This is a genomic window from Nitratiruptor sp. YY09-18, assembly GCF_016593235.1.
GTDB lineage: Bacteria > Campylobacterota > Campylobacteria > Campylobacterales > Nitratiruptoraceae > Nitratiruptor.
Window position 1 is genome coordinate 1,093,143 of record NZ_AP023065.1, and the last position, 56,569, is coordinate 1,149,711.

At 39.8% G+C, this 56,569-nt stretch carries 64 protein-coding genes (2 of these 64 only partly in view); 27 read left to right on the plus strand and 37 right to left on the minus strand.

The window, feature by feature from the left end:
• The 3 genes from JG734_RS05905 to JG734_RS05915 all read right to left on the minus strand — a co-directional run.
• Positions 1–671: the beginning of a molybdopterin-dependent oxidoreductase gene (locus JG734_RS05905; protein WP_201332377.1), read on the minus strand. It extends 1,054 nt beyond the left edge of the window; the window shows 671 of its 1,725 coding nt (coding positions 1–671); the start codon lies at positions 669–671; the stop codon falls past the left edge of the window.
• Positions 668–1,453 carry an HlyD family efflux transporter periplasmic adaptor subunit gene (locus JG734_RS05910; protein ID WP_201332378.1) on the minus strand — a complete coding sequence of 262 codons (786 nt, stop codon included), beginning with the start codon at positions 1,451–1,453 and terminating at the stop codon, positions 668–670. Before JG734_RS05910 ends, JG734_RS05905 begins: the two co-directional genes overlap by 4 nt.
• Before the next feature lie 86 nt (positions 1,454–1,539).
• Positions 1,540–2,847, minus strand: coding sequence for a nicotinate phosphoribosyltransferase (locus JG734_RS05915; RefSeq protein ID WP_201332379.1), 1,308 nt, complete (start codon positions 2,845–2,847; stop codon positions 1,540–1,542).
• 46 nt (positions 2,848–2,893) lie between these two features.
• Here JG734_RS05915 and JG734_RS05920 point away from each other — a divergent pair, with 46 nt between their 5' ends.
• From JG734_RS05920 to JG734_RS05930, 3 genes are read left to right on the plus strand one after another with little or no spacing between them, the layout of a single operon-like run.
• Positions 2,894–3,478: a nicotinamidase gene (locus JG734_RS05920; protein ID WP_201332380.1), complete on the plus strand. Its 585-nt coding sequence runs from the start codon at positions 2,894–2,896 to the stop codon at positions 3,476–3,478.
• 20 nt (positions 3,479–3,498) lie between these two features.
• The gene (locus JG734_RS05925; protein ID WP_201332381.1) at positions 3,499–3,813 is read left to right on the plus strand and encodes a hypothetical protein; all 315 of its coding nucleotides are present in this window, start codon (positions 3,499–3,501) and stop codon (positions 3,811–3,813) included.
• Positions 3,814–3,816: 3 nt separating this feature from the next.
• Positions 3,817–4,266 carry a Fur family transcriptional regulator gene (locus JG734_RS05930; protein WP_201332382.1) on the plus strand — a complete coding sequence of 150 codons (450 nt, stop codon included), beginning with the start codon at positions 3,817–3,819 and terminating at the stop codon, positions 4,264–4,266.
• Here the strand turns inward: JG734_RS05930 and JG734_RS05935 are convergent.
• The 9 genes from JG734_RS05935 to JG734_RS05975 are packed head-to-tail and all read right to left on the minus strand — an operon-like array spanning position 4,250 to position 12,624.
• Positions 4,250–4,411 (minus strand): hypothetical protein, encoded by a 162-nt coding sequence (locus JG734_RS05935; RefSeq protein WP_201332383.1) that lies wholly within the window; start codon positions 4,409–4,411, stop codon positions 4,250–4,252. The two genes, JG734_RS05930 and JG734_RS05935, sit on opposite strands and share 17 nt — an antisense overlap.
• Complete coding sequence (locus tag JG734_RS05940; protein ID WP_201332384.1) at positions 4,401–4,604, minus strand: hypothetical protein; 204 nt, start codon at positions 4,602–4,604, stop codon at positions 4,401–4,403. The genes JG734_RS05935 and JG734_RS05940 overlap by 11 nt, the downstream gene beginning before the upstream one ends.
• The gene (gene mog, locus JG734_RS05945; RefSeq protein ID WP_201332385.1) at positions 4,604–5,137 is read right to left on the minus strand and encodes a molybdopterin adenylyltransferase; all 534 of its coding nucleotides are present in this window, start codon (positions 5,135–5,137) and stop codon (positions 4,604–4,606) included. The genes JG734_RS05940 and mog overlap by 1 nt, the downstream gene beginning before the upstream one ends.
• Positions 5,130–5,660 carry a pimelyl-ACP methyl ester esterase BioV gene (bioV, locus tag JG734_RS05950; RefSeq protein ID WP_201332386.1) on the minus strand — a complete coding sequence of 177 codons (531 nt, stop codon included), beginning with the start codon at positions 5,658–5,660 and terminating at the stop codon, positions 5,130–5,132. Before bioV ends, mog begins: the two co-directional genes overlap by 8 nt.
• Entirely contained in the window at positions 5,647–7,329 is a 1,683-nt protein-coding gene (locus JG734_RS05955; RefSeq protein ID WP_201332387.1) for an ATP-dependent metallopeptidase FtsH/Yme1/Tma family protein, read from the minus strand. The genes bioV and JG734_RS05955 overlap by 14 nt, the downstream gene beginning before the upstream one ends.
• A complete protein-coding gene (gene mtaB, locus JG734_RS05960) occupies positions 7,292–8,524 on the minus strand; it encodes a tRNA (N(6)-L-threonylcarbamoyladenosine(37)-C(2))-methylthiotransferase MtaB (RefSeq protein ID WP_201332388.1) in 1,233 nt (410 codons plus the stop codon). The genes JG734_RS05955 and mtaB overlap by 38 nt, the downstream gene beginning before the upstream one ends.
• Positions 8,521–10,134 carry a mechanosensitive ion channel domain-containing protein gene (locus tag JG734_RS05965; protein WP_201332389.1) on the minus strand — a complete coding sequence of 538 codons (1,614 nt, stop codon included), beginning with the start codon at positions 10,132–10,134 and terminating at the stop codon, positions 8,521–8,523. Before JG734_RS05965 ends, mtaB begins: the two co-directional genes overlap by 4 nt.
• The gene (gene aroB, locus JG734_RS05970; RefSeq protein ID WP_201332390.1) at positions 10,128–11,177 is read right to left on the minus strand and encodes a 3-dehydroquinate synthase; all 1,050 of its coding nucleotides are present in this window, start codon (positions 11,175–11,177) and stop codon (positions 10,128–10,130) included. Before aroB ends, JG734_RS05965 begins: the two co-directional genes overlap by 7 nt.
• A gap of 46 nt (positions 11,178–11,223) precedes the next feature.
• On the minus strand, positions 11,224–12,624 hold the full coding sequence (locus tag JG734_RS05975; protein ID WP_201332391.1) for a COG3400 family protein: 1,401 nt from the start codon (positions 12,622–12,624) through the stop codon (positions 11,224–11,226).
• A gap of 25 nt (positions 12,625–12,649) precedes the next feature.
• On the opposite strand from JG734_RS05975, the gene tgt reads away from it, so the two are divergent.
• The 3 genes from tgt to pdxA are packed head-to-tail and all read left to right on the plus strand — an operon-like array spanning position 12,650 to position 15,466.
• A complete protein-coding gene (tgt, locus tag JG734_RS05980; RefSeq protein WP_201332392.1) occupies positions 12,650–13,771 on the plus strand; it encodes a tRNA guanosine(34) transglycosylase Tgt in 1,122 nt (373 codons plus the stop codon).
• The gene (locus JG734_RS05985; protein ID WP_201332393.1) at positions 13,768–14,565 is read left to right on the plus strand and encodes a pyridoxine 5'-phosphate synthase; all 798 of its coding nucleotides are present in this window, start codon (positions 13,768–13,770) and stop codon (positions 14,563–14,565) included. Before tgt ends, JG734_RS05985 begins: the two co-directional genes overlap by 4 nt.
• Positions 14,543–15,466 carry a 4-hydroxythreonine-4-phosphate dehydrogenase gene (gene pdxA / locus JG734_RS05990; RefSeq protein ID WP_201332394.1) on the plus strand — a complete coding sequence of 308 codons (924 nt, stop codon included), beginning with the start codon at positions 14,543–14,545 and terminating at the stop codon, positions 15,464–15,466. The genes JG734_RS05985 and pdxA overlap by 23 nt, the downstream gene beginning before the upstream one ends.
• A 161-nt stretch (positions 15,467–15,627) precedes the next feature.
• On the opposite strand, the gene JG734_RS05995 is transcribed toward pdxA, so the two are convergent.
• The 13 genes from JG734_RS05995 to ruvA all read right to left on the minus strand — a co-directional run bounded on the left by JG734_RS05995 (position 15,628) and on the right by ruvA (position 25,503).
• Positions 15,628–15,942: an MTH1187 family thiamine-binding protein gene (locus JG734_RS05995; protein WP_201332395.1), complete on the minus strand. Its 315-nt coding sequence runs from the start codon at positions 15,940–15,942 to the stop codon at positions 15,628–15,630.
• A gap of 28 nt (positions 15,943–15,970) precedes the next feature.
• Positions 15,971–16,723: a hypothetical protein gene (locus JG734_RS06000; protein WP_201332396.1), complete on the minus strand. Its 753-nt coding sequence runs from the start codon at positions 16,721–16,723 to the stop codon at positions 15,971–15,973.
• Positions 16,724–16,757: 34 nt separating this feature from the next.
• Positions 16,758–17,099, minus strand: a complete 342-nt coding sequence (locus JG734_RS06005) for a nucleotide pyrophosphohydrolase (protein WP_201332397.1) — start codon at positions 17,097–17,099, stop codon at positions 16,758–16,760.
• Positions 17,089–17,586 carry an HIT domain-containing protein gene (locus tag JG734_RS06010; protein ID WP_201332398.1) on the minus strand — a complete coding sequence of 166 codons (498 nt, stop codon included), beginning with the start codon at positions 17,584–17,586 and terminating at the stop codon, positions 17,089–17,091. Before JG734_RS06010 ends, JG734_RS06005 begins: the two co-directional genes overlap by 11 nt.
• Positions 17,586–19,436 carry a TRAP transporter large permease subunit gene (locus JG734_RS06015; RefSeq protein ID WP_201332399.1) on the minus strand — a complete coding sequence of 617 codons (1,851 nt, stop codon included), beginning with the start codon at positions 19,434–19,436 and terminating at the stop codon, positions 17,586–17,588. The genes JG734_RS06010 and JG734_RS06015 overlap by 1 nt, the downstream gene beginning before the upstream one ends.
• Positions 19,437–19,544: 108 nt before the next feature.
• On the minus strand, positions 19,545–20,966 hold the full coding sequence (locus tag JG734_RS06020; protein ID WP_201332400.1) for a UDP-N-acetylmuramoyl-tripeptide--D-alanyl-D-alanine ligase: 1,422 nt from the start codon (positions 20,964–20,966) through the stop codon (positions 19,545–19,547).
• Entirely contained in the window at positions 20,963–21,232 is a 270-nt protein-coding gene (locus JG734_RS06025) for an acylphosphatase (RefSeq protein WP_201332401.1), read from the minus strand. Before JG734_RS06025 ends, JG734_RS06020 begins: the two co-directional genes overlap by 4 nt.
• A complete protein-coding gene (locus JG734_RS06030; RefSeq protein ID WP_201332402.1) occupies positions 21,213–21,935 on the minus strand; it encodes an alpha/beta fold hydrolase in 723 nt (240 codons plus the stop codon). Before JG734_RS06030 ends, JG734_RS06025 begins: the two co-directional genes overlap by 20 nt.
• Positions 21,910–22,113 (minus strand): hypothetical protein, encoded by a 204-nt coding sequence (locus JG734_RS06035; protein ID WP_201332403.1) that lies wholly within the window; start codon positions 22,111–22,113, stop codon positions 21,910–21,912. The genes JG734_RS06030 and JG734_RS06035 overlap by 26 nt, the downstream gene beginning before the upstream one ends.
• A gap of 81 nt (positions 22,114–22,194) precedes the next feature.
• Positions 22,195–22,800, minus strand: coding sequence for a trimeric intracellular cation channel family protein (locus tag JG734_RS06040; protein WP_201332404.1), 606 nt, complete (start codon positions 22,798–22,800; stop codon positions 22,195–22,197).
• Positions 22,778–23,908 carry an aminoacetone oxidase family FAD-binding enzyme gene (locus JG734_RS06045; RefSeq protein WP_201332405.1) on the minus strand — a complete coding sequence of 377 codons (1,131 nt, stop codon included), beginning with the start codon at positions 23,906–23,908 and terminating at the stop codon, positions 22,778–22,780. The genes JG734_RS06040 and JG734_RS06045 overlap by 23 nt, the downstream gene beginning before the upstream one ends.
• A complete protein-coding gene (locus JG734_RS06050) occupies positions 23,905–24,936 on the minus strand; it encodes a D-alanine--D-alanine ligase (protein WP_201332406.1) in 1,032 nt (343 codons plus the stop codon). The genes JG734_RS06045 and JG734_RS06050 overlap by 4 nt, the downstream gene beginning before the upstream one ends.
• Before the next feature lie 9 nt (positions 24,937–24,945).
• Entirely contained in the window at positions 24,946–25,503 is a 558-nt protein-coding gene (ruvA, locus tag JG734_RS06055; RefSeq protein ID WP_201332407.1) for a Holliday junction branch migration protein RuvA, read from the minus strand.
• A 42-nt stretch (positions 25,504–25,545) separates the two neighbouring features.
• Here ruvA and JG734_RS06060 point away from each other — a divergent pair, with 42 nt between their 5' ends.
• Genes JG734_RS06060 through JG734_RS06110 form a run of 11 tightly spaced genes read left to right on the plus strand, consistent with a single transcriptional unit; the run spans position 25,546 to position 37,553 of the window.
• Entirely contained in the window at positions 25,546–26,745 is a 1,200-nt protein-coding gene (locus JG734_RS06060) for an MFS transporter (RefSeq protein ID WP_201332408.1), read from the plus strand.
• Between the two features lie 11 nt (positions 26,746–26,756).
• Positions 26,757–28,169, plus strand: a complete 1,413-nt coding sequence (gene murJ, locus JG734_RS06065) for a murein biosynthesis integral membrane protein MurJ (protein WP_201332409.1) — start codon at positions 26,757–26,759, stop codon at positions 28,167–28,169.
• Positions 28,156–29,553 carry a cysteine--tRNA ligase gene (gene cysS, locus JG734_RS06070; RefSeq protein ID WP_201332410.1) on the plus strand — a complete coding sequence of 466 codons (1,398 nt, stop codon included), beginning with the start codon at positions 28,156–28,158 and terminating at the stop codon, positions 29,551–29,553. The genes murJ and cysS overlap by 14 nt, the downstream gene beginning before the upstream one ends.
• Positions 29,550–31,250, plus strand: a complete 1,701-nt coding sequence (locus tag JG734_RS06075; RefSeq protein ID WP_201332411.1) for an ABC transporter ATP-binding protein — start codon at positions 29,550–29,552, stop codon at positions 31,248–31,250. Before cysS ends, JG734_RS06075 begins: the two co-directional genes overlap by 4 nt.
• A gap of 29 nt (positions 31,251–31,279) precedes the next feature.
• Positions 31,280–32,335 carry a quinone-dependent dihydroorotate dehydrogenase gene (locus tag JG734_RS06080; protein ID WP_201332412.1) on the plus strand — a complete coding sequence of 352 codons (1,056 nt, stop codon included), beginning with the start codon at positions 31,280–31,282 and terminating at the stop codon, positions 32,333–32,335.
• Positions 32,336–32,373: 38 nt separating this feature from the next.
• Positions 32,374–33,630 carry a pitrilysin family protein gene (locus JG734_RS06085; protein ID WP_236586810.1) on the plus strand — a complete coding sequence of 419 codons (1,257 nt, stop codon included), beginning with the start codon at positions 32,374–32,376 and terminating at the stop codon, positions 33,628–33,630.
• A complete protein-coding gene (dapA, locus tag JG734_RS06090) occupies positions 33,627–34,517 on the plus strand; it encodes a 4-hydroxy-tetrahydrodipicolinate synthase (protein ID WP_370583612.1) in 891 nt (296 codons plus the stop codon). The genes JG734_RS06085 and dapA overlap by 4 nt, the downstream gene beginning before the upstream one ends.
• Positions 34,514–35,278: an enoyl-ACP reductase gene (locus JG734_RS06095; RefSeq protein ID WP_201332415.1), complete on the plus strand. Its 765-nt coding sequence runs from the start codon at positions 34,514–34,516 to the stop codon at positions 35,276–35,278. The genes dapA and JG734_RS06095 overlap by 4 nt, the downstream gene beginning before the upstream one ends.
• Positions 35,278–35,817, plus strand: coding sequence for a CDP-diacylglycerol--glycerol-3-phosphate 3-phosphatidyltransferase (gene pgsA, locus JG734_RS06100; protein WP_236586811.1), 540 nt, complete (start codon positions 35,278–35,280; stop codon positions 35,815–35,817). Before JG734_RS06095 ends, pgsA begins: the two co-directional genes overlap by 1 nt.
• Before the next feature lies 1 nt (position 35,818).
• Positions 35,819–36,883 (plus strand): RIP metalloprotease RseP, encoded by a 1,065-nt coding sequence (gene rseP, locus JG734_RS06105; RefSeq protein ID WP_201332416.1) that lies wholly within the window; start codon positions 35,819–35,821, stop codon positions 36,881–36,883.
• Entirely contained in the window at positions 36,876–37,553 is a 678-nt protein-coding gene (locus tag JG734_RS06110; RefSeq protein WP_201332417.1) for a YggS family pyridoxal phosphate-dependent enzyme, read from the plus strand. The genes rseP and JG734_RS06110 overlap by 8 nt, the downstream gene beginning before the upstream one ends.
• On the opposite strand, the gene JG734_RS06115 is transcribed toward JG734_RS06110, so the two are convergent.
• From JG734_RS06115 to JG734_RS06125, 3 genes are read right to left on the minus strand one after another with little or no spacing between them, the layout of a single operon-like run.
• A complete protein-coding gene (locus tag JG734_RS06115; protein ID WP_201332418.1) occupies positions 37,546–37,773 on the minus strand; it encodes a hypothetical protein in 228 nt (75 codons plus the stop codon). The genes JG734_RS06110 and JG734_RS06115 overlap by 8 nt on opposite strands.
• Positions 37,763–38,851, minus strand: a complete 1,089-nt coding sequence (truD, locus tag JG734_RS06120; protein WP_201332419.1) for a tRNA pseudouridine(13) synthase TruD — start codon at positions 38,849–38,851, stop codon at positions 37,763–37,765. Before truD ends, JG734_RS06115 begins: the two co-directional genes overlap by 11 nt.
• Positions 38,852–38,859: 8 nt before the next feature.
• On the minus strand, positions 38,860–39,681 hold the full coding sequence (locus JG734_RS06125; RefSeq protein ID WP_201332420.1) for a thiamine-phosphate kinase: 822 nt from the start codon (positions 39,679–39,681) through the stop codon (positions 38,860–38,862).
• 139 nt (positions 39,682–39,820) lie between these two features.
• Between JG734_RS06125 and sdhA the strand changes: the two genes are divergently transcribed.
• From sdhA to JG734_RS06140, 3 genes are read left to right on the plus strand one after another with little or no spacing between them, the layout of a single operon-like run.
• Positions 39,821–41,536, plus strand: a complete 1,716-nt coding sequence (gene sdhA / locus JG734_RS06130) for a succinate dehydrogenase flavoprotein subunit (protein WP_201332421.1) — start codon at positions 39,821–39,823, stop codon at positions 41,534–41,536.
• A gap of 12 nt (positions 41,537–41,548) precedes the next feature.
• Positions 41,549–42,505, plus strand: a complete 957-nt coding sequence (locus tag JG734_RS06135; protein WP_201332422.1) for a succinate dehydrogenase/fumarate reductase iron-sulfur subunit — start codon at positions 41,549–41,551, stop codon at positions 42,503–42,505.
• Positions 42,506–42,515: 10 nt separating this feature from the next.
• The gene (locus JG734_RS06140) at positions 42,516–43,400 is read left to right on the plus strand and encodes a CoB--CoM heterodisulfide reductase iron-sulfur subunit B family protein (RefSeq protein ID WP_201332423.1); all 885 of its coding nucleotides are present in this window, start codon (positions 42,516–42,518) and stop codon (positions 43,398–43,400) included.
• An 8-nt stretch (positions 43,401–43,408) separates the two neighbouring features.
• Here JG734_RS06140 and JG734_RS06145 read toward each other — a convergent pair whose 3' ends face one another.
• The gene (locus JG734_RS06145; RefSeq protein WP_201332424.1) at positions 43,409–43,606 is read right to left on the minus strand and encodes a hypothetical protein; all 198 of its coding nucleotides are present in this window, start codon (positions 43,604–43,606) and stop codon (positions 43,409–43,411) included.
• Positions 43,607–43,801: 195 nt separating this feature from the next.
• On the opposite strand from JG734_RS06145, the gene JG734_RS06150 reads away from it, so the two are divergent.
• The 3 genes from JG734_RS06150 to JG734_RS06160 all read left to right on the plus strand — a co-directional run bounded on the left by JG734_RS06150 (position 43,802) and on the right by JG734_RS06160 (position 46,076).
• Positions 43,802–44,185, plus strand: coding sequence for a class II SORL domain-containing protein (locus JG734_RS06150; RefSeq protein WP_201332425.1), 384 nt, complete (start codon positions 43,802–43,804; stop codon positions 44,183–44,185).
• A 62-nt stretch (positions 44,186–44,247) separates the two neighbouring features.
• A complete protein-coding gene (locus tag JG734_RS06155; RefSeq protein ID WP_236586812.1) occupies positions 44,248–44,898 on the plus strand; it encodes a uracil-DNA glycosylase family protein in 651 nt (216 codons plus the stop codon).
• Entirely contained in the window at positions 44,895–46,076 is a 1,182-nt protein-coding gene (locus JG734_RS06160) for a hypothetical protein (protein ID WP_201332426.1), read from the plus strand. Before JG734_RS06155 ends, JG734_RS06160 begins: the two co-directional genes overlap by 4 nt.
• Here JG734_RS06160 and JG734_RS06165 read toward each other — a convergent pair.
• The 5 genes from JG734_RS06165 to JG734_RS06185 are packed head-to-tail and all read right to left on the minus strand — an operon-like array spanning position 46,018 to position 48,860.
• Positions 46,018–46,401 carry a YbgC/FadM family acyl-CoA thioesterase gene (locus tag JG734_RS06165; protein ID WP_201332427.1) on the minus strand — a complete coding sequence of 128 codons (384 nt, stop codon included), beginning with the start codon at positions 46,399–46,401 and terminating at the stop codon, positions 46,018–46,020. The genes JG734_RS06160 and JG734_RS06165 overlap by 59 nt on opposite strands.
• Complete coding sequence (locus JG734_RS06170; RefSeq protein ID WP_201332428.1) at positions 46,398–47,426, minus strand: bifunctional 3,4-dihydroxy-2-butanone 4-phosphate synthase/GTP cyclohydrolase II; 1,029 nt, start codon at positions 47,424–47,426, stop codon at positions 46,398–46,400. The genes JG734_RS06165 and JG734_RS06170 overlap by 4 nt, the downstream gene beginning before the upstream one ends.
• A 28-nt stretch (positions 47,427–47,454) precedes the next feature.
• The gene (locus JG734_RS06175) at positions 47,455–47,997 is read right to left on the minus strand and encodes an archaemetzincin family Zn-dependent metalloprotease (protein ID WP_201332429.1); all 543 of its coding nucleotides are present in this window, start codon (positions 47,995–47,997) and stop codon (positions 47,455–47,457) included.
• 3 nt (positions 47,998–48,000) lie between these two features.
• Positions 48,001–48,144: a hypothetical protein gene (locus JG734_RS06180; protein ID WP_201332430.1), complete on the minus strand. Its 144-nt coding sequence runs from the start codon at positions 48,142–48,144 to the stop codon at positions 48,001–48,003.
• A 56-nt stretch (positions 48,145–48,200) separates the two neighbouring features.
• Positions 48,201–48,860, minus strand: coding sequence for a lipid-binding SYLF domain-containing protein (locus tag JG734_RS06185; RefSeq protein ID WP_236586813.1), 660 nt, complete (start codon positions 48,858–48,860; stop codon positions 48,201–48,203).
• 500 nt (positions 48,861–49,360) lie between these two features.
• Between JG734_RS06185 and JG734_RS09435 the strand changes: the two genes are divergently transcribed.
• The gene (locus JG734_RS09435) at positions 49,361–49,825 is read left to right on the plus strand and encodes a DUF234 domain-containing protein (protein WP_255531412.1); all 465 of its coding nucleotides are present in this window, start codon (positions 49,361–49,363) and stop codon (positions 49,823–49,825) included.
• Here the strand turns inward: JG734_RS09435 and dnaE are convergent.
• Entirely contained in the window at positions 49,822–53,346 is a 3,525-nt protein-coding gene (dnaE, locus tag JG734_RS06195) for a DNA polymerase III subunit alpha (protein WP_201332431.1), read from the minus strand. The two genes, JG734_RS09435 and dnaE, sit on opposite strands and share 4 nt — an antisense overlap.
• A 63-nt stretch (positions 53,347–53,409) precedes the next feature.
• Here dnaE and JG734_RS06200 point away from each other — a divergent pair, with 63 nt between their 5' ends.
• Positions 53,410–53,922 carry a shikimate kinase gene (locus JG734_RS06200; RefSeq protein WP_201332432.1) on the plus strand — a complete coding sequence of 171 codons (513 nt, stop codon included), beginning with the start codon at positions 53,410–53,412 and terminating at the stop codon, positions 53,920–53,922.
• On the opposite strand, the gene JG734_RS06205 is transcribed toward JG734_RS06200, so the two are convergent.
• Entirely contained in the window at positions 53,903–54,796 is an 894-nt protein-coding gene (locus JG734_RS06205; RefSeq protein WP_201332433.1) for an RsmB/NOP family class I SAM-dependent RNA methyltransferase, read from the minus strand. The two genes, JG734_RS06200 and JG734_RS06205, sit on opposite strands and share 20 nt — an antisense overlap.
• A gap of 43 nt (positions 54,797–54,839) precedes the next feature.
• On the opposite strand from JG734_RS06205, the gene JG734_RS06210 reads away from it, so the two are divergent.
• Both JG734_RS06210 and JG734_RS06215 read left to right on the plus strand, forming a co-directional pair.
• Positions 54,840–55,643, plus strand: a complete 804-nt coding sequence (locus JG734_RS06210) for an HAD-IIB family hydrolase (protein WP_201332434.1) — start codon at positions 54,840–54,842, stop codon at positions 55,641–55,643.
• Complete coding sequence (locus JG734_RS06215; protein ID WP_236586815.1) at positions 55,606–56,445, plus strand: glycosyltransferase; 840 nt, start codon at positions 55,606–55,608, stop codon at positions 56,443–56,445. The genes JG734_RS06210 and JG734_RS06215 overlap by 38 nt, the downstream gene beginning before the upstream one ends.
• Positions 56,446–56,447: 2 nt before the next feature.
• Here JG734_RS06215 and JG734_RS06220 read toward each other — a convergent pair whose 3' ends face one another.
• Positions 56,448–56,569, minus strand: partial view of a DJ-1 family glyoxalase III gene (locus tag JG734_RS06220; RefSeq protein ID WP_201332435.1) — the 3' end only. It continues 436 nt past the right edge of the window; 122 of the gene's 558 nt are visible here — the last part of the coding sequence; its start codon lies beyond the right edge, outside the window — the gene reads right to left on this strand; the stop codon is at positions 56,448–56,450.

Genomic DNA, 56,569 nt, shown 5'->3' on the forward strand with positions numbered 1-56,569 from the left:
CGGATAAAGTCTACATAGAAACTATAATCTTGCGTATGCTTTTCTATAAATGCTTCATCCTCTCTATTTTGCATATAGACAAATCGGGCAAGAATGCAGGCTAGCTCAAGGTCGGAACGTGGAGTAATCTGCAGATGCATAGCAGCATTTTTTGCCAGATTCGTACGCACCGGATCGATTACTACAAGAGATTTACCCTCTAAAAATGGAAGAATGTGATGGTTGGTATAGCCGATATTTCTCCCCCACACAATAACTAGCTCACTCTTTTGAATCTGCTCTAAAGGAAGAATGAGATTTTTCCCTCTTCCCTGCTTGATACCTAGCTGCCCCGCTGCATCACAGAGGCTTCCTTCGGTAAGAGTTGCTCCAATTGCACTAAAGAAAAGATCAGTGACAGCTTGCATCTTGCCTACATTGCCACTACCACGAAAATGGAGAATCTCATTTGACTCTTTAATCTTCTCCTCTAAAATATCGAGAGCTTCATCAAGGGTTATCTCTTTGCCTTTGAAGCGTGCAGTGGTGCTTTGAGGATAATCGAAGTAGTGATTGAGCTTGTAGCAAAGATGCCCTCTTGTTAAAGGGTGACCCTTGTCTCCTTTAAGCTCTTTTCCATTATAGATGACGCTACATGCATCATAACAATCTAAAGGACATGCAGTTTTCATTTAATCTCCACCTTTACTATTTTTCCAAAAATTTTGGGAGCAGGTATTGCAATTTCTGCTTTATACTGCGTAATAAAATTGGTATCTGTAATGCGATGTAAAGTAATAAATTCCCCTACAACTCTTTTGCCATTTATAAAAATCTTTTTCTCTTTTATCCCCTCGATCTCCTGGGGGCTCAGATAGAGAGTCACTTTTGCTTTTGTAATATCGGCTACATCTACTAAAGGCGCTCCCATAGCTACAAAATCACCAACCCTAGGGTAGATATTATAAACATAGCCAGAAATTTTGGGATTCTTTTTGCTTATCACATCTTTGGTTTTTGTAAGCTGTAGCTGCAAATCAGCCAACTGCATCAAGAGGTTATCGAGTTTCTCTTTTGTAGCGAGATAGTTTTGACGCGCTGCTAAGTATTCAGCTTGGCGCATATTCTTCTCATAGCGAGGTTTTGTGGAGAGATTTTTAATGCGCTCATAATTTTCTCTTTTGATCTGCATGACTGCCGCAGCTGTCTGCAAAGAGTCTTTCGTGATTTTGATGATTGATTGAAGGTTATTAGTCTTTTTTTGAATATTTTTAAGTGTGGCACGATCGATCTTGTCATCAATGCCAACAATTACTGCATCATGCACCACTTGTGACTCTTTTGTATAGTCACTAAAAACAACTTCGCCGCTTGCAGCCGCTTTGATATGATAGATTTGCAGTGGTTCCACCTTAACACTATGGACTTTTGCTATGAGCATCAAAGGCAAAACCATCAAAAAAAGTAGTCGCATATACTCCCTTTTGAAGTAGTAAAGATATTTTACTACAACTTGTTGTAGATGGATAAATATTTCAATGCTATCAAAATGCGTAAACTTTACTTAATTTTCAAACGCTCTATCATCTTTTGGAGACACTTTCCGATCTTTGGCAAGTGTGGTGAAACTGTATGAATGCCCTTTATATGAGATGGAAGAGCTACTATTCTTTGGAGACACTCTTTTTGCATTGCTTCGAGATTTTTTTCTTCTATACACCTTTTTCCTTTATCCATCACTTTTTTTAGAAGCTTTTTATGCCCAGGATGCTCGCTCTTTGCACAATCTACAATATCATCATACTCTTTCCTAAATACCTGCTTCAAACCTGGAAGAGTGATTTTATGAGGGCTCCATTTCATCTTTGGCTGATTTGCATATGCTGCAAGTTTATAAGCGCAATCAAGAGAGGGCATATCATCACATGTTGTAAGTTTCGTTCCCACTCCCCATGCATCGATTGGAGCACCTTTGGTTAAAAACTCATCTATCATGTACTCATCCACGCCACCACTCACTAAGATTATCGCATCTTCGAATCCTGCACTATCGAGTATTTTTCTTGCCTCTCTTGCGAGAATTTCGATATCTCCACTATCTATGCGAATACCTTTGAAACTTTTAAGCCCCAATTTTTTTACAACTTCGATAGCTTTTTTCACACCTTCTAGAGTATCAAATGTATCTACGAGTAAAATTGCGTTATCTGGATAGGTGTGAATAAAATCTTTAAATGCTTCCTCTTCACTATTATGCGCTAGAATAAATGAGTGTGCCATAGTACCAAAAACATTGATACCATACATTTTGCCTGCTAAGAGATTGGATGTACCCAAAAATCCAGTCATATAGGAGTACTTGGCAGCTTTAAGGCTTGAATCTATTCCATGAGCTCTTCTCGCTCCAAAATCTACAAGCTTCGTATCTCTTGCTACGCTTACACACCTGGCTGCCTTAGTAGCTGCCATGATGGGATACTGTAAAGTGTTAATAAGAAGTGTCTCAATGATTTGCGCTTCCACCAAAGAGGCTTTGACTACTACTAAAGGCTCATTGGCAAAGACTATCTCGCCATCATCTACTGCCCAGACCTCTCCACAAAAGCGAAAATTTGCAAGATAATCCAAAAACTCACTTGAAAAGAGGTCTAACGAATCAAGATATACTAAAGTTTCACGAGAAAAACGAAAATTCTCAATATTTTCTATAAGTTCTGCTACTCCACCCATTATAAAATATGCTCTTTTGCTACTTGGACGGATATAAAAATCAAATACCGCCTCCTCATTCATCCCTTTATCAAAATAGACCTGTGCCATTGTAAGCTCATAGAGATCGGTCATGAGAACTTTGAGAGAATCGTGCATTGTATCTCCTATGGTAAACTACTATAAATTATACCAAGGAGCGGTTATGAGAGTACAGATAACTTCCTACGATACACTCATAGTAGTCGATATGCAAAAAGATTTCATGCCTGGTGGTGCACTTGCAGTCAAGGAGGCTGATACAATTATTGGAAGAGTCAATGCGTATATAAAGCTTTTTACGAAAACTTCGCAGCCGATCTTTTTCACTCGTGACTGGCATCCCCACAATCACATCTCCTTTCAAGACCAAGGGGGCGCATGGCCACCGCACTGCGTGCAAGGAACCCAAGGAGCAGCATTTGCTGATGGTCTTTATATCCCACAGGATAATCGCTTCATTATCTCAAAAGGAACATCGCAAGATTTTGATGCATACTCTGGATTTCAAGGAACACTTCTTTTGGATCTTTTGCAAGAACGTGGTATAAAACGGGTCTTTATTTGCGGTGTTGCTACCGATTTTTGCGTCAAGCATACCGCTCTTGGAGCATTGCACTATGGATTTACTACATTTGTTTTAGAAGATGCTACCAAAGCAGTATTTGATCAAGAAGCTGCTCTTAAAGAACTCTTAAAAAGCGGTGCTATTGCAACAGATTTCAACTCTATAAGTAAGTATAAGTTATAATTTGAAAAAAAGGAGCACATATGCAAGAAACACAACTACAAAAATTCAAAAATCTTTTAGAACAGCGATTAGAAAAGATTGAGAGTGAGATTAAAAATCTTCAAAATGAGTTGGAAGAGTTGGCAAATTACGACAGTATTGATGACTTGGAGGATCTCTCCGTTATTGAAAATATCAACGATGATGATAAGGCACTCTTACAAAAACTTTTGTATGAGAGAAAAAGCGTTAAAAAAGCTCTAAAAAAAATCGAAACAGGTGAGTATGGCAAATGTAGTGACGGATCAGAGATACCTTTAGAAGTTTTAGAAGCGAATCCTTTACATGAGTGCTAAGATATGCAAGAGCTAGAACTCTATCTTGATCAACTCAAAGATATTGTAAAGAAGCGGGGACTCAAATACTCCTCGCAACGTGAACAGATTTTGCGTGTGCTCTTCAACGCCAAAAAACATCTCACTCCTGAAGAGATCTACAATGAAGTAAAAAAAGAGAACCCCTCTATCGGGTTAGCAACTGTCTATCGCACATTGGCATTTTTGGAAAGAGAAAAATTTGTTAACTCCATATCATTTGGAACTGAAGGGAAAAAATATGAACTCAATAGAGGTGAGCATCACGATCATATGATATGCATCAAATGTGGAGATATTTTGGAGTTTTTCAATGAAGAGCTAGAATCTCTTCAAGAAGAGATTGCCAAAAAGTTTAACTTCAAACTCATTACCCATGAGATGAATATGTATGGTATATGTCCAAAGTGCCAAAAAACTAGTGACGATATATAAGTTCTCTTTGCTCTTTTGGTTTTTTTGCATCGCTTTGGACTTTATTGACCATATAGATAGGCGCAATAAAAATAAAAAGAATTGTAACTACTAAAAAAAGAGCCAAAAGATACATAGGGATAAGGCGCTTATGCTTACTCTCCATTACTGCTCCTCTCTACGAGTTTGAGTGACTCTAAGGTATTGAGTAAAATCTGCTTTTTTGTGACAAGTGGCTTCGTGCGAAGATTTTTTTCTTTCTTATCAAGTTTAGGATTGGCGATGATCTGCATAAACTCCTCTTCTAGCTTTTTAATGAGTTTATGCATACACTCTTCATACTCTTTTGTAATATCCATTACTTACTCTTTGGTCTAAAGACTTTGATGACACTCTCATCTGTTTCGATATATGGTCCTCCAATGAGATCGATACAGTATGGAACAGCTGGAAATACAGCATCAAGACACTCTCTGATACTCTTTGGCTTACCGGGGAGATTGATGATGAGACTCTTGCCGCGAATACCAGCAGTTTGCCTCGATAAAATTGCAGTAGGAACATACTGCAAGCTCACTGCTCGCATCTGCTCACCAAATCCCGGAAGCATCTTTTCGCACACAGCCTCTGTGGCTTCAGGAGTTACATCTCTTGGTGCCGGTCCAGTCCCACCGGTAGTTACAACAAGAGCACACTCTTCATCATCACAAAGTTCAATGAGAGCCTTTTTGATCTCATCGAGCTCATCTGGAATGCAACGATAGACTATCTCAAAATCATTTTTGAGATATTCACTCATTGTATCCATTATTGCTTTGCCACTAATATCTTCATAGATACCAGCGCTTGCCCTGTCACTCGCTGTTATTACGCCAATTTTAATCTTATTCATCCCTACCCTTTAAAAGATGTCCTACATCTTTGATCATATAGACTGTGGCATATTGTATAAAAAACTCTTTTGCTTTTTTACTATCTATTATTTTATCTTGTTCGCCTAAGTAAACCTCAATCTCTACTCCACTTCTCTTCAAACTCTCAAGATCTTCACACTTCCATTCAAAAAAGAGAAGCTCTTTGAGCTCTCCTAAAGTCGGCTTACTTTGAAACTTCTCTAGATCCATCATGGCTGGATAGCTCGCCTTTTTGTAAAAAAAACGCATATAGAGCTCTTGATTTTTTGCGTAAGCTATGATCTCTTTGTTTTTTAGCTCTTTTGGAAGATAGTTGAAAAAAGCAGGAGAAAAGAGCTGCAACTTCTCTACTCTCCCTCCCTCAGTAATAGTCTGGAGTGCATCAAGCAAAGCCTTTTGTGTTCCAAAGCTGAATCCAGCAATACAAAATTTTCCTCTATCAAGGTACTCCAAAAAAAGCAATTTATCATTGCGAAATCCAAAGCCACTATAAAAGCGCATCTAACAGCTCTTTAATTTCTTGATTTGTGAGAGATTCTTTTCTTTGCAACTCTTGTGCAATTTTTTGGATAGTTTCACGGTGTTGATGGAGATACTTTTGCAGTTCACTCAAGGCACTATCGATTATGGCCATAGCATCTGCTATATCGCCATAGAGCCTCTCACCCATCCCATACTCTTGCACCATCTCGATTGCCATCTGCTTCGCTCTTGCCAAATCTTGCGCAGCATTGGAAAAAGCTTCATTGTAAAAGATCTGCATTGCCACATACCCAGCAAGAAGTACTTTGATTCTTGCAAGATAATCACTCTTTGATACAATCTCTTTATCAAGCTCTTTTATTGTGCCACCTATCAAAGATATCTTGTCAAACTCAACTTCATACCAGTGAGCAGCTAGCGCTTTGGCTGCTTGGTATACCGATTGTATCTCTTTCTCTTTTTCGCTAAAAGCGAGGATCTTTTTCTTGCCAAAGAGTACTTTATCCTTGACCTCTTCAAAATCACTGAGCTCCACCATTCGTTTCTTTTTGCGCAGAGCATGGAGTGCTGCTTCATTGACTAGACTTGCCAGTGCCGCACCACTAAATCCAACTGTCATGTCAGCTAGCTTATTCACATCTACATAATGGGGAATATTTTTGAGATAGATTTGTAAAATTTTTGCTCTTTCTTCTTTATTTGGCAAAGAGACAAATATACGCCTATCAAATCTACCAGGTCTTAAAAGCGCTTCATCTAAAACCTCGATCTTGTTTGTCGCCCCTATAACAATCACACCGCTTGAAGGCTCAAATCCATCCATCTCAGTGAGCAACTGGTTGAGTGTGGCTTCTCTCTCGTCATTGCGCATTCCACCTCTAGCTTTTCCTACAGCGTCAATCTCATCGATAAAGACAATACTTGGTGCCATCTCTTTGGCTTTTGCAAAGAGCTCACGCACCCGCTTTGCGCCCATACCTACATAGATCTGGACAAATGCACTTCCACTTTGATAAAAAAACGGAACTCCCGCTTCTCCTGCTACAGCTTTTGCTATGAGTGTTTTTCCAACTCCAGGAGGTCCTACGAGTAAAACCCCTTTGGGCATGCGTACACCAAACTCAGTATATTTTTGTGGATCTTTTAAAAAATCGATTATCTCTTCAAGTTCTTCTTTGACCTCTTCAATACCTGCCACATCATCAAAAGTGACATCACTCACTTGTGGTGCAATATTGGATTTAAACTCTTCTGGCTCTTGCACAGGAGCTATCTGGATCTGATGTTGGATTGGAATTGGCTCGCTTTGTCGTTTGCGCAAATAGTAAAGCAGATAGCCAAGAACCCCTGTTAACAAAATCAAAGAGATAATATCTATAACAAACTGGCTATTTTCTTGCATCGTTACCGGAACCTTCTTATAAAGTGTAGCTATATCTATAGCATCTTTTGGAATTGTATAGCTATGCCCCTGACTCACAATTGTGACATATTTTTGACCTATAATAGCTTTGTCTATCATATTATTATCCAAAAGTGTCTCATATGTTGTGATATCGAGGGGTTGTTCGTTTTCATATTTTGAGACAAAAAGAGCTGCCAAAAGTACAAAGAGAAGAAGAGAAGATAGAAGTATAAGAAGTTTTTTTCTAAATTTTTGCAAAATTTCCCTCTTTGGTGACTTCATACTCTTCCACATAGACCCAATTTCCTCTAAGATCCAAATCACTCTCAATTGTAATTGGATTGTAAAACTGATCATATCCTAAATATTTCTCACCTTTTTTACTCTCAACAAGTACTTCTAGAGGTTTTTTCTCCTGGCGGAATTCAAAATTTTTCTCCTCAATTAGTCCTTTGATAACACGATATCTTTGCTTTGCCACATCACCACGGACCTGTTCTTTCATTGCAGCTGCCGGTGTACCATCACGCTTAGAGTAGGTAAAAAGATGAATATGTGTAAGTGGAAATTTAGCAAGATTTTCCAAAGCCTCCTGGAAATTTTTCTCATTCTCACCAGGGTGTCCTACTATAAAATCTGTCCCTATTGCATATCCATGGGATGCTATTTCATCAAAGAGTTCGAGATCTTGTGTAACTTTATTGCGTCTATGCATAATTGCTAGCATCTCTTCACTTGTATGTTGCAAAGCTATATGGAGATGTTTTGCCATCCATGGCTCATCAAGAAGCTCTTTAAACTCATCAGTAATCTGCATAGGCTCAATTGAGCCTATGCGGACTCTGCGCACACCTCTAATCTGCGATACTCTCTTGAGCAGCTTTGCTAGTGAAGTGCCTCTATCTTTTCCATAACTTCCAACATTAGTGCCGGTAAAAATAAATTCACCAAAGCCATTGGCTGCGAGTTTGCGGATCTGCTCTAAGATCAGCTCTTCATCGTGGCTCCTTGCATTTCCACGTACATAGGGAATGATGCAGTAGCTGCAGCGAAAATCACACCCCTCTTGGATTTTGATAAATGCTCTGCTTTTACCCACAAATTCGCTCACTATAGTATCATCAACACTTTCCAAATCACCTAGTTCAAAAAAGTCGTTTCGTTGGAGCAATTCGTTGATTTTTGTCTTTTCTGAGTGACCAAAGACTCCAGCTACCTTTTTCTCTTGAAAAAGTGATTCTCCTTTGGTAAATGCCCCACAACCAGTCAGATAGATCTTTTTGCCAAGGCGATTGATGCGGTTTATATAGTGGCGCACACTACTATCTGCTCCGTTTGTAACGGTACAAGAATTCACAACAATGATATCGGCATCATCCTCTTTTTGGGTGAGAGTAAAATCTTTTAAATTGCTCATCATTACCTGTGTGTCGAAAAGATTTGTTCTGCACCCAAAGGTTTTAAAATAGACTTTCACGCCTCCACCTCATAAATATTTTCTGGTGGCTTTGTAGCAGAAGATTGATCTTTTGTCAAGAATATTTTTTGAGCAGGATATGTGATAGTGATGTCTGGTTCTGCAAGATAGCGCTCTATGATTTCTGCAGAGATTGTGCTGCGGAGTGTCAAGGTTGCATAGGAGTTTGTCATGTACCATAAACTCACGCGTATACCATACTCCTCTGCAAATGTGTAGACACGCACATCAACATTTGTATTTTTGAGATGGTATGTACTGCGAAGTTTGTTGAGCTGTTTGCGTGCAATATCTGTGTAGCCTTTTGCATATTTTCTCGCAATTTCTCGAGCTATATGAGCTGCTTTTTTATAGTTTGAATCAAAAGTAATATTGAAATTGATACTATCCCATACAGTTTTGAGTCCAAGATGTGTATAGTTAGCGATAAGATCTGTAAAAATATAGTTGTTTGGTACAAAAATCACACGCCCTGAGCGAATATTATGAAGATAGCTTGTGAGAGTAACATCTTCTAATATGGTTATACGCAAAAGAGAAATATCGATCACATCTCCTACAAAATCTCTCCCCTCTTTCGTCACCTTTATTCTATCGCCTACATGTATTGATCCTCCTACGACTATCACCATCCAGCCCAAAAGACTCATAAACATATCTTTCATAGCGATCGCGATACCAGCTGATGCAAAACCGAGTATTGTTACAAGATAACTCACATTTTCAATATAAGCAAAGAGAAGTATAAGAATAATGAGTATGGCAAAATTGAAATTGACTATTTTATTCGCCATATAAGCACGCTGATTATCTTGGATATAGCGGCGTATCATCCATTTTAAAATGAGAGTCAAAATAAAAAGTCCCAAAATGATAGCACCTATAGTAGCTGCTTTTTGGCTTTGGAGTTTGATCTCTTCAGTAGTTTTGAGAATATTTTCTTCGATCTTTCTCGTATAAACTGAGAGGGTCTCTTGTGCAATACGCAGTGCCTCTTTGAACTCTTTGATCTCTTGAGTCAGTTCATCGATCTCTTTACGTAGTTTTGGATCTTTAGTGAGTCTGTACTCTTTAAGAAGAAGTGTATTCTTCTCTTCTAAAAGCTTAAGTGCCGCTTGTAAATCGACAAGCTTTTGCTTGTAATACTCTTTATAGCTTTTTATCTTTTTGATATATGAAAGAGCAGAAATTATTTTAAACGGATTTTTGATCTCTGGTGCTTTTTCAATCGGGTGAGGTTTGAGAACCTCTACAAAGGGAGACTCTTTGTATTCATTAAGGAGAGTGAGTTGGCTCTTGAGAGTCTCTAGCTTTGCTTGATAATCTTGCAGCTCCCTCTTCTTTTTGCGTTTTTTTATTTTTCCTATCTTTTTTTCTAGCTCTTTGAGCTCTTTTTGGATCTGATAGTAGGTTTTATAATTTTCATATCTTTTAATCCAGATATTTTTGGATAATTTTTCATCTACACTCTTTAACTCATCATTATAAAGAGCAATTTGTGCTCTCTTTTGTACTTCGATCTCTTCTTGTTTTTGCTTTTGTAGCGTGATATTCTCTTCTGCAAAGCCTAATATAAGAAAAGTAAAAAGCGCTAGGAAAACTCTTAGCATTTTGTAAATTCCTTCAAAACTGCAATGACATCATCTTTTGCCACCTCATCTGAAATGACAAAATCTCCGATTCTTTTTGGCAAAACAAACTTGATTTTGCTATTTTGACTCTTTTTATCAAGAAAGAAGTGTTCATAAAACTGTTCTGGATCTTTGACCCGATAGCAAATAGGCAATCCATATGCAAGCAAGAGATTGCGAATGCGCGCTTCTTCATCTTCACTCATAAGTCCTAATCGCACTGCTAGTCTGTTGGCCATCACTATTCCAATCGCAACAGCTTCACCATGGAGATACTTTTTGTACTGGGTTTCATTCTCTATCACATGGGCAAATGTATGGCCATAGTTGAGACTTGCTCGCACACCTGATTCTTTCTCATCCAAAGAGACAATTTTTGCTTTGAGTTCAACTGAGCGCTTAATTGCCTCTTTGATATGCTCTTCATTTTTGAGTTCATTTTTTTCAAGCCATGCAAAAAACTCCCTATCAAAAACTACAGCCATTTTGATAATTTCTGCCACTCCAGCTGCAAACTCGCGCAGAGGAAGAGTAGAGAGGAAATAAGGATCAATATAGACAGCCTTTGGCTGGTGAAATGCTCCTATAAGATTTTTGCCAAATCTGTTGTTGATACCCGTCTTACCACCTACACTTGCATCTACCTGTGCCAAAAGTGTTGTGGGGATCTGGATAAAATCGATTCCTCTTTGATAGATTGCAGCTGCAAATCCTGTCATATCTCCTATGACTCCCCCTCCAAATGCGATGAGCGTTGATTTGCGATCGATCTGGTGATCGAAAAGGCGATCCAATAGATAGTTCAAACTCTCTTCATTTTTGTAATCCTCTCCATCGGGAAGGGTAACGATGTAGAGCTCTTTTGCTTCTATTTTTGGCAAGAGATAGCCTAGATGGAGGCCCCCAACCTTTGGATTTGTGACCACTACAGCTTTGCTTAAGCCATCAATTTTTGCAATACTGTCAATAAAAATATCATAACTTCTATCATCACTCTTCTTTAGATCAATGTGCACGCGCATCGATACCCTTTTTTCTTTTTATTATAAGGAAATGTTGTTTAGAGTTTTATGATTCAGGTATAAACATCTGATGAAACCGGTTCAATTTAAAAAAGAGTGATTCTGGATCGGTAGAAAATATATTCCATTTGGCTGCTTGGACTACTTTCTTGCTAAATGGAAAGACAAGTAAAATATTCTTCTCTTTCGCTTTTAAATATCTGATAGGATTTGTATTGGTTTTGACAAACTTAATAGGTTTTGAATAGATATTTGCTAGGTTTTGGAAATGATCCACTAATTCGCTATTAACCTGATCATACTCATAAATTTTTAAAGCAAGCTCTAACTGGATCGCTATATCAAAAACGATTGATGAGATATACTCTAAGCTTCTGTTTTGCGTCAATATCAATCCTGCATCTTCAATATTTGAAATTGGTGTATTTGCAACGCTAAAAACTGGGATACGATAGTTGTAAAGCTTTTTTCTCAGTTCCTTTTGCATAAAACATCTATTGTGTGTGATAAAGAGACCAGTTTTGAGCTTTTGCATATCTGTCTCAATGAGATTTACACCATTTTGGTATCTATAATCGATCTCTATATCGATATCGGCACTCTCATAACTTTTTAAGAAGTTCAAAAATTCAATATTATTAGGGTTAGCTACTCTTACGAATAGTTTTTTATCTTTGAGTTTGCTATGGAGGTGGACTGCTGCAAGTACCAAATGGCGCATAGATGTAACATCAAGACTTCCCATATCTATGAAAAGATATGCATCCACACCAAAAGGCATAGGAAATTGCCCTACCTCTTGCTTGATAGAGCGAAAGACCTCTTTGAGAACCTGTGGATCGCCGATAAGGAGTAAAAGGTCGTTTGGCCAGATCATTGTTGAAGATGTTGGCAAAATCAATTTGTTATTGCGATAAATTGCTGCAATTTTCCAGTTCTTTTGCTCTATCGAGCCCACATGGCGATAGACATAAGCACTCCCAAAAGGGACTAAAACTTCCATAATCTCACCAAGCCCAAGCCCCACGTTCTGTGCTATGACAGGAACATTTGGCAGGTGATCAATCACTCTATTTGCAAGGATCTCATTGGCGTTGAGCTGGATGAAATTTTTATCTTCAATATCTAAATCCCACTTATCGAGCACCACTATATTGACACTTCTATCAAGTCTTCGTACATTCTCAAAACTTGCTAAGGTCTCTACTCTATTGCCAAGGACTATGACGACTTCTTTGAAACGTTTTGCAAAGAGTTTAGAGAGTTTTATGTATGAAGTTGGATCAAATTGATAAAAAAGAAAATTTTCATTGTACGTTTTTGGTTTGATGCGGGGATCTTGATAGACGATATGGTAACGGTTTTTAGTAATATAGTTTTTAACAAGTCTTTGGAGGAGATGTTTTGCTACAATTCCATCAGCTAGAATCAACACTTCTGTTTGCACGAAAAAAACCTTTAAAGGATCATTTTTGGAATTTCATCTCGATGCTACTTGTGGCAATGCACGAGCTACAACTATTAAGACCTCTCATTCTACCATAAATACACCTATTTTTATGCCTGTAGGGACGGCTGCAAGTGTCAAAGCCTTGGATACTACCGACCTTCTTGAAATCCTCCACACCGATATTATCCTAGCAAACACATATCATCTCTATTTGCGACCTGGTGATGAAATAGTCAAGGAGTTTGGGGGATTGCATGGTTTTACGGGGTATACTAAAAGTTTCCTCACCGATAGTGGAGGATTTCAAGCATTTAGTCTCAGTGATATCAGCAAAGCAAACGATAAAGGGATAGAGTTTCAAAGCCATATCGATGGATCTCGCCACTTCTTCACTCCCCAAAAAGTGCTCGATATCCAATATAATCTTGAAAGTGATATCATGATGATCCTTGATGACCTCGTAGCTCTACCAGCAACCAAAGAGCGCCTCAAACTCTCCGTCGAGCGCACTACAAAGTGGGCAAAAGAGTCGATCAAATACCATAGAGCAAAGCAACAAGAGGGCATTGGACTTGACCAAAATATCTTTGCAATTATCCAAGGTGGCATAGACCCAGAGTTTCGCCGCATAAGTGCCACTGAACTTACAGCTTTAGATTTTGATGGGTTTGCCATAGGAGGCTTGAGTGTTGGAGAAGAGAGTCAGGCCATGTACGATACAGTTGCACTGACTACACAATTTATGCCTCAAAACAAACCGCGCTATCTCATGGGAGTCGGTACTCCAGAAGATCTGGTAGAGTGTATAGAGCGAGGAGTTGATATGTTTGATTGTGTTATGCCTACACGCAATGCACGCAATGGAACTCTCTTTACCACATTTGGTAGACTCAATATCAAAGCTGCCCGCTATAAGAAAGATCACTCCCCAATAGATGAGAACTGCTCTTGCTATACATGCCAAAACTACTCCAGAAGCTATCTCAACCACCTCATCCGCGCCAAAGAGCTCACATATTATCGTCTCGCTTCCATTCACAATCTCCACTACTATTTAACTCTTGTCAAAGAAGCAAGAGAAGCGATACTTAAAGGAGATTATGCTACATTCAAAAAAGAGTTCTATACCAGGAGAGAATCATGAAACTTGGAGTCAATATCGATCATATAGCAGTCTTGCGCAACGCTCGCAAAATCAACGATCCAGACCCTTTGCAAGCACTCTACTTAGCTGCTAGAGCAAGGGCTGATCAAATTACTATTCACCTAAGAGAAGATAGACGCCATATCAATGACAGTGATGCAGCAAAAATTATCGAGCTCTCACCACTTCCGGTCAATATGGAGTGCAGCATTGATGAAGAGATTATCGATATAGTTTGCAGACTCAAACCCCATCGTGCTACTTTGGTTCCAGAGCGAAGAGAGGAAGTAACTACTGAAGGTGGTCTCGATGTGATCGGAAACTTCGAGAGAGTTGCAGAGTGTGTAAAAAGACTCAAAGAGCACGAAATTGATGTATCACTCTTTATAGATCCAGATTTTGAAATAATAGCCTCTTGTGCCGAGACTGCAGCCGATATGGTAGAACTCCATACAGGAGAGTATGCAAACATCTATGCAATGCTCTATGCAAATCTCTCACACTCTCCCCACAGTATCAAAGAACTAGAGCTCTCGCGCCATGAATTGCGTGAGCGTCTAACACAAGAGCTTGGAAAGCTTGAAAATTCAGCTCTTTATGCAGCAAAAGCGGGACTCCTTGTAGCTGCTGGGCATGGTCTTAACTACCACAATGTTGGTCGTATTGCACAAATACCAAATATTATAGAGCTCAACATTGGCCAAAGTATCATAGCTCGCAGCATCTGGGTAGGATTTGCGCAAGCGGTCAAAGAGATGAAAGAGCTTATCGATGAAGCCAGTTATTGCGATTAGTCTTGGTGATTTTAACGGCATAGGTCCAGAAATCGCCCTACGATCTCACGATACGATCAAAGAGTGGTGCACCCCTCTTTATATGACAAATATCAAAATACTCCAAAAAGCTGCAAAACTTTTGCATATAGATATTCCCAAAGATTTGGAAATAGAATATGTGAGTGGGGATTTTGCTATTCGTCCTGGTAGAGTGAGTAAAAAAAGTGGGAAGTATAGCTTTAAAGCCTTCAAAAAGGGTGTGGAATTTACTACAAATGGAATAGCCCAAGCTTTGGTTACACTGCCGGTGCATAAAGAGGCATGGATGAAAGCAGGAATTCCATACAAAGGGCATACAGACTATTTGCGCCATAGATTCAAAAAAGATGCTATTATGATGCTTGGATCGCCAAGACTCTTTGTAGCACTTTACACTGAGCACATCCCTCTCAAAGAGGTCCCAAAAGCAATAAAGACTAAAAAACTAAAAAAATTTCTCCTCGATTTTTACAAAAATACTAGACCCAAAAAACCGGTAGCAGTTTTGGGGCTCAATCCCCATGCTGGAGATAATGGAGTTTTGGGGAATGAAGAGAAGTATATTTCCAAGGCAATCGGTTTAGCCAATGAAACTATTGGCAAAGAGATCTTTTTTGGACCTGTTGTACCAGATATCGCCTTTACACCAAATTTTCGCAAAAACCTCACGCACATTGTGGCAATGTATCATGATCAAGGTTTAGCGCCTCTCAAAGCGCTCTACTTTGATGAATCGATCAATGTCTCTTTGAATCTTCCAATACTGCGCACATCAGTCGATCATGGAACAGCGTTTGATATTGCTTACAAAAATAGAGCCAATACTCTTAGCTACCTCAACGCAGTCAAATATGCTCTCTCGCATATCAAAAAGGGATAGCTTCGTCGACGACATCTCCCACACCGCTTATAGAATTGCCCACTTCACTCGGTGCTACTACATTGACAACAGCACCGGTTACTTTAAAGGTAAAGCTACGATAGAGCCTACCCCACAGCCAATAAAAAGTAGCACTACCGTAATTGGAAAAATAACTTTTTTCATCTCTTTTCTTCTTTGAGATGTTTTTGAACTGATGCAACCTTTTGGCGCAAGCGATCACTCTTGCCAGGTCGGATATCAAACTTGGCTACACTATAGACTCTGCCTACGCCCATTTTTTCTAAAGCATGATACATTTTTGGTATAAGTGCACTCACCTCTTCTATGCTCTGTGCTTCAACAATAGTAGCCATGGGAGTAAGCTGATATGCTAGACCACTCTCTTCTATCACTTTTAGAACCTCGGCAACATATCTACTCTTGCTCTCTCCTACATCAGTAGGGAACATTGCTATTTCCATCAATACACTCATGCTACCCCTCCGACTCCAATTTTACGATTTACTCTTTTACACTCAACTGATCTGCAAAAACGTAAATAGCTGCATTGTAAAGACTAAGTAGATACATAATCACTGCCGCAACCGGTATGAGAATGAGTGTCATAGCTGTTATACCTATCAAAAATACTGCACCTAGCACTATCAATGACCAGATAAGAATGAGAACAAAGTACTCTTTGTTAAAGCATGATTTCCATAGTGTTGGACTAAAGATAAGGAAAGATGTTTTAAAAGCCGCTACAAAATCTTCAGTTTTAATCACTCTTCCAATAACTGCAGGAAAGAAGTAGAAGAAAAAGCCTGCTACAATTAAAAGCAAGAGGCCAATTGCCCCAAAACTCGTCACAGCAGCTTCCATGTTGTCAATATTTTGTGGATCCATAGCAGCTGCTGACATTCCACCTAGCAAAGAAAACAGAATTCCAAAGAAAATTCCTATGAAAAAATATGCCAAAAATGCACCGGCTGCAACTTGGAGCCATTGTGTCAAAAGTTCCCCTATTTTAGTGTTTTGGGCTATTTCTCCCATCTCTTGTGGAGTTGAGACACGCAACACATTTTTGCCAAAATATACCTGGATCGATAGACTCAATATGGAGTAAGCCATGATAAAGAGTAGCCCTATGATAGGAAGCATTCCCAGCAGATAGATAACGATCAAAATTGCTAATGCTGCAAAATTGAGTGCATAGTTTCCTTTGAAAAACTCCCATGCTAGGGCGATAGCATTTTTATTACTTGGCGCAACCATCTTCGATCCTTTTAATCAAATTTTTCAATTATAGCTAACATCCACTCTTTTTCATAGTTTTTGCAATATCTACCGGAAATCTTTTGTGGTTTTTAGCAATCTTTTTCTTCGATGCTTCATACAGATCGATGTCCATTACTGAAGCAAGACGCAAGAGGTAGTGCAAAACATCTGCCATCTCTTCACCAATCTCCTCTTTTTCTTCCTTGCTAAACTCTTCGGGGTCTTTGTCACACCATTGAAAATGTTCCATCAGTTCAGCTGCCTCTATTGCTACACTCATTGCCAAATTTTTAGGCCGATGATACTTTTGCCACTCACGCTGTGCTATAAACTCATCCAATTGCTGCTGCAGCTCATACAAACTACCCTTCAAAATATTCCTTTGCTCGCTCTTTTAGCTTTTTATAGATTTTGAAAAAGTCTGTGCTATAAACTCTCGTATTGGCAATTGTAGTGATAAAGTTTGTGTCTCTTTGCCATCTTGGTACCAGGTGCATATGAATATGCTCTGCTATACCAGCTCCCGCAGCAGCTCCCAGATTCATCCCTATATTGACCCCTTCCGCATGTAAGACATCTTTGAGTAGCTTCACCCCTCTTTTGGTAAGCATTGCAATCTCAAGCCATACTTCATCTTCTAAATTCTCAAGGTTATCGATATGACAATTGGGAATTACCATAAAATGGCCTGGTGAGTAGGGGTATTTATTCATAACTACAAAGCTGTTCTGTGCTCTATACAAAACTCCCAACTCCACATCTTCTTCGGGATGCTCTGCAATATAACAAAACACACATCCTTCGATTTTTTTCCCTGTCACATATTCACTTCTCCATGGTGCATAGAGAATTTCTCGCATTAAAAGACCTTTATAAGATTTGGAAAAAGATAGATTATAACCAATACAACAAGTTGTAAGAGGATAAAAGGAATAACTCCTCTATAAATATCTTTTGTGCTCACTAGCTTTCCTGCACTCCCTTTGAGATAAAAGAGCGAAAATCCAAAAGGAGGAGTAAGAAATGATGCCTGGAGATTGAGTGCCACAAGGATACCAAACCACAATGGATCGATACCAAAAGTGTGGATAACTGGCACGAAGAGTGGAATGACCACAAAACAGATCTCTACAAAATCGATAAAAAAACCAAGCAAGAAGATGCTTAGCATCGCAATGAGAATAAAAAGTGTAGATGATCCGATTTGATGGGAAAAGAAATTATGCACTAGCTCTTCTCCACCGATCTCATTGAAAACGAGACTAAAAGCTGTCGCACCTATTAAAATCGTAAAAATCATGGCGCTCAATTTCACTGTCTCCAAACTCACATAGCGCAGCATACTCCACGAAAAGCTTTTCGTTGCAATTGTCAAAATGAGTGCACCGATTACACCCATAGCTGCTGATTCAGTAGGGGTAGCAATACCTGCAAAGATTGATCCAAGAACCGCTACGATGAGTAAAAATGCTGGAATAATAGAGAGAAGTATATCTTTTGTTTGCGGTTTTTTCTCTAGTCTTACCGGAGGCGCAGCTTCCGGCTTGAAAAAAGCATAGAAAAGTATATACACAATATAAAAGAACACCAGCAAAAGCCCAGGAACCACCGCACTTTTAAAAAGATCTCCCACACTCACACTAAGAACATCACCCAAAACAATGAGAACGATAGAAGGAGGGATAATCTGTCCAAGTGTTCCACTGGCTGCTATTGTTCCACTTGCTAAGGCTTTGTCATAGCCATACTTTATCATGACTGGTAGCGTAATGACACTCATCATCACTACACTAGCTCCCACTATTCCAGTAGCTGCAGCCAAAATTGCACCAATGATCACTACACCAATTGCCAAGCCGCCACGAATCTCCCCAAAGAGAGCGCCTACATTTTCTAAAAGATTTTTAGCTATCTGGCTCTTTTCTAAAATGAGTCCCATAAGGATAAAGAGTGGTACTGCCATGAGGGTAAAGTTTTGCATAATCCCATAGATACGCATTGGTAAAAGATTAAAAATATTGAGCCCCAGATCCACATCTATAAGAGCAAATACTATTGCAGAGATTGCAAATACAAAAGCAACGCGAAATCCAAGGAGCAATAATATAAGAGAGAGTCCAAACATCAATATTGCTGGATGGAGAATATAAAAAATCTCTGAGCGACTCAATACAAAAACGGCAGCAATAAGCAAGCTAGCAATTATTAAAGGCTTTTTGAGAGCAATGCGCTGTGAAAGCTTGATTATTTCGCTAAGAGCTTGCACAAAAAGCAAGAAAGCAAAAAGCACAATTGCAGCTTTGATAATCCAACGGTGCGCAAGTCCTCCAGGATCGCTTGAAGCCTCATGTTGCACAAAGCTTTGGAGCGCAAATTCATACCCATAATAGAAAATAATAAGAGAAAACGGAATAATGAGCAGCAGTGCATCGAGAAATGCTATAGTATATTTGATGTTTTTGGGAAATTTTTCAAAAAAGATATCCACACGCACATGTTTATCGTGCTTGAGAGCATAGCCAGCACTGAGCAAAAAGGTAAGATCAAAAAAGTACCACTCAAGCTCCTGGAGCGCAACTGAGCCAGCATGGAAGAAGTAGCGCATCAGTGCATCATAAAAGACCAAAAAAGCAAGAGCAAGAGCAAAAAACGCACTTATACCACCAAAAAAGCTATTGATTCGATCGATGTAGTAAGAGAGCCTATTCACCCATCTTCCTTTTGAAAAAATATGCAAATATCTTGCCTAGACCCACAACCACCAACACCATGATGGTAATTGCCAAAAACTCCCACAAAAGATCGTTAATAATGCTCATTACATAAAACTCGGTGTATCGTTACTAAACAAGATCAGATCCCCAGGCTTTGTATGTTGAGCGAGGAGATTTTGTAGTTGCGACTTATCTTCGACGATAATTTTCGGTTTTGTAATATTTTGCTCTAATATTTCTCTATTGATTTTACCTGTAATAAAAACGAGATCAAACACTTCATCGATCTTTTTTGCTAACTTTTTGTTTGCCTCTTCGGTGCTCTCAATAATGCCAGGTGTGACAATCACTTTTCTTCCCACATATGTAGCAACAAGCTCATAAGAGCCGATCATCCCTTCAAGATTTCCATTGAAACTATCATCTATGATCACTTTCCCACCAGCCTCAATCTTTTGAAGTCTGTGTTCTACGCTTTTGAGGTTTGCTACTGCTTTACATATCGCATCCCATGACATGCCTAGTTCATGTGCTACTAATACAGCTGCTGTTATATTGAGTGCATTAAATGCTCCAAGCACAGGAGCTTTGCATGCAATTGTCCCCTCTTTAGTCTCTATTTGCCACGCAATACCATCAAGTGTTGCTTGCACATTTTTGATATTTTTGCCAAATTTGACAAACTTTGGATCATCTTTGACCTCAATTCCATCCCAGATAAAGGCTTTTTTGAGCCTTGGAGAGTGGAGGAGTTCAAGTTTTGTCAAAATTATGTTTTCAAGAGTTTTAAAATACTCGATATGCTGCTCACCAATTTTTCCAATCACCACATAGTGAGGCTGCGTAAACTGAGCAATTTCCAAGATATCTCCCCGCTCTCTTGCACCCGCTTCTACGATATAGACGTGTGTATCTTGAGGCAGGTTTTCATTGATATCTTTCATAATGCCTGCAATGGTATTGACACTACGTGGAGTATGATAGACCTTAAAGCGTGAAGAGAGAATTTGAGCAAGAAAATTTTTGATGCTCGTCTTTCCATAACTTGCAGTGATTGCTATGACAATCGGATCTATTGTATCAAGCTTTTGCTTTGCCTCTTTTGCATACAACTTAAAGAGAAACCTCTCAATGAGATTGCTGATGAGAAGAGCAAAGGCTAAAGGTAGCAAAGTGCTAAAAAGAGGGAGTTTTTTAATGAGAAATATAAAATCAAAAAAGATGGTAAAGAGAAGTAAAAGCATAAAAAAGCGCTTCACGCGCGCAGTAAAGACGAGCTTTTTATCAAACCCTCCTTGCCATACATAGAGGGCTCCAGCAAAGAGAATATCAAAAATGATGATATATTCACGCAATCCTATATAGACAAAAAAAGGAAGAAGAAAAAAGAGAATATGTTGCCAGGGAGCATGGTGATGGAGAATTACACGAGAAAGTTTATAGTTGTACCACTGCAGGTTTGTAATGAGGTAGTAGCCAAGAAGCAATACAAAAATAATATGACCAATGAGATGAAGCCAAATCATCGCACCACCTCAAAGCCACCGCTATAGCTTTTATCTATATCTTCTACTTCGATACGATCAACTCTTGCTAGTGGTGGTCCTTGCTTGATTGCTTCATAAAATTTTGGCCATACGTTTTTTGGCATACTTGCCTCTATCTCTACGCTTCCATCGGGCATATTGCGCACCCAACCACTCACACCAAGCTCATTTGCAATATTTTGTGTAAATTTGCGAAACCATACACCTTGTACTCTTCCATAGACTCTACAGCGACAATTTTTCATACTCTTCCTCAACCTTTTTCATAATAAAATCTCCGTAATGTAAAAAGAAGTAGTGATCGCCATCGAGTGAGTAAAATTTTGCATTTTCTATCAAACTCGCAATCATCTCTCCACTTTGCAAAGACGTAGCTTTATCCTCTTTGCCCCAAAAGATGAGTGCTCTTTTCTTATGTGCTGCAAACTGTGAGCGAAAATCTTCGTCAACTACATTTTTAAAAGTCTCATACATGTTTTGTGGCATATTTTTGGCATCATTCGAGACAAAGAGATTGCGTATTTTAGCTCCGCCAAAGGGTTTGAACAGCTTAAATAAAGTAATCTTTGCACGCACTTTGAGAGGCTTTGGCTCTACAATACCAGCACTACTTAAAAGCACTAACAGTTTTGGATCTAAAAGTGTAGCGACCTTGCCACCAAAGGAGTGGCCAAAGATTATATCTGGTGATGCATCAATTGCTTGCAAAAAAGATCTCACAATTTTGGCATAGTCGTGGGTAGTGAGAATATAGTCGTTGCTACTTTTGCCAAATCCTGGAAGATCAAGGTAGATCTTTTCAAACTCCCCTTTGCCCCCAAATGCTTGGCGCATTATCTCTTTGTTGCTCCCCCATCCATGGAGGATGAGAAGCTGGGGACCTCTTCCCTCTTTTTCATATGCAAGGGAAAACTTCTTACCATCAACCTCTATCTCTTTGCGTGCCAATAAAGACCTTTTTTTGCTTTAATTGTAGCATTTTTGAGTTTTGGCACGTCTTAACACAAGAGCGTTTTGAGGTTACATCTTGGATAACAAAGTATGTTGTGGTAATCATAAAGATGATGAAGGCTAGCAAAATAGCAGTGACAAGGTAGATGTTGCGATACTCTTTATTAAATGTCATGATAGCCTCCTTTAGTTAGGCTATCTTCATTATCCATTATATTTTCTTAACTTTTAATAGACAAAGAAAAATAATTTTATTTTATAATTTTGGGAGTCTCCAATTTCTTCGTATAGCCATGAGACGCAAAAAGATTGCAAATAAGAGTAACAAAAAGAGTGTAAAAAGATTTATAAATCCAAAATGATCAAGAAGGTAAACTATAGCTCCCACAATCAACGCAACTGTACCGTAAAAACCGGTTTTGAGAATAAAGGGAACTTCATTGAGTAAAATATCGCGCAAAATCCCTCCCCCAACAGCAGTAGTGAGGGCCAGAAGAAGCGTACCAAAAAAGCCAAGCTCATACTGCAAAGCTGCAAGAGCTCCACTTATTGAAAACGATCCAAGCCCAATGGTATCGCTCAAAATAAAAACGTGTTTCTTTTGATAATCGAAAAATCTGTGAAGCTTCATAAAATATGCAATAAAAACAACTGCAAGTACAAGGAGTGCTGGTATATTGGAAGTAAGAGCATCTGGAATTTTGCCAACTATCACATCTCGCACCACACCACCACCAAGAGCAGTGAGAAATGCCAAAATAAAAGCGCCCAAGAAATCTAGTTTGTGTGCAGCAGCTACCCAGTAACCACTCAGAGCAAAAGCGATTATCCCAACAATATCAGCTATGTGCAATAGATGCATTGATACCCTTTGCAGCCCTTTTGGCACTACTAAATGCCCACTGGAAATTATACCCACCTAGCTCACCTGTTACATCACACACCTCTCCAGCGAAGAAAAGACCAGGCACAATTTTGCTTTGCAAATATTCATCCAACTCATCAAGCATCACCCCTCCTCTCGTTACTTCAGCTCTCTCATAACCAAATGTTCCAGCAGGAGCAAATGTAAATGCTAGGAGATTTTGTCGCACTATGTGCAGCTGCTCTTTGCTAAGGTCCACAACTTTTCTATCTGGTATACCGATATGCTGCAAAAAGTGCTTGATAAATCGCTTTGGTAGAGGGAGTTGGGTTGAGAGGATTTTGTGAGGGATAAGTTTTGGAAACGCCTGTAAAAAACCTATCTCGATAGTACCACTTTTCCAATAGAGTGATGCATTTAAAATCGCTGGACCACTTATGCCTCTGTGTGCAAAGAGAATATCATCATAAAACTCTTTATCCCCTACTTTGACTCTCGCTTTCATCGATACACCGCTGAGTTCCTTGAACCAAAACTGCTCCTTTTGTACTGTAAGCCCTACAAGAGCCGGAAACAAAGGCGCAATTGTGTGTCCAAATTTTTGCGCTATTTTATACCCAATATCACTGGCACCTATCTTTTTGTAACTGAGCCCCCCAGTTGCTACCAAAATGGTACGTGAAATATACTTTTGTTTTTTAGTTGTAGTAATGAAACGACCATTCTCATATACTACATCCACAATCTCTTCGCCCAAAATGACTCTTTTATTAGCCAATAAATCAATAAGCTGCTGAGAACTTTGAGGGCAAAAATATTGGCTCGATTTACGTATAACTGGTTCGCATCCATGCTCTATAAGCCATGATAGCAGTGCAGTATTATTGAAATCATGCAAAATCTCACGTGCAAGATTTGGATGGTGTGTGAAATAGTTTTCAATTGATAGATTGAGATTTGTAATGTTGCAGCGACCACCACCGCTAATTTTTATTTTTTGCGCTGGTTTGGTATTATGCTCGAGAATGAGGTAGTTATCACTTTGGAGCCATTTGGCACAAAAGAGCCCAGCAGCTCCAGCCCCAAGTATGAGTATATCGATCACTTCTTGGCTGATTGGATAGAGTTGATGTAGCGATAGTCGATGGCTATATCACGCTCTTTTGGTAGAGTGCGCGTAAGAGCTTGCAAAACGGTTTCAAAATCATCGAAGAGGTAGTTCGCCAAACTTCCAGGAATTGAGTTTATCTCATTGACATAGACCTCATTCTCTTTGACAAAGAAATCGATGCGAATGAGTGCTCCACGAAAGAGAGGATAGTATATCTTTTTAAAACTCTCTATAATCTTCTCTCTCACTGGAGCCAAAAGCTCTGCCTCCTCTACATCACCGCTGCGACCAAAATCGAGATACTTCTTCTCAAAATCCAAAAACTCACCCTTTTGCGGCTCTTCGATTTTGGAGAGATACCAGTTGCCTAAAACTTCGCAACCAGCGAGATTGTACTCTTTGATTCCAGCAATAAATGGCTCAATGAGCACCTCATCATCAAACTCAAATGCCACATCCAAAGCGTAGCTAAGCTCTTTGTCGTCATTGACAATACTTATTCCAATGCTACTACCAAGGCGTAAAGGCTTTACAATCACTGGATATGCAAATCGCAAAGGCTCAATATTCTCTTTGTGCATTATTTGATATTCAATTGTGTTAATTCCTAAATGTGCTAACAATAGCTTTGTAAAGAGTTTGTTGTAGCTAATAACACTCGCTTCTACTCTTGGACCAATATAGGGAATTTGATAAAAGTCGAAGAGTGATGCAAGTTTTCCATCCTCACCGTCAGCACCATGAATAAGATTAATCGCTACATCAAAAGCGATGCGCTTCTCTTTCAAAAAGCCTTTTTGATAGAGTCCCCCTTTTTTGAGCTCAACTTGGGGCATTTTTTTGTATTCTTGGGAACTAAAGAGCTTTGATTTGAGTTTTTTTGGATCGATGAGATAGAGATCACGCTCTTTATCGATAAAGACAAAAAGTGCATCTTTGATTTTTTCTTTTAGAGCAATTGCACTGACTATGCTAATCTCATGCTCATAGCTTCTTCCACCAAAAAATATTGCATACTGCATAAAAATCCTTTATAGTTTTTGTATTTTTTTAAGAGCCTCTTTGACAAGGGTGGCAGTATCAGCTGCTTCGCAAGTATCGAGCACTTTTTGGATCTGCTCTTTCTTAAAACCAAGTGACTCAAGAGCTTGCATAGCTTCGTGGTGCGCTTTCGATTGTGGAAGCTCCTCAGTTCCAAGATCAAATTCTCCAAGTTCTACAAGGATTCGTTTGGCACTTTTGGGACCAATTCCAGGAACCTTTTTGAGGCTCTCTATACTCTTCGCGCGCACTACCTCTACAAACTCTTCAGGGCGAAAAGTAGAGCATATTGCAAGAGCCACTTTGGGACCTACCCCGTTGAGTTTGATGAGCTGATCAAACATCTTCTTCTCATTTTGATCAACAAATCCATAGAGGGTCTGTGAATCTTCGCGCACTATAAATGTGGCGTGGAGTTTGGTAGTAGATTTGTCGATGAGAGCTGCACTATTCAAAGATACATATAGTTCATATATGATACCGCCTACAAGCATATGTACCTTCGTAGGCTCTTTTTTGACAATCTCACCTACTAGCCCAACAATCATCTCGCCTCCAAAATTTTTGCAATTTTATCATATAATTGCGCCATGAACTACAAAAGTAACAATCTCAAAAATGTTTTACATGGATTTTTCCTCGCAATTGCTCTGGGAGTAGCAGAACCCTCTACGACGCTCCCTCTCATTATTTCACACTTTAGCGCAGATGTGATGATCGTGGGCTTTTTTACTTCACTTCTTCGAGGTGGAGCGATCATCGTTCAGCTCTTTGCAGCATTTTATGCCCAGAGTTTCAAACTGGTGATGCCATATCTGCACCTCGTTTTTCTTGCACGATTTCTTAGCTGGCTCAGCATTGGCCTTGCGATCTACTTCATAGGTGATACAAACCCTCATCTCACTCTCATTCTCTTAGCGATTTTTCTCTTCATCTTTAGCTTTAGTGCCGGCTTTGGGAGTATCTATTTCAATGAGATATTGGCAAAAGTCTTCACCCAAGAAACTCGTGGCAAGTCGATGGCAAACAGGCAGTTTTTTGCTGCCATCGGATCGATTCTCAGCGGTATTGCAGCAGGTTTTATCCTCGAGCACTTTCCGGCTCCCAAAAGCTATGCGTATCTCTTCATCGTCAGTGCCTTTTTAATGGCTTTTGGTCTTTTAGCATTTGCTTCTATCAAGGAACCCATCAAAGAAAACGTTACGCAAAAAGAGAAGAGCTTTGGAGAATTTCTTCGCAACGCCTTTGCACTTTTGCGCAGCGACAAAACACTCCAAATGCAGATAATTACTGTGCTCCTTAGCTACTCTTTTCTCTTTAGTTTTGCATATGTCATATTGCAAGCAAAACACTACATAACACTCACTGGATGGCTTGTGGGAGGATTTATCGTTATCCAGATGAGCGGAGCAATGCTTGGTAATATTATCTGGAAAAAAATCGCTCCAAACTACAAAGCGATTATGATAAGCTCCTTTCTCCTAGCTATTTTTGCATTTTTCATTCTCTTCATTTCTCACCATAGCTTCGCCTACTTTAGCGCATTTTTTGCTCTTGGGATGGCAATCGATGGATTGAGGATAGCCTCTATGAATCTTTTGTTTGCAATCGCTCCAGAAAAGAAGCGCCCAGTCTACATCGCTTTGCAAAACAATATCACTTCCATCGGACTCTTCTTTGCAATTCTTGGTGGTTTTATTCTCAAAAACTTTGGCTATGAGGTACTCTATAGCTTCACAATCGCTATGCTTGTCCTTGGGCTCTTTTTCGCAACCAAACTTAAAATATAATATAATATCCAATGCTCAAAAAGATTTTTACAAATAGTGCTGGTATACTTTTTAGCCGTATTTTAGGATTTATTCGCGATCTTTTAACAGCTTCGATTCTTGGAGCAAATATCTATAGTGATATATTTTTTGTGGCCTTCAAACTCCCCAATCTCTTTCGCCGCATATTTGGTGAAGGTGCATTTGTCCAAAGCTTCTTGCCATCATTTACAAGATCGCGCCACAAAGCACTCTTTGCAGCAGCTATCTTTAAAAGATTTTTCCTAATTATTTTCATACTCTCTCTTCTTGTTACACTCTTTGCACCATTTTTTACCAAACTTATAGCAATTGGCTTTGATGCACATACGATTGAGCTCGCTGCACCATATACTGCTATTAATTTTTACTATCTCGATTTTATCTTTTGCATCACTTTTCTTGCTGCTCTTTTGCAATACAAAGAGCACTTTGCCACTACCGCTTTTTCTACAGCACTCCTTAATCTCTCGTTAATCACAGCCCTCATACTCTATGCACATGCGCCAAAAGAAAAAATTGTCTTAGCAATGAGTATTGCAGTGCTTATTGGCGGATTTTTACAGTTTGTACTCCACCTATATAAAACCTATCAAATGGGAATACTTCGCAGACTCATTATTGGTTTTGTAGCCCTTAAGCACAAAAGTAACTTGATCAAAGATGAAGTAAAGCATTTTTACAAAAATTTCTTTCCAGCAATATGGGGCAACTCCACAGCACAAGTAAGCGCCTTTTTAGATACCTGGCTTGCTTCATTTTTGACCTTTGGATCTATTAGTTATCTCTATTATGCCAATCGCATATTTCAGCTCCCCCTCGCCCTCTTTGCGATCGCTACAGCCACAGCGCTTTTTCCTAGCATTGCCAAAGAGATCAAAAATGGCAACGAAACAAAAGCTTTGCAACATTTACAAAAAAGCTTCTGGTTTTTATTGACTGTTCTAACAATGGCAACTGTTGGTGCAATTATGCTAGATTGCGAAATTGTATGGCTCTTGTTTGAGAGGGGTTCATTTACACGCAGTGATACTTTGCAGACAGCCTGGGTACTGAGCGCTTATATGATCGGGCTTGTACCCTATGGCCTCCATAAGCTCTTTTCACTCTGGCTCTATGCAAAACATCAGCAGCTCCAAGCTGCACGCATTGCCACCTATGCGATGCTCACCAACGCCATACTCTCACTTATTTTTATCTATCCTCTCAAAGCACCAGGACTTGCACTCGCTTCAAGTATCGCAGGATTTGTATCACTCCATTTTACTCTCCGATCCTTTGGCTACCGAAAATTTTCGCAAATTCTCAAAAGCCGCTACTTTTACTACCTTCTGTTTGGCATTGCGCTTGAAATAGTTATAATTGCATTAATAAAAGATTTTTGGAGGATTGATGCGCATATTTGATAGCTCACTAAAAAAAGAGGTAGAATTTATTCCCATAAAAGACAAAAAGGTCAAACTCTACGTCTGTGGACCAACGGTCTATGATGATGCCCATCTAGGACACGCTCGCAGTGCCATAGCCTTCGATCTACTCAGACGCACTCTCACAGCACTTGGCTTTGAAGTTACAATGATGAAAAATTTTACTGATATCGATGATAAGATAATCAAAAAGATCCATGAAACAGGTAAGAGTCTCGAAGATATCACAAGCTACTATATCAAGCGCTACTTAGAGGATATGGATGCACTGGGTGTGCAGCAAGCCGATATAGAGCCAAAGGCTACTGAGTCTCTTGATGCAATGTTTTCCATGATTCAAAAACTCCTCGAAAACGGATGTGCCTATCAAACCAAAAGTGGTGATATCTATTTTGATACCTCCAAAGATCCCAAATACTGCTCGCTCAGTCACAAATGCGACGAAGAGTCTCTTAGCCGTATCGAACCAAATCCCGCCAAGAAAAATCCAGCAGACTTTGCTTTGTGGAAAGCATGCAAAGGAAGCGATGATATCTGCTTCGATTCACCCTTTGGCAAAGGCCGCCCTGGCTGGCATATAGAGTGCAGTGCCATGATAGACAAGTATCTTGCCTACCACGATACACCATACCAGATAGATATTCATGGAGGCGGTGCGGACCTGCTCTTTCCTCATCATGAAAATGAGGCTGCCCAGACACGGTGTGCTTATAAGCAGCAGCTTGCAAAATACTGGATGCATAACGGATTTGTCACGATAAGCGGGGAGAAGATGAGCAAATCTTTGGGCAATAGCTTCTTTATCAAAGACGCCCTCAGAGTCTATGATGGAGAGATTTTGCGCTTTTATTTACTTTCTACTCACTACCGCTCCAATCTCAACTTCAATGAAGAGGATTTACTTCAGTCCAAAAAGCGACTCGATAAGATTTATCGTCTCAAAAAGAGAGTCTATGGCATGAAACCATCCAATATAGATAAAGAGCTCAAAAACGATCTTTTAGAAGCTCTTAGCGATGATCTTAATATCTCCAAAGCTTTGGCAGTTGTAGATGCATTTGTAGTCTCATCCAATGAGATGCTCGATAAAAACCCAAAAGATAAAGCACTCAAGCAGCAAATTGTAGCAAATATCAACTTTTTGCATGATCTTTTGGGTATTGGGGGCAAAGATGCGTATGCCTATTTCCAGCTTGGTATCGATGAAGAGACAAAGAATACGATCAAAGACCTTATCGCAAAGCGCGCTATAGCGAAGAAGCAAAAAGATTTCGCCACTGCTGATGCGATCCGTGATGAGCTGCATTCAATGGGAATAGCTATAATGGATACCCCGCAAGGGACACTCTGGGAGAAGCTTTGAGAGAGGTTTTGCAGCGCTTTTGGCCATTTGTCATAGCCCATAAATTCAAATTTTTCATAGCTATTATCGGAATGATAATGGCTGCAATTGGTACAAGCGCTTCAGCATATGTAGTCAAACCAATTCTAGATGAGATCTTCATCAACAAAGATGAGCATATGCTTAAACTCCTCCCTCCTCTTGTGATCTTTCTCTACTTTCTCAAAGGCTTTGGTAAGTTCATCCAGGTCTACTACACTGAGTATATCGGTCAAGATGTGATAAGAGCACTGCGTGAGAGGATGCTTGCAAGTATCCTGGCTATGGAGATGGGATACTTTATCAAACAGCCTTCAGGTGAACTTATCAGTAGGCTCACCAACGATATCAACCGCATCAAAAATGTAGTCGCAAACATGCTACCAAGCCTCTTGCGTGAGAGCCTTACAATCATAGCTCTCACGATTGTCGTCATCTATCAAAGTCCAAAGCTGGCTCTTTACTTCCTCCTCATTATGCCACTAGCTGTCTATCCCCTTTCGCGCCTTGCAAAAAGAATGAAGAAGATCTCTCATGCTTCCCAAGAAAAAATCGCACTACTAACTACCCAACTAACAGAAATTTTCAATAATATTGAGCTTATCAAAGCTGAATCAAAAGAGCAGAGCGTCTTCAAACGCTTTACCAATTACAATAACGACCTTTTCAAGCTCACCCTCAAGCAGGTACGCACACAAGAGATAATAAGCCCGTTGATGGAAGTATTGGGAGCAGTCATCGTGGCACTTGTCATATATGTAGGCGGGAGAGAGGTAATTTTGGGACACATGACTACCGGAGCATTCTTTTCATTCATGACAGCTCTTTTCATGCTCTACACTCCTATCAAACATGTCTCAAAACTCTATAATCAGATCCAAGACGCTATCGCAGCAGCAGAACGAATCTTTGCTATTATCGATCTAGCCCCATCTATCAAAAGTGGAGAAAAAAAGCTCTCAAGTCCTATCAATACAATCTGCTTAGAAGATGTGACACTTCGCTATGAAGATACCATTGCCTTAAAAAATGTCTCTTTTTGCTGCTATCGTGATCAAATTACTGCGATTGTGGGAGATAGTGGAAGCGGCAAGAGCTCCATTGTCAATCTTTTGGTGCGCTTCTATGATCCTACTTCAGGAAAAGTTACTATTGATGGAGTAGATCTCAAAGTATTCGATATAGACTCCCTTCGCCAAAAGATAGCTCTCGTAACCCAACGTATCTACCTCTTTCAAGAGAGTATCGCTGTAAATGTTGGCGGGGAAGAGTACGATGAAGAGAGGGTCATAGAGGCTCTCAAACAGGCTCACGCCTATGAATTTGTCCAAAAGCTACCCCACGGTATCCATACAAAAATAGATGAAGCGGGTATGAATCTCAGTGGTGGCCAAAGGCAACGCATCGCAATTGCAAGGGCTCTGTATAAAAATCCATCTATCATTATTTTTGATGAGGCAACAAGTGCGCTGGACAAGCATAGTGAAGTAGCGATACTTGATACGATCAAAGAACTCAAAAAGGATCGTATCATCATTCTCATCTCACACAATATCCGCTCTATTACTTTTGCAGACAAAATTGTCGTCATGCAAGAGGGAGAGAAGGTTTGTGAAGGATCTCACGAAAAGCTGCTAGGTAGCTGTGAGGTCTACGAAAATCTCTACAAGAAAAATTAGATATAATATGCGCAAAAACTAGGGAGATGATGGATTACCAGTCAATAAAAAATATACTTTTTAAGTTTGAGCCAGAGACTGCACATCATATAGCTGCAACAGCATTTGAGCTTGCAAGTTTCATGCCTCCGGTGCTCAATGCTTTACAAAAACGCTACCTTGTCACTTCACCACTTTTAGAGCAAGATATTTTTGGCAAAAAGTTTGCCAATCCACTTGGCATTGCAGCAGGATTTGACAAAAACGCAACTATGACCAAAACGCTCCACGCTCTTGGATTTGGCTATGTAGAGGTTGGAACAGTTACCCCAAAACCGCAAACTGGCAATCCTCTCCCTCGCCTCTTTCGCTATCCTCGCTACGAAGCACTCCAAAATGCCATGGGGTTCAATAATGATGGCGCAGAAATCATAAAAAAACGGCTAGAACGCATATATCCAGCCGATTTTCCAATTGGCGTGAATATTGGCAAAAACAAAACAACTCCACAAGCAAAAGCTCTTGAGGATTACAGATTTTTGATTGAGAATTTCAAAGATTTGGCTGATTATCTTGTAGTCAATATCTCTAGTCCCAATACTCCAAATCTGCGCGATTTGCAAAATGAGCAGTTTATCAAAGATCTCTTTATCATGGCAAAAGATATCACATCGACTCCAATCTTGCTCAAAATTGCACCAGATATGAGCCCCGAGCAAGCAGTCAACCTCACAGCTACTGCAGTAGAGGCTGGAGCCGATGGTATCATTGCCACGAATACCTCTATCGATTATTCACTTCTCAAAGGTGCCAAAGATTTTGGTGGTATAAGTGGAAAAGTAATTAAAGATAAAAGTTTTGCAATTTTCAAAGAGATTGCAAAGGAGCTTTTTGGTAAAACAGTGCTTGTGAGTGTAGGTGGAATAGAGAGTGCTGAAGAGGCATATAGGCGCATCAAAGCAGGAGCAAATCTCTTGCAAATCTACACTGCCTTTATCTATGGAGGCCCAAAACTCATAGCTGATATCAACAAAGGCTTGATAGAGGCTCTCCAAAAAGATGGCTATGAGCATATCAGCCAAGCCGTAGGAGCAGATATTCGATGAAAAAATTGCTTTTATTACTATGCATAGTTGGAGGATTAATGGCTAGCAGTTTGCCAAAATTTTATGAAAAAACCCTTGATAATGGTCTCAAAGTTGTAGCAATACCGATGAATCGAGGAAGTGATGTCATATCAGTAGATATATTTTACAAAGTTGGAAGCCGCAATGAAGTGATGGGCAAAAGTGGTATAGCCCATATGCTTGAGCACCTCAACTTCAAATCGACCAAAAACCTCAAAGCTGGAGAGTTTGATGAGATTGTCAAAAGTTTTGGTGGAGTTGATAACGCCTCAACCGGCTTTGATTATACGCACTACTTCATCAAAGCAGCAAGTCGCAATCTCGATAAATCTCTCTGGCTTTTTGCTGAGCTTATGGAGAACCTCAAGCTTGATGACAAAGAGTTTCAGACTGAGCGCGAAGTGGTAGCTGAAGAGCGTAGATGGCGAACAGATAATAATCCTACAGGATACCTCTACTTCAGACTCTTTAACAACGCTTACATCTACCATCCCTATCACTGGACCCCGATAGGATTCATGCAAGATATTTTGCACTGGACAATCGATGATATCCGTAAATTTCACAAAACCTACTATCAGCCCAAAAATGCAATCCTCATCGTAGCTGGTGATATTGACAAAGATAAAGTTTTTAATGAAGCACAAAAGCATTTTGCCCATATCAAAAACTGCTGCGATATTCCTAAAGTCCACCAGGTTGAGCCTCCGCAAGATGGAGCCAAGAGAGTCAATATCAATAGAGACACACAAGTTGAGATGGTAGCAATCGCTTTTCATATCCCCAATTTCCAAGACCCTGACCAGGTGGCTCTGAGTGCTGTGAGTGAGCTGCTAAGTAGCGGAAAATCGAGCTGGCTCTATAAAGAGCTAGTGGATAAGAAGAAGATGGTCAACCAGATATATGCATACAATATGGATAACAAAGATCCTGGTATTTTCCTCTTTTTGGCAGTCTGCAATCCTGGTATAAAAGCTGAAGATGTAGAAAAAGAGATCTGGAAGCAGATCGAAAACCTCAAAGAGGGAAAAATTAAAAGAAGTGAGCTTGATAAAATCAAAATCAACACAAAAGCTGATTTTATCTTCGGACTTGAAAATAGCAGCAATGTAGCTTCACTTTTTGGTGACTATTTTGCAAAAGGTGATATAAACCCACTCTTGCACTATGAAGAGAATATCGATAAACTAACTATAAAAGACCTCCAAAGAGTCGCCAAAAAATATTTTGTACAGAAAAACTCGACAACTGTGATTTTGAGAAAGGGTGAATGATGAAAAAACTCAAAGGTGCTATGACGGCACTCATTACGCCATTTAAAAACGGAAAAGTAGATGAAGAAAAATATGCTCGCCTCATACAGCGTCAGATCGATAATACAATCGATGTGGTAGTTCCTGTAGGCACAACTGGAGAGAGTGCAACTCTCAGTCATGATGAGCACAAACGCTGTATCGAAATTGCGGTAGAGGTATGCAAAGGTACTTCCACCAAAGTCATGGCCGGTGCTGGGAGCAACTCTACCCATGAAGCAATTGATCTAGCCAAATTTGCACAAAAGGCTGGAGCAGATGCAATTCTTAGCGTCTCACCCTATTACAACAAACCTACCCAAGAGGGACTCTATCAACACTACAAAGCACTTGCTGCAGCTGTTGATATTCCGGTGCTTCTTTACAACGTCCCTGGACGCACAGGAGTCGATATCAAGCCAGAAACTGTCTTTCGTCTCTTTGATGAAGTAGACAATATCTATGGTATCAAGGAAGCAACTGGATCAATTGAGCGATGTGTAGAGCTGCTTGCAAAGCGTTCCGAGCTCTATGTTATCAGTGGAGATGATACTATCAACTATCCAATTATTGCAAATGGCGGTATGGGTGTGATCTCTGTTACAGCAAACCTTCTACCAGATAAGATGAGTATGCTTGTGCATGCGGGCCTTGCTGGACAGTTTGATACTGCAAAAATGATCAATGATGAGCTTTTTGACATCAATAAAGCCCTCTTTATTGAGAGCAACCCTATTCCAATCAAAGCTGCTATGTATCTTGCAGGGCTTTTGGATTCTCTCGAATATCGCCTTCCGCTTGTGCCACCAAGCAAAGAGAATATGAAGCTCATTGAGAAGACTTTAGAAAAATATGAGGTTGTAGCATGAAAAAGACATTGGTAATCAGTGGCGGGACAAGAGGTATAGGAAGGGCGATAGTTGAGCGCTTTGCAAAAGAAGGGGTCGATGTGGCTCTCACATATAACAGCAACAGCGAAATTGCAGATAATCTCACACAAGAGCTCTCACAAAAACATGGCATCAAAGCCAAAGCCTATCAACTCAATGTACTAGAACCTGAACAATATAAAGAACTCTTTAAACAGATTGATGAAGACTTTGAGCGAGTTGACTATTTTATTTCTAATGCTATTATATCAGGACGTGCAGTTGTAGGTGGCTTTGGACCTTTTATGCGCCTTAAACCAAAAGGACTCAATAATATCTATACCGCTACAGTTTTGGCATTTGTCGTTGGTGCTCAAGAAGCAGCAAAACGCATGGAAAAAGTTGGTGGAGGTGCAATTATTTCACTCAGTTCTACAGGTAATTTGGTATACACTCCAAATTATGCTGGACATGGTAGTTCCAAAGCTGCTGTAGAGACAATGGTCAAATATGCTGCACATGAGCTTGGGCCTAAAAACATACGTGTTAATGCAGTAAGTGGCGGTCCTATCGATACAGATGCATTGAGAGCTTTCCCAAACTATGAAGAGGTCAAGGCTGAAACTATTGCACGCAGTCCTTTGGGACGCATGGGTACACCACAAGATTTAGCTGGTGCTTGCTGGTTTTTATGTAGTGATGAGGCAAGCTGGATAACGGGACAAACACTTGTAGTCGATGGTGGTACAAGCTTTAGCTGATGAAGAGTATCAATCTGCCCAATGCTCTTGCACTCTCGCGAGTACTTGCTGCACCTTTGATGTATATGTTTTTGGTCAATCGTGATCTTTTTCCCAATATCCATCCTACATGGCTTGACTATTTTGCGGCTTTTTTGTTTGTCCTCGCAAGTATTACAGACTTTTTTGATGGGTATATTGCAAGAGAATTTGATCAAGTCACACAACTTGGCAAAATACTCGATCCACTTGCAGACAAAATGCTTACGCTTGCTGGATTTTTGGGCCTCATGATGCTAGGACGGGCAGACCCATGGGCAATCTATCTGATTCTCACAAGAGAGTTTTTCATAACAGGTCTTCGCGTCTCAGCTGTTGGAATGGGTAAAGAGATAAGTGCAAGTTTTCTTGGCAAAATCAAGACAATTGTGCAAATGATTGCTATAGGTTTTTTGATAATGAACTGGCCAGGAGGTACACTCTTGCTATGGTTAGCAGTCATTATCACTCTTTATAGCGGGTTTGAATATATAAAAGAGTATATGAGTGTGAAGGATTGATATGGGATTTTTAGTTGCACTTTTAGCACTTTCAGTTATGATAATTTTTCATGAGATGGGGCACTTTCTTGCAGCGCGCTTTTTTGGCGTAACAGTTGAAAGATTTAGTGTTGGATTTGGCCCGATACTCCTTAAAAAAAGATGTTGCGGTACAGAGTGGGCAATCAGTACATTCCCACTTGGCGGATATGTGAAGATGAAGGGACAAGATGACACCGATCCACTCAAAACAAGCAGTGACCCAGATAGCTATACGGCCAAAAAACCTTGGCAAAGAATCATCATCTTACTTGCTGGCCCTTTTGCAAACTTTCTCCTTGCATTTTTGCTCTATCTCATTGTAGCTCTTGCAGGTTACAACACGTTAGCACCAAAAATTGGCAAAGTCCTTCCAAACAGCGCTGCCCAAGCAGCAGGTCTCAAACCTGGAGATGAGATTGTTGCCATAGATAACCATCCTATCAAAACATGGGAGGATCTTAGCCGCATTATTGCTCATGCCAATCACCCACTTTATATCACTGTTAAGCGCAGACAAGAGACTTTGCATCTCACGATCAAACCAAAAATGACAAAAACGAAAAATATTTTTGGTGAAGAGGTCAAAAGACCTATGATAGGTATTGCTCCAGCACAAGAATATATTAAGGTCAAACTCTCTCTTCTCCAAGCTATCAATATGGCTTGGGATAAGACAGTAGAAGCTACAAAATTTATAGTAGTAGGATTAGAAAAGCTGCTCGAAGGTGTAGTCTCGCCAAAAGAGATTGGTGGAGTTATCACTATCATGGATGTGACAGCAAAAGCAAGCCAAGTTGGGATCGTGGCACTTTTAAGTCTCAGTGCACTTATATCAGTCAACCTCGGCATCCTCAATCTCCTTCCAATTCCAGCTCTTGATGGTGGTCATATCATCTTCAATCTCTATGAGTGGATTACCAACCGAGCTCCAAGCCAAGAAGTGCTCTATCGCCTCACACTCGCTGGCTGGGTATTTTTGGTGGGTCTCATGGGCTTGGGTCTTTATAATGATATCAATAGACTTTTAGGAGCATCACATGGATAAATATAGACTTCGTGACAATATGGATAGAATTATTCAGCGTGTTGAAGATGCGAGGATAAAACGAAGTGAACACCATATCGTCCAAATAGTTGCTGTAACAAAATATGTTGGGCCCCAGGAGATTAGAGCCCTCTATGAGCTTGGCCAAAGAGCAGTTGGTGAAAACCGTGTACAAGATCTCAAAGCAAAGAGCGAGGCTCTTAACGATCTTCCACTTGAGTGGCATTTCATTGGAAGACTCCAAAAAAATAAAATCAACCACCTCATCGATCTTGATCCATGGCTCATGCAGTCTTTGGATACTTTAGAGCTTGCTTTGGAGCTTGATAAGAGATTAGAAGCAAAGAAGAAGAGAATGGATTGCCTCTTGCAAGTAAACAGTGCCAAAGAGGAGACAAAAGCAGGTGTCATACCTGAAGCCGCATACGATGAATACCTCAAAATCATTGAAAATACAAAACATATCAATCTCTTAGGCGTCATGACAATCGGTGCCCATACAGAAGACAAAGAAACGATCAAGAGAAGTTTTGAGACCACTTATAAAATCTATGAAGCGCTCAAACCACACGGAGCACAGATCTGCTCCATGGGGATGAGCAACGATTTTGAGTTAGCAATTGAGTGTGGATCAAATATGGTGCGAATCGGGAGTCTCTTTTTTAGTTAGGACAGCTTGGCGGTTCTGTATCGCAGTAACCGTCACAATGTTTTGCCTGCAAAGCATCAAGCTCTTTACGCATCTCCGTTAATATAAGCTTCGCAGCTACATCTTCATCGAGTTCTGGAATATCCCAACCATAGCGCTTGAGCCATTTGTAAAACACATCGCGAGTATCTTCTCTAATTTCATCAGCATATTTACAATCCTCTTTGAATTCAGCTCTCATTTTCATCCTTTAATGGTCTATGTGCTATCTCTTCTAGCAAGATTGTAGCATAACTTCCTTTCGGAAGGAAAAAGCGCAGTTCATACCAAGCATCCTTCTCTTTGTAGCAGCCTTGTACATCCTCTGGCCACACCCACGCATATCGCCTATCGCCAAACTCCTTGATACGCTCATCATCAAAATCTTTCTCGATTTCCCTTGCCAAGCCCTCCGCCCGTGGAGTCTTAAGACCTGGTAAGAGTCCTGTAGGAGAGATATCTTTTGCAGCAAATCGCTTCGATTCAGCTTTGACATCATCAACAAAAAAGATCTTCCCATATGGATAGTGTTTGGCGATATCTCCAGGAAAGAGCTTAAAAGTATGTGATTGATTTTTGAGCTCCTCTATGATCTCCCTTGGGAAGTCTAGTATATCGATAAGCTCTTTTTTTTGGAAACTACTCAGAATTTTACTCAGCTCCACTCTTTTACTGAGCCACAAATTAAAAAGATGGCTCTGGTAAGCATTGACAAAGAGCTTCGCCTTTTTTCTCTCCCGTATCCTCTTGCCTTCGACTATCGCCTTACCAAGTTCATAATTTTTCCCATCAAGACCAAATCGCTGGTATCCAAAGTAGTTAGGCATACCCTGCTGTGACAAAATTTTGAGCACTTCATCGATCTTTTTGGCATCCACCGATAGCACCTTTTTAAGACGGATAAAAAAGCGATTGCCTTTGAGATGACCTAAGCGAATCTTATTGGAATGTCTTGTAATATCCACAATTTTAATCTGTGGATGAGAAAATCGCCGCAGAGCATCTGCATACTTTTTATTGATAGAGATATACTGATACGTCAGAGCATTTTTGTCTTTCAAACCAGCATAGCCGATATCTTTGAGCTTTACTCCTAACTGCTCACTAAAAGCCTGCAACATCTGCCATGTTGTGAGATTTTTTTTGCGCACTTTGAGAATAAGATGCTCCCCTTCACCACTAAACGGATAGAGAGGAACCTCTTCAACGACGAAGGTTTGGGGTGTTTGGCGAAAGTAGAAATTGATCGGTGCATGATCTAAAAAGTAGAGTCTATCCATCTGATTCCTTAAAAATGGTGTGTTTTGCACATATTGCGATATCTTCTTCTTTGCGCTTTTGCAAAGATTGTGATTTTAGTGCGCGTCTTTTTGGCTATCGCTTCTATCGCTCTTTTTTCTCTTGGATCAAACGCAAACAAAAGCTCATACTCCTCACCACTACAGCCCTGCTGCCGTGAAATGGATCGCAAAAATCTATATCCTATTTTTTTATTGTGCGCTGATAGTTTAGCCAAATCATCAAAGAGACCATCACTAATATCCATAGCAGCCTTGATATGTCTTGCGGCCTTTTGCATAAATTTCTGGCGCAAACGGGGCCTAGCAAACTTAGAGTTTTTTGCCACTTTTTTAAATCTTAGAGCCCTTCGCAAATCTTTGGCTACACTTCCAAGCTCTCCTGTAAATGCTAGCAGATACCCCTCCCGCACTGGTTTTCGAAGTATAGCTCTTTTGGTGTGTGAGATGAGTGTGATTGAGAAATCAAGCTTCTCTCCTGCTACTGTATCACCACCAATTATCTCGCACTCATACTCATCTGCAGCCTCTTGCAATCCCTGTGCTATTTGACGTAGTTGATTATTATGAAAGGTGCGAGGAATTTGCACACTCACAAGAGCATACATCGGTTGTGCATTCATCGCTATTGCATCTGATATATTGACAAGCATCGCTTTTTTTGAGATAGTAGCCAGATCAAACCACTCTCTTTTAAAATGAATATCTTCACAAAAAGCGTCAGCACTATAGACCTCTTTACCAATAACAGCACCATCATCACCAATATACTTATTATTAAATAAACTTATATAATAAAACTCTCTATTCACTTTTTGCACCCTTGAATATTTGGTAAATATTGTAACAGATAACCCCTTAAGAGTAATTGCCCCAACGAATTTAAGAAATTTTATTTTTTGTGATGATATAATCGGGTAAATTATAAACTAAAAACAAAGGACTTACTATATGCAAGTGCCTATCTATACATATGATGTAGTAATTGTAGGATCCGGACTGGCCGGATGTGCTGCAGCGCGAGAGCTTAAAAAAGCCGGAAAAAATGTGATCGTCCTCACAAAGCTCCATCCGCTGCGCAGCCACTCTGGTGCAGCACAAGGAGGAGTCAACGCAGCTTTGAGTGATGATGATGATGTAGAACTTCACATGTTTGACACTGTTAAGGGAAGTGACTATCTAGCTGACCAAGATGCAGTGGAACTCATGTGTTCTAAAGCTCCTGAGACAATTCGCTGGATTGAGCACATGGGTGCGGCATTTAGTAGACGCAAAGATGGCCGCATCGCCCAAAGACCTTTTGGTGGTCAGAGCAAACCAAGAGCATGTTTTGCAAAAGATAGAACTGGTCTAACACTCTTGCAAACAATCTATGAGCAAGCACACAGAGAGGGTGTTGAGTTTTGGGATGAGTGGTATGTAGCAGACATCCTCTACAAGGACGGCAAAGCCTATGGCGTAGTTGCATTTAATCTTCGCAACCAAGAGCCAGCAATCTTTAATGCAAAAGCTGTGATGTTTGCTACCGGTGGATATGCACGCGCTTTCAAAATCAACTCCAACGCACATGCAAACACTGGCGATGGTCTGAGCATCTTTGCACGCCATGGATTGCCTCTTGAAGATATGGAGTTTGTACAGTTTCACCCATCTGGTCTGGCTGGCACAGGTATCTTGATCAGTGAAGCTGCACGTGGGGAAGGTGGACGCCTCTACAACAAAAATGGCGAGAGATTTATGGAAAAGTATGCTCCAGAAAAGATGGAACTAGCTCCACGCGATGTAGTAGCAAGAGCGATTATGAATGAGATTAGAGAGGGGCGTGGTGTAGGTCCGGATGGTATGGCAGTCTATCTTGATCTTACGCATCTTGGTGAAGAGAAGATTATGGAGCGACTCCCAGAACTTCGAGACCTCGCTATCACATTCCTTGGCCAAGATATGGTAAAAGAGCCAATTATGATCACTGTTACAGCACACTACTCAATGGGAGGAATTCCTGTAACAATTGATGGTCATGTCAAAAAGAGCCCTACTGAGACTACTGAAGGACTCTACGCTGCGGGAGAGTGTGCCTGTGTAAGTGTCCATGGCGCAAACAGACTTGGAGCAAACTCACTTCTTGAAGCACTCTTCTTTGGACGCCATGTAGGCCAAACCATCGTAAATGATCTTGATAGAGGTATCTCTTGTGAAAAGGCACATCCTGAAGAGGCACAAAATATGCTCGATGAAATCAAATTTATCATGACAAACAACGGCACAGAAACTACATCAAAACTTCGCCAAGAGCTGCAAGATACGATGTTTGAAAACTGTGGTGTCTTTAGAACCGAAGAGTCACTCCTCAAGCAAAGAGAGATTCTCAAAGGCTTAAAAGAGCGCTTCAAAAATATCCGCATTGATGACAAATCAAAAACTTTCAATACAGACTTACAAGAAGCGATTGAGCTTGGACATATGCTCGATTATGCAACATTTATCGTCGAAGGAGCAATCGCACGCAAAGAGTCACGTGGTGCGCACTACCGCGAAGACTATCCAGAGCGTGATGATAAAAACTTCCTCAAACACACATATGCATACATGGATAGAGAGGGCAATATTAACCTCGAGTATGGTGAAGTGGTTCTTGGCAAATTTGAGCCTCAAGAAAGAAAATATTAAGAGGGGTCTATGATGAAAGTAACACTAAAAGTTTTTCGTTTTAATGCAGAGACTGACTATCTTCCCCACTACGATACAATCGAAATGAGTATCGATCCTAGAGATGTGGTTCTTGATGTCCTTAATCGCATCAAATGGGAACATGATGGGAGCTTTACATACCGCCGTAGTTGCCGCCATGGAATTTGTGGAAGCTGTGCAGTCAAAGTCAATGGTCGCAGTACACTTGCCTGTAAAGAGCGCATGGTAGATATGATAGAGCTCTTTGGCAATGAGCTAACAATTGAACCTGTCAGTAAAAAACGTGTCATTAAAGATATGGTAGTTGACAAAGCAGACTTTTGGAAAAAATATGAGACTGTCAAACCATGGCTTGAAGCCAAGATCGATGAGCACCCAACTATGGAGAATATCATCCCGCCTGAAGAGGCAGAAAAGCTTGAAGAGTCAGACTATTGCATCCAGTGTGGATGCTGCTACTATGCTTGTCCAGTTGTAGAAGTAAATGAAGAGTATCTTGGGCCTGCAGCATTTGAAAAAGCGTATCGCTTCACAGCTGATGTGAGAGACTATGCCAAAAAAGAGCGCCTCGAGATTGTAGATATCCTTGGACAAGGTGTCTGGGACTGTGTCAAATGCTATGAGTGTGCCCAAGCGTGTCCTAAACATATTGATCCAATAGGAAAAATAACAAAACTCCATAATCAAATCTTTGAAGAGGGCGTTGCAAAAAGCAATGTGGCTACACGCCATGCTGTTGGATTTAAAAAATCTATCGAAAAACATGGAATCTTGGATGAGGGACATTTGGTGGCATATAGTGAAGGTATCGGCGTACTCAAGCACGTGCCAGAGGCTCTAGAGATGTTTAAAAAAGGCAAAATTGTCATGCCATGGAATATGCCAAAATCTAAAAATCTCGATGAGATCAAAAAACTTGTCAAAATCTCATCAACTGTAAAATTTTAAAGGATAGGTCATGAGTAAACTACGATATGCACTCTATACGGGTTGTACAGCAAGAGAGAGTACTCCAGAGCTTCTCAAATCTACACTTGCAGTGGCTAAGAAGCTCGATATTGAACTTGTCCTTCTAGATGAAGCAAGCTGCTGTGGGGCAAGCCATTTGCAAGATTTTGATGACTTTTTGAGTCTCGTGCTCAATGCTCGCAATATCTGCTATGCAGAAAAGCATGGTCTAGATATGGTAACTATCTGTAATACTTGCCAACTCAATACATCTATGACAAAACTTCGCCTCGATGAAAATCCAGAACTCAAAGCAAAAGTCAATGAAAAACTTGAGGAAGTTGGACTAGTCTATCAAGGCACAAGCAATGTGCGCCACTTCCTCTATGCTCTCATTGAAGATTATGGACTTAATAATCTGCGCAAAAAAGTAGTAAAGCCACTTAGTGAACTAAATATTGCTCCATTTTATGGCTGCCACAATATCAGACCAAGCGAGCTTCATCACCATTTCAATCGCAGCAAAGAGAATCCCTACAACCCTACATCTCTTGATGAACTCATTGAAGCACTTGAAGGAAATAGTGTCGATTATGAACACAAAAACAAATGCTGTGGATTCCATGTGGATCTTCAAGCACCAAAAACTTCAAATATGCTCACAGGGACTGCTATAGCAGATGCTCTTGATAACAATGCAGATGTGATGGTAACTCCATGTCCGCTTTGCCACCTCAATCTTGATGTGAAGCAAAAAGCAGCTATGAAGACACTTGGTAGAGATCTCCCATATCCGATGCCTGTGCTCCACCTTCCTCAACTTATCGGCCTTGCTCTTGGATGTACGCCAGAAGAGCTTGGACTCAAGCATCACGTTACAGAAGTTCCGGTGTAAGCCGGAGCTTAAAATTTTGTTTTCTTTGGAAAAATAGTCGCTCCAAAAGCTTTTGCAATAAACTCCAAAACTGTTACGATAATTACCGAACCTGGTAACAATGTAATAGGAAACAAAAAGAGTATTTTGATAATATCGATGAGTTGCCTATGAGCAAACTGCATTAACTCTCTATTTTCTCGTTGGTGAAGGTAGACTTCTAGCATTCTCTTCGTTTCTCTGCTTTCACGTATAAACACAATAGAAAATTTTCTCCAGGCTCTTTTTACTCTTTTTATGGCTCTTTTTAACATAACTTAATTTTATCCAATTCTTGTGTGTAAGTAAATAGGATAATTTTTATCCTAATTTAATCTTTTTCATGTAAAATAGAGGTACCAAAACCAAAAAAGGAGGCAAAGATGCCAAAAATTAATAGATATGTAGATATTTCTCAAATCGACAAAGAGGCGAAAAAAGACTATATTGACAGACACTCACCATTCATTCACTGCGAAACAACAGCAAAAAAAGGTGAAAAGTTTCTTGTAAAGGTAAGAGTTGGTAACGAATACTGCCACCCAGATGATTTCGATCACTACATCGCTTATGTTCAACTTTGGGATAGTGAAAGACTCCTTGGACAAGCAACATTTACACCTGGTAGCCTTGGAAATCAATGCTCACAAACAGAAGTGGATTTCTACATTGTTCCTACGAAAAACATGAAACTTACGGCTATGAGCTACTGTACAAAACATGGTCTTTGGGAAAGTGATCCTGTAGAAGTAGAAGTAACAGAATAATCTCTTGGGGCCTCTGGCCTCACTTTAACCTCAATTTAATTCCTCCTTTAGTACCATTTCTTATGCACAAGAAATTACAAATTTTATATCATCTCAAACTTTTACAATGGCTAGGAACAGAATATATGAATCCGCTCAATTTAGAAAGTTCTACACTCCCACAGCTTCCTAATGATCTAGAAAAACTGCGTGAGATTGTTAGCCAGTGTCATCTATGTGACCTGAGTAAAACCCGTAAAAACGTTGTCTTTGGCGAGGGAGATCCTCATGCAAAGCTCATGTTTGTTGGCGAAGGTCCAGGTGCTACTGAAGATGAAACCGGGCGCCCTTTTGTAGGAAGAGCTGGACAGCTTCTTACTAAAATGATTGAAAATGTTTTAGAAATACCTCGCAGTAAGGTCTATATCGCTAATATTGTAAAATGTAGACCGCCAGGCAATAGAGTCCCCACTCCACAAGAAGCACATACATGCATTCCCTATCTTTGGAAACAGATAGAGATCATTAATCCGCGCATTATTGTTGCTCTTGGTGCTACAAGTTACCAATACCTCACAGGGGACAAAACTCCAATTACAAAGGTACGAGGAGAGATGATAGATTTTCAAGGGCGCATTCTCATACCAACTTTTCATCCAAGCTTTCTACTTCGCAACCCGTCAAAAAAGAGAGAGGTCTATGAAGATCTTCTCAAAATTAAAGAACTGCTATGAAAAAGTTAATTGTACTCTTGCTTAGCACGCTCTTTCTCTTCGCATCAGCAAGATATATCTCTCCTCTTCCACTCCCACAAACGCAATTTATGAACCTTGATACCTATGAGTGTAACGATTACTGTCTACGTAGATTTTTGCAAAATGAGCAGTATTTCTCATTTCTAGCTCATCTCGATCCTCAAAAAGCAAAAGATTTTCATGTTGAATATAATAGACTCGCGCAGCTTCTTCATCTCACACCTCTAGAAGTCGGTAAAGCTGTCAAAATCACTCTTATAGTTCACGAAAACCTCAAAAGGGTTGCTACAAAAAGTATGAAAGCGCTTCTTAGTTACCTTCTTGCGCAAGATGTGAAGTTTGAATCTACTACAAAACTCATTCCTAATGGTGCACCATTGAGCCAATATATCGAGCCAGATAGTTTCAATATTATCATTGCTACAATATACGATAAAGATGATATGGCAAATATGCCATCAATGCAAAGTATCTATATTCCAACACTCAACAAAAACTCTCTTGGAGTACAAAGTTATGCGCAATTTGGTGGGATTGACTATTTTAAGCAACTAAGAGCGCTAAAGTCCTTTATGAATCAGAATGTTGCAATCTTTTACTTGCAAGACTCTCCACTTTCTCAAGAGCTTACAAACTATTTTGTAGCAAATAGTTCTGGCAAAAGAGTAAAAACGTATGCTTTAAAAAAAGATGACAAAAATGCAGCCCGCTATATAAAAGATAATGGGTATCTCAAAAATGCTAGTATACTCTTTAATACTCCTCTTGTTAAAACCGCAATGATTGTCTCGCAGATGAACTACTACAATATTGAATCAAATAGCAAATTCTCTACACAAATCAATCTCAATGAGAAGTTTTTTGATCTTTTACATCCAAAACTTCGCAATGGATTTTTCTTTGCAAATGCTATAGGTCCACTGCCGCAAAAAGTCGATGGTTTTGCCCAGCTCATTGGTGAAAATATCGATTTTAACTGGATTGAATATAGTACAATCTGTGGAAGTGATGCGATTTTGGCTCAACATGGTCTCCAAAGGCTCTTTCACGAACCACTTGTCAACGGACAGCTAGAGTATGATACGCATATTTTACAAGCTACAAGATACAATCTTTTTGATTTCCAAAAGCCTCAAGAAAGTAGTCAGGAATTTTAGTAGGCTTTTCACCTTTGAGGCAGACAAGCTTTATCTGCATAGCAAAAATCAATTCATCCTCTTTATAGATTTCTTGCAGCATATACAGGCTTGCTCTTTTAAGCTCTACAACTTTGCTCCTTACTTCTAAAAGATCTCCAAAAAACGCAGGCTTGATATAGTGTGCCTGCAACTCTTTAACAATAAAGTGGTACTCTTTGAAAATTGGCTGGAGATTTTGCGCAAAAAACATTTCGCTTCTTGCTCTCTCACAAAAGTGGAGATACTTGGCGTGGTAGACTCTCCCGCCAATATCTACATCTTCGTAGTAGATGCGTATTTTCATTTGATCTCTATCTCTTCAACGATATCGAGACCAAAGCCACTAAGCCCTACAAACTCCTTGCCCTTTTGGGTCGTAAGAAGTCTAATATTCTCTACGCCCAAAGATTTGAGTATCTGCGCACCAATCCCGTACTCTTTGGTCTGATCACTTACTCTTTGGCTATCAAGGAAGATGAGTACTCCACTATTTTGCTTGAGATACTCGATACTTTTCATGAGTGTCTCATACGCTCTTTTATTAAGAAGCAACTCTTTGTCTTTGAGTACATTGTGAAACTTCACATTTGCAGTTCCCTGGGCTGAATAGAATATGACTGCAGTATGGATATTGCCCAGATGGTCTTGAAAATCTTTTTTTAGCACCTTCACACCATATATCTCAATCTCCTCACTGGCAACCTCTTTGATGAGCATCTCATTTTGGAGCCTATACGCAACAATATCTGAGATATAGATTATTTTAAGATCATGCTTTTTGGAAAATTCTTCAAGATCTCCACGTCTTGCCATGGTGCCATCTTCATTCATGATCTCGCATATCACCGCTGCTGGCTGCACCCCAGCGAGTTTACACAGATCTACGGATCCTTCGGTGTGTCCTGTGCGCACCAAAACCCCACCCTCTTTGGCTACAAGGGGAAATATATGCCCAGGTTTGACAAAATCTGTAGGTGTGCTGACTGGACTAGCCAATAGACGTATCGTCATATCTCTCTCATATGCTGAAATACCTGTCGTAGCAGCTTTTGCATCGACACTCACTGTAAAAGCAGTTTCATGTGCTGAGTCATTTTTTTGCACCATTGGGGTGAGCTCTAGTCTTTGGGCTATATCAGTCGTCAATGCCACGCATATGAGTCCTCTTGCTTCACTAGCTAAGAAGTTTACCTTCTCTGGAGTACTAAAGGTTGCTGCATAGACAAGATCGCCTTCGTTTTCTCTATCTTCATCATCAATCATCACAACCATCTTCCCACGTTTAATCTCTTCAATTGCATTCTCTACGCGCTTTATAGCCTCTTGCATTCTCTTCCTTTAAAGTTTATGTATTATATCAATTTATACAAAGCTCTCTTGCTGCCTTTTGCCAGCAACTACTGCAAAAATAATAACCCTTTTTGTCTGTATCTGCAAGTGTCAATGAAAAATGCATCACACAGTGAGGATTTGGACAGTGTTCAAGCCCTAAAGTGTGGCCAATCTCATGCACCGCCTCAGTAATGACGCGTCTTTTGTAAAGCTCCTCAACTTCTGCTAGGCCATAAAAACTATTATGCAGTCTTTTCGTCCCCACAACTGCAACTTTGTAGGATGGAAGAGCTACTCCAAAAACAAAGTTCATCCCTGGTTCAAAAAGATCAGCCTGCGTGATTCCCAAAAGTACCTCTTTGGTGCCGCGAGGGATTTGCAAAAGATATTGAGCTAAAATGTCAGCTTGATATTGATCTTTTGTGGGGTTATATGCACTTTGAAGAAGTTTTGCATGCCCTTTGAGACTTACTGGTATACGAAATATCTCTTCTAATTTTTCAATGAGATATCCTACCTCTTCATCAAAATTAAAGAGTACTATTCCAATAGTTGCCACACTACACATTATCTACCTCAAAAACTGATGTCCGCACTCTTTGCAGTGCCAATTTGGAGCATCTACACTGCGCGCAATTCCACCAAGATAGATCTCGCCTGCTTGCTCTTTTTTTAAATGAGTATCATTAATCTGCAATCCATACACTATAGGCACAACATATCTGTTTGTTCTGCAATATTTGCAGCGTGGTCGCCTTGGCTTCTTTCTCTTTACCCTTTCCATGCGGAGTACTCTTGGAGTTTGTGTTTGAGATAGCGTAAAAACTCATTGTTTTTATGACATTTTCCCTCAATAATGAGATAGATTTTTTGTGGATCACAGTTATAAAAGGCAACAATATAATCATAATCTACCTCTATCGTAGCACCTGCTAATGCAATGCCTATATATGCTCCCATGCTACGTGAATATGAATAAACTTCAGCGCGAAAGTCTGTCCCAGCAGATGCGTTCCTTCCCACAAGCCCGACTGCCAAGGATACATCTGCAGCAAGGGTAATCTTGCCATTGAGCAGCTTTTGGATACTTCTTCTATCAGTAAATACCAAAACTACATCGATACTCTCTAATCCTATTTGCCATCCTATGCTCGCACCATAAAGCTTGATAAATATTGGATCACTCCACTCAGCTTTACCTTTTCTCACAAGCAAAACCCCTTTGCCATAGCGAGCTCCTGCAATGAACCCACCACGAATGAGTCCAGGAATTATGGCAATTGCCTGAGCTTTTGCCAAAAGCTTTGGGGGTATCTGCTCTTCTGGCAGCGCCATAAATCTATCTAGAGCAGAAGCACTTTTAATCAAGATTGAGTTTGGACTTGCGAATAAAGAGACTGCAAAAAAAATAGTTAGTAAAAGACTTCTCATTTTTTCCCTTTTAATGTATTATAATTATATCAAAAGGATGAAGGAGCTTAAGAATTAAGAAAGCTTTTATAGATTTTTACAACCTCTTCTTACGACAAGATATTCAAAAGGCGATAGAGTTTTATGCAATCTTTGGAGGAGCTGCAGAGCTACTAAAAAAAGATCTCTCTATCGAACAAAACATCCTTCACATACTACAAAACTACAAAGATATCGAGCAAAAATACCATCTCGAAAATGAAGCACTGCTCCTTAGCACATTTGCAACTGGAGATAGAAAAATTGAGAGTGCAATCAAAAAAAGCTACGAAAATGATACGAAAGGAAGAGCAGTTTTACAAAATCTCATAGATAAAAAACTGATCTACAAAGAGATCTCAAGAGAAAAGCTTCCTCCTAAAACCCATCCAAAACAAAAACGCAAAAAAGAGCTGCGCCGCTACCGAATACAAAACAAGATCCGCTTTCATAAACCCTTCCTACGCTTTTGGTATCGCTATATCTATCCGTCTATAGAACTATTAGAAAATGGTAAAGAAGCAAAAGTTTTGGAATTTATCTTGCTAGATCTCGATAATTTTGTGAGTCTCACCTTTGAGGAGCTTTCAAATGAACTACTCAAAGAGAAATTTCCCCAAGCAATTAGTAGTGGAAGTTACTGGGATAGGAAAATTGAGCTTGATATTTTACTTGAGCTCCCAGACGGAGAGATTATTGTTGGTGAGTGCAAGTGGAAAAACAGTAAAATCTGCAAAAAAACCCTCACATCACTGCAAAAAAAAGCAGTAGTAAGCAATATAGAGCCCACCTATTACGCCCTCTTTTCAAAAAGCAGCTTCTCCAATGAACTGCTCAAAAACAAAGATCCAAAAATTTTGCTCTTTGATCTGGAAGATTTCAAAGAGTGGAGCCAGCAAAAGCCATACAAAAAGAGGCAAAAGACCCCTTACTCATTTGAGTTTTAGGCTACCTGGACACCAAGGCTTGCTGCCTCTTTTGCAAATTCACTGTTGACATAAACTTGGGCTTCTATTTCGACCTCTTGGAGTTTGGAAGTTATGAGGAGACGCAAAGGCTTACGGCCAGGATGTTTGAGAGCTAGATGGTAGAGCTCTTCGAGGCGATTTTGCTCAAACTCAAGCGGAATTTTGATGATTAATGGATCTTCATACCGTTCTTGAATAGTGGTATGAACATGCTCATTTTTTGCCTCTTCAATACTCATAATCTTGTCGCAGCGAATGCGTGTAAAGCTATCATTTTTTGTCACATAGACTTTAAATGCTACAGGTTTTTCCAGATCCATTCTCTCAAGCTCTTCAAGCTTATCACTAAAGAGCATCATCTCAATATTGCCATGCAAATCCATTATATTGACTATGCCAAATTTGTTCCCCTTGTTGCTGATTTTTGTCTTGATCTCTTCTACTTTTCCGACAAAAAGAGCCTCTGATGAGTCTGCAATATTATCAAGATCGCTTGAGAGGGTATAAGAGATTTGTTCAAGCTCTTTTCTAAATGGATCAAGAGGATGGCCAGAGACATAAAATCCCAAAGTCTCTTTTTCAAATTCCAAAATCTGCTTGATATCATACTCGCCTTTATCTTCAAGCTCCAGCTTGATATCGATGAGTTCTTGGGTATCACCGAAGAGGGAGTTCTCTGCCATCTTTTTGGCTCTCGCGATATCGTGGGAAGTCTCAACAATGCGCTCGATACTCAGAAGTAGTGTGCGTCGACTATAGCCAAAGCTATCCATTGCGCCAGATTTGATAAGAGATTCAAGCACCTTTTTGTTCACTTTGTTTGGATCAATGCGTTGCAAAAAGTCATCCAAATCTTTGAATTCTCCCTCACGTCTAGCTTCCAAAATAGAGAGCACCGCACTCTTACCTACTCCCTTAATCGCACCAAGCCCAAAGAGAATAACATCTTCTCCATCGATTGTAGTGGCGCTAAATTCAAGGCTCGATCTCTTCACATCTGGTGGTAAAAGTTTGATGTCCAGGCGCTTGACCTCATCTACATATTTGACAATTTTGTCAGTATTATCTTGCTCACTTGTAAGGAGTGCTGCCATAAACTCTTGCGGATAGTGAGCTTTGAGATAGGCTGTCTGGAAAGTGATCATCGCATAGGCAGCAGAGTGGGATTTGTTAAATCCATATCCTGCAAATTTTTCGATAAGCTCAAAGAGTGTCTCACTCTTCTTCGCGTCAAATCCCCTCTCACTCGCCCTTTTGACAAATTCACGCTTATACTCTTCCATCAGATCACGCTTCTTTTTCCCCATTGCACGCCTGATGATATCTGCTTCACCAAGACTAAAACCACCAATTGTCTGCACTATCTGCATAACTTGCTCTTGGTAGACGATCATCCCATATGTTGGCTCTAACGTCTCTCTAAGCTCATCAAAACTCACCTCTTCAAAAGGGTAATAGACCCGTTTACGCCCATGCTTTCTCTCGATAAAATCATCAAGCATTCCCGATTCCATTGGACCAGGACGATAGAGTGCAAGAACCGCGATAATATCTTCAAAAGTGGTTGGTTTGAGTCTTGCATTGAGCCGCTGCATGCCTTCAGATTCGATCTGAAAGAGCCCAAGAGTATGGCCACTTTGGATAAGATCGTATACTTTTTTATCATTGATATCGACCCTGTTCCAGTCGATCCTCTTACCATATCTTTTTTCTATAAGTTTGAGTGCATTATCAATAACAGTGAGTGTTTTAAGACCCAAGAAGTCAAACTTTATGAGATCAACATCTTCTAAGAAATTGAGTGAGTACTGCGTGACAATCGTCTCTTCCCCGCTTGGTTTATAGAGTGGCGTTTTGTGCCAAAGCTCCTCATTACTGATGACAACTCCAGCTGCATGCATACCTGCATTTCTTTTAAGTCCCTCAAGAGCCAGTGCAAATCTCCATACCCTTTCATATTTTGGATCGCTCTCGATAAGCTCTTTGATCTTTGGCTCTTGCTCATAAGCCTCTTTGAGAGTTATACCAAGCTTATCAGGTATAAGCTTTGCCATACGATCACCATCGTTGTAACTAAGACCTAAAACTCTGGCAACATCTCTAATCACTCCTTTTGCCAAAAGCGTACCAAATGTAATAACCTGCGCAACGTTGTATCTTCCATACTTTTGCACCACATAGTCGATGATTTCACCTCGCCGCTCCTGGCAAAAGTCCATATCGATATCTGGCATACTTACACGCTCTGGATTCAAAAAGCGCTCAAAAAGAAGATTGTACTTGAGAGGATCGATATCAGTTATCTCCATAGCATACGCTACAAGGCTTCCTGCTGCGCTTCCCCGACCTGGTCCTACAGGAATGCCTCTCTTTTTGGCTTCTCGCACAAAATCCCAAACAATTATCATATATCCTGGAAATTTCATCTTCTTGATGATATCAATTTCGTGTTGTAGTCGTTCCCAATATTTTTGATGCTCTTCTTGTGGAATATATTGGAGCCTTTTTTTTAGTCCCTCTTTACATATATACTCAAACAAGACTTCATCATTTTCAAAGCTGTAGCGCTCGTGTGTAGGTATTTGCAAGCCATACTCTTTAGCATACTCTACTGTAAATTTGAAATTTGGAGGTGTTGGATTTCCAAGATTGAGCTCTAAATTGCACTTATCTACTATCTCTTGCGTATTCTCCAAAGCCTCAGGAATATCTGCATAGAGCTTTGCAATCTCCTCGGGAGATTTGAGATAGAACTCATGCACACTGTGTCTGAGTCTTTTTGGATCGTCGTAGAGTTTGTTCATCGCTATACACATGAAGGCTTCATGTGGCTCCGCATCCTTTTTTTCTAGGTAGTGAGTATCGTTCGTCGCTACTATTTTGATGCCTGTCTCTAGACTCAGCTTTATTATCTGCTCATCAATTGCTTGCTGGTCTCCAATTCCATGGCGCATAAGCTCAAGGTAAAAATCCTCTCCAAAAATCTCTTTGTACCATAAAGCTACCTTTTTTGCCTCTTCATACCCTTTTGCACCAAATTTTGTATTTCTCTCATTGGTATTGAGATGCCAGTTCACCTCCCCTTGCAAGCATGCGCTTGTACATATAAGCCCTTCAGAGTGTTCGGCAAGAAGCTTTTTATTGATTCTTGGATAGTAGTAAAAACCTTTGATATAGCTCATAGAGCTTAAAAACATCAAGTTTTTATACCCTGTCTCATTTTTCGCAAATAGACAAAGGTGAAAGCGTTGCCTAGTAGATTTGTCATCCAAATTATCAGAATTGTGTAGATACGCTTCCATACCTATAATTGGCTTGAGGCCTTCAGATTTCATAGTCTTATAAAAATCAATTGCTCCAAACATATTCCCATGGTCTGTCATGGCCACAGCACTCATACCAAGCTCTTTTGCTTTTTTGGCCAAAGCTTTTATTTTATTTGCACCATCAAGTAGCGAGTATTCAGTATGGAGGTGTAGATGCGTAAAGTTTGGCTTCATATATACTCCAATTTTGCTACAATTTTAGTGATATTATATAGGAGTCTTGCTTAAAGAGGTGCTATGGATAACATTCTACTTATAGGTTTTATGGGAGTTGGCAAAGGTACTCTTGCTCGCGCTATGGCAGCAAAAACAGATATTTATGCAATTGATACAGATGATTTGATTGAGAGCCTTACCAATATGAAAATCAAAAAAATATTCAAAAAAAAGGGTGAAAGCTATTTCCGCTCACTTGAACAAAAAACAGCAGACTGGCTGGCGACAAGCGTTAAAAACTCTATTATTTCTACCGGTGGAGGATTTTACAAAGTAAAAAACATTAAAGATATTGGCACAGTTGTGTATCTTCAGGCAGATTTTGATTGGATATATCAACGTATTACAAAGAGTAAAAATGCTAAAAAGAAAATCAAAAAGAGGCCTCTTTTTAAATCTTATGAAGATGCAAAAAAACTCTATGAATCACGTAGCAAAGAGTATGAAAAAGTCGCTGATATCATAGTAAATGTTCAAAATAAAAGTACAAATGAAATAATAGAGGAGATTTTAGCTAAGACTTTACAATCTTAGCCAAATAAAAGCCGCTATAAGCATCTTGAGGCAAAATACGCAGAGTCTTTGCAACATCTGGATGAAACTTCTCTCCCTCCCACTCAGGTATTCCTGCCATTTTGTTTGGAAAAGGTGCTTCTACAGGTACAACTCTAGCCTCAGGATATCTACTCAATAAAAAATTTACTACCGCTTCATTCTCTTCAGGTGCAAATGTGCAGGTGGCATATATCATCTGCCCACTAGGTTTGAGACTCTCAAAAGCGCTGATAATAAGCTCTTTTTGCAGTTTTGCAAACTTCCTCACACGCCGCATATTCCACCATGTGACTTCCCCGTCAATATGCGCCTCACTACTGCAAGGAGCATCCAAAAATACTTTATCAAACCATGCCGGACAGCTTTTGTAGATAAATCGTCCATCTTTATTGTATGTTTGAATATTTTTTGCCATATGCTCTTTGAAGTTTCGCTTCATACGAAAAAATCGACCCTTATCAGGCTCTACTGCACTCACCTTCTTAGCTCTTTCGCTAAAAATGAGGCTTTTACCTCCAGGAGCAGCTGCAAGATCAAGAACCCAGTCTTCTGGCTCAATATCGAGTGAATATGCAGCAAAAATAGATGAGAGATTTTGAATATATATCATATTTTGTGTATAGGCTCTGCTTTTTGTGATCTTTTTGCGCTCACTCATTGGCAAAACAAATACATCTTGGGCCCATGCAATTATTTCTGGCTCATAGCCCTCTTCTTGCAGCAATTGTATCGCCTCATCAGTAGTGGCTCTATGATGATTAATACGAAAGCTAAAACTATCTTTTGATTGCAAAGCCTGCAATATATCAGGATTAATCTTTTTTATTCTCTCTTCAAAAAGCTGCTGATGCAAAGAGATCCTTTTTTGCTAAAATTGTAACAAAAAAAGGGAATTCTTGGAGTTTTTCGTCACCGATTTAGACAAGACTTTTTTACGCAGTGATTTAACTCTTTCTCAGTTTAGCATCGATACATGGAATAGTTTTGATAAACCCATTACAGTTGCTACTGCGAGAAGCTATACGGGAGTTACAAAACTTTTGCATGGTATCAAACTCCACTATCCTATGATTTTGCTTGATGGAGCTATGATTTGTGCTCCCGATGGAACACCACTTATTGTAAATGCATTGCCAAAAACCATAGTAGATGATTTTATAGATCTCATAGAAAAAGAGTTTAACGAGCGACCTTTGATTGTTGGTATCGATGAAAATATGCAAGAAAGGTTTCTCTATCCTAAAAAACTCAATATCCATCAAAAAGAGCTATTACAAAACTATCAAAATGATAACCGGGTACTCAATATTCAAAAGCTTCGCGCACTGCCACAAAACCTCAAAGTAGTCTATTTGGGAGATAAAGCGCTTTTACAAAATATTGAACAAAGAGTAAAAAGCCTTTATAATATAGAATCAAAACTTGCAAAGGACCCCTATCAAAATTGCTACTTTTTAACATTTTTGCACCCTTTAGGAGATAAAGCGCATGCCTTAAAGGAATTAGAAAATATTGCAGATGTAGAAGCAAAAGATGTAACAGTCTTTGGTGATAGCCACAACGATATAGGTATGTTTGCATGGGCTGGAAAAGCTCTTGCTGTAGCAAATGCTTTGCCTGAAGTTAAACAAAAAGCAGATGAAGTTTTGCCATGGAGCAATGATGAAGATGCAGTGGCAAGATACCTCGCCTCTCTTTAGTGTTATCATACCTGTATACAATAGAGAAAGATATATCGCAAGAGCAGTAGAGTCTGTATTGCAGCAAAGTTTCAAAGACTATGAACTTATTATCGTAGATGATGGGTCTACTGATAATACTCCAAACGTGATCAAAAAATATCCAGCCACAATCATTCACCAACCAAATCTTGGAGTAAGCGTAGCAAGAAATAGAGGTATCCAAGCAGCACAAGGTAAATTCATTGCACTTTTGGATAGTGATGATGAGTGGAAAAAAAATCATTTAGCCCACCATGCACAATTTTTCACAAATTATCCAGATTATAAAATTCATCAAACCGATGAGATATGGATACGTAATGGCAAATTTCTCAACAAAAAAAAGATCCATCTCAAAAAGGGTGGGAGAATTTTTTATGATTCTCTCCATCTTTGCCTTATATCACCTTCGGCAGTGGCAATAAAGCGAGAACTTTTCAATGAAATTGGATTTTTTCGAGAAGATTTTGCTGTATGTGAAGATTATGAACTATGGTTACGTATAACAAAAAGATACCCAGTAGGATATACTCCTATTGCTACAGTTATTAAATATGGAGGTCATAGCGATCAACTCTCTCGCAAATACTATGCTATGGATAGATGGCGCATTAAAGCTATGCTACCATTTTGTATTGATCCAAAAGTTGTAGAAATTGCTTTGAAAAAGTGTCAAATTCTCCTTCAAGGAGCAATGAAACATCAAAATAGAGAAATTTTAGAAGAGTTTATGCCAATTTATGAGCAACTCCTGCAAAAACACAAAGTTTTTGCAGGATAAGTTTAGCAGTAATCTGCTAAGAGTCCCTCTTTGAGCTGCTTGTACATCGCTTCACCGTTGAGAATTTTTACAAGCTCTAGTGCAAAGCAGATCGCAGTCCCAGGTCCCCGTGATGTTACCACAT

Bases quoted from the DNA above. Each gene is read 5' to 3' on its own strand.
- JG734_RS05910 (WP_201332378.1), bottom strand. From the start codon at position 1,453: ATGCGACTACTTTTTTTGATGGTTTTGCCTTTGATGCTCATAGCAAAA.
- JG734_RS05915 (WP_201332379.1), bottom strand. From the start codon at position 2,847: ATGCACGATTCTCTCAAAGTTCTCATGACCGATCTCTATGAGCTTACA.
- JG734_RS05920 (WP_201332380.1), top strand. From the start codon at position 2,894: ATGAGAGTACAGATAACTTCCTACGATACACTCATAGTAGTCGATATG.
- JG734_RS05925 (WP_201332381.1), top strand. From the start codon at position 3,499: ATGCAAGAAACACAACTACAAAAATTCAAAAATCTTTTAGAACAGCGA.
- JG734_RS05930 (WP_201332382.1), top strand. From the start codon at position 3,817: ATGCAAGAGCTAGAACTCTATCTTGATCAACTCAAAGATATTGTAAAG.
- JG734_RS05935 (WP_201332383.1), bottom strand. From the start codon at position 4,411: ATGGAGAGTAAGCATAAGCGCCTTATCCCTATGTATCTTTTGGCTCTT.
- JG734_RS05940 (WP_201332384.1), bottom strand. From the start codon at position 4,604: ATGGATATTACAAAAGAGTATGAAGAGTGTATGCATAAACTCATTAAA.
- mog (WP_201332385.1), bottom strand. From the start codon at position 5,137: ATGAATAAGATTAAAATTGGCGTAATAACAGCGAGTGACAGGGCAAGC.
- bioV (WP_201332386.1), bottom strand. From the start codon at position 5,660: ATGCGCTTTTATAGTGGCTTTGGATTTCGCAATGATAAATTGCTTTTT.
- JG734_RS05955 (WP_201332387.1), bottom strand. From the start codon at position 7,329: ATGAAGTCACCAAAGAGGGAAATTTTGCAAAAATTTAGAAAAAAACTT.
- JG734_RS05965 (WP_201332389.1), bottom strand. From the start codon at position 10,134: ATGCTAAGAGTTTTCCTAGCGCTTTTTACTTTTCTTATATTAGGCTTT.
- aroB (WP_201332390.1), bottom strand. From the start codon at position 11,177: ATGCGCGTGCACATTGATCTAAAGAAGAGTGATGATAGAAGTTATGAT.
- JG734_RS05985 (WP_201332393.1), top strand. From the start codon at position 13,768: ATGAAACTTGGAGTCAATATCGATCATATAGCAGTCTTGCGCAACGCT.
- pdxA (WP_201332394.1), top strand. From the start codon at position 14,543: ATGAAGCCAGTTATTGCGATTAGTCTTGGTGATTTTAACGGCATAGGT.
- JG734_RS05995 (WP_201332395.1), bottom strand. From the start codon at position 15,942: ATGAGTGTATTGATGGAAATAGCAATGTTCCCTACTGATGTAGGAGAG.
- JG734_RS06000 (WP_201332396.1), bottom strand. From the start codon at position 16,723: ATGGTTGCGCCAAGTAATAAAAATGCTATCGCCCTAGCATGGGAGTTT.
- JG734_RS06010 (WP_201332398.1), bottom strand. From the start codon at position 17,586: ATGCGAGAAATTCTCTATGCACCATGGAGAAGTGAATATGTGACAGGG.
- JG734_RS06020 (WP_201332400.1), bottom strand. From the start codon at position 20,966: ATGATTTGGCTTCATCTCATTGGTCATATTATTTTTGTATTGCTTCTT.
- JG734_RS06025 (WP_201332401.1), bottom strand. From the start codon at position 21,232: ATGAAAAATTGTCGCTGTAGAGTCTATGGAAGAGTACAAGGTGTATGG.
- JG734_RS06035 (WP_201332403.1), bottom strand. From the start codon at position 22,113: ATGACATTTAATAAAGAGTATCGCAACATCTACCTTGTCACTGCTATT.
- JG734_RS06040 (WP_201332404.1), bottom strand. From the start codon at position 22,800: ATGCATCTATTGCACATAGCTGATATTGTTGGGATAATCGCTTTTGCT.
- JG734_RS06050 (WP_201332406.1), bottom strand. From the start codon at position 24,936: ATGCAGTATGCAATATTTTTTGGTGGAAGAAGCTATGAGCATGAGATT.
- ruvA (WP_201332407.1), bottom strand. From the start codon at position 25,503: ATGATTGTTGGGCTAGTAGGTGAGATTGTCAAAAAAGAGCCTACGAAG.
- JG734_RS06060 (WP_201332408.1), top strand. From the start codon at position 25,546: ATGAACTACAAAAGTAACAATCTCAAAAATGTTTTACATGGATTTTTC.
- murJ (WP_201332409.1), top strand. From the start codon at position 26,757: ATGCTCAAAAAGATTTTTACAAATAGTGCTGGTATACTTTTTAGCCGT.
- cysS (WP_201332410.1), top strand. From the start codon at position 28,156: ATGCGCATATTTGATAGCTCACTAAAAAAAGAGGTAGAATTTATTCCC.
- JG734_RS06080 (WP_201332412.1), top strand. From the start codon at position 31,280: ATGGATTACCAGTCAATAAAAAATATACTTTTTAAGTTTGAGCCAGAG.
- JG734_RS06085 (WP_236586810.1), top strand. From the start codon at position 32,374: ATGGCTAGCAGTTTGCCAAAATTTTATGAAAAAACCCTTGATAATGGT.
- dapA (WP_370583612.1), top strand. From the start codon at position 33,627: ATGATGAAAAAACTCAAAGGTGCTATGACGGCACTCATTACGCCATTT.
- JG734_RS06095 (WP_201332415.1), top strand. From the start codon at position 34,514: ATGAAAAAGACATTGGTAATCAGTGGCGGGACAAGAGGTATAGGAAGG.
- pgsA (WP_236586811.1), top strand. From the start codon at position 35,278: ATGAAGAGTATCAATCTGCCCAATGCTCTTGCACTCTCGCGAGTACTT.
- rseP (WP_201332416.1), top strand. From the start codon at position 35,819: ATGGGATTTTTAGTTGCACTTTTAGCACTTTCAGTTATGATAATTTTT.
- JG734_RS06110 (WP_201332417.1), top strand. From the start codon at position 36,876: ATGGATAAATATAGACTTCGTGACAATATGGATAGAATTATTCAGCGT.
- JG734_RS06115 (WP_201332418.1), bottom strand. From the start codon at position 37,773: ATGAGAGCTGAATTCAAAGAGGATTGTAAATATGCTGATGAAATTAGA.
- truD (WP_201332419.1), bottom strand. From the start codon at position 38,851: ATGGATAGACTCTACTTTTTAGATCATGCACCGATCAATTTCTACTTT.
- sdhA (WP_201332421.1), top strand. From the start codon at position 39,821: ATGCAAGTGCCTATCTATACATATGATGTAGTAATTGTAGGATCCGGA.
- JG734_RS06135 (WP_201332422.1), top strand. From the start codon at position 41,549: ATGAAAGTAACACTAAAAGTTTTTCGTTTTAATGCAGAGACTGACTAT.
- JG734_RS06140 (WP_201332423.1), top strand. From the start codon at position 42,516: ATGAGTAAACTACGATATGCACTCTATACGGGTTGTACAGCAAGAGAG.
- JG734_RS06145 (WP_201332424.1), bottom strand. From the start codon at position 43,606: ATGCTAGAAGTCTACCTTCACCAACGAGAAAATAGAGAGTTAATGCAG.
- JG734_RS06150 (WP_201332425.1), top strand. From the start codon at position 43,802: ATGCCAAAAATTAATAGATATGTAGATATTTCTCAAATCGACAAAGAG.
- JG734_RS06155 (WP_236586812.1), top strand. From the start codon at position 44,248: ATGCACAAGAAATTACAAATTTTATATCATCTCAAACTTTTACAATGG.
- JG734_RS06160 (WP_201332426.1), top strand. From the start codon at position 44,895: ATGAAAAAGTTAATTGTACTCTTGCTTAGCACGCTCTTTCTCTTCGCA.
- JG734_RS06165 (WP_201332427.1), bottom strand. From the start codon at position 46,401: ATGAAAATACGCATCTACTACGAAGATGTAGATATTGGCGGGAGAGTC.
- JG734_RS06170 (WP_201332428.1), bottom strand. From the start codon at position 47,426: ATGCAAGAGGCTATAAAGCGCGTAGAGAATGCAATTGAAGAGATTAAA.
- JG734_RS06175 (WP_201332429.1), bottom strand. From the start codon at position 47,997: ATGTGTAGTGTGGCAACTATTGGAATAGTACTCTTTAATTTTGATGAA.
- JG734_RS06185 (WP_236586813.1), bottom strand. From the start codon at position 48,860: ATGAGAAGTCTTTTACTAACTATTTTTTTTGCAGTCTCTTTATTCGCA.
- dnaE (WP_201332431.1), bottom strand. From the start codon at position 53,346: ATGAAGCCAAACTTTACGCATCTACACCTCCATACTGAATACTCGCTA.
- JG734_RS06200 (WP_201332432.1), top strand. From the start codon at position 53,410: ATGGATAACATTCTACTTATAGGTTTTATGGGAGTTGGCAAAGGTACT.
- JG734_RS06215 (WP_236586815.1), top strand. From the start codon at position 55,606: ATGAAGATGCAGTGGCAAGATACCTCGCCTCTCTTTAGTGTTATCATA.